Consider the following 57,671-nt stretch of genomic DNA (forward strand, 5'->3'; position numbering starts at 1 on the left):
ATCGAATTGCCTGTATCTTCCTTCCACATCCCGGCATCATAGCCGGGAGAGAAATTAAATTGGCGTGGTTGAACGGGTGGTTTATGATGTTTGTGCTTTTTTGATCTAGCTAACCATTTCTGATAATTACTATTCCACGAGCACCAAGCACCTATAGCTTTGCGGATAGCTGAACGCCTTAAAACTGCTGGAATATCAATCTTTAATTCATATTGACTTTCCTTAGAACTAAGAGCCTCATAAGCATACCAACCAGATAATTCACAATCATCTGATAGCACGTGTTCTGGGAAGGTGTTAACCAATGCAAAATAAAAAGCCACGGCTTCATTATAACGGACTTTAGTTGACGTTAAATCAAATCCTTCTCGAATTAATTTACATCGCAAGGATTTTTGAACTTTATTAAAGCCTTTTTTCTTTTTCAGCATTGGTCACCTCCTACATCTCTTACTCTCACAGATTTCCTACGTGCATGTCAAGCTGTTGTCACCTCTTTTTTTCGTATCTTCTCAGGAAATATAATTGGCAAGAATTGCAGTGCATTCTACTCATCTCATATCTTGCACCACCGTCTTATTGAGAGAATCACAGACTAAAAACCTTATCTCGATCGTAGGTAGGGCTATGCCGCACATTCCCTTATTTAGAAGGTGCAAGATGTCAGTCATAAAGTCGTCCCTAAGCTCACTCAGAAGGAGTTTTTTAAGAATTATTTAACACAACAATAGAGCATAGCTTTAAATTGCAAAACCATTCACAAGGTAATATCCAAACCGAGCACTCGCGATCTTTATGAGCAACAACGATAGTATCTATTTCGCCACTGGCAACACGTTCCATCAGCTGGATGAATTTTTTTTGCTGAAAATTCCAACCCGATCCGAAATCCGTAATGCACTCGTTTCTGTGGATATTTACTACCTAGATAATCTACTTGGGCTTTGAGATCGTCTTTTTGGGATGTAGTTGAAACACGCGCATAAAGAACAGTTGTGGCACTGCTAGTTTTTATTTTTTTTAAGTGATGCAACAGACGGGATGACGATGCCCACGCCTGGGACTTAAGACATTCTATTTTTCCTTCCGGCAGCCCAATCTACGAGAGTTCTAGGGTGAAATCCATATCTTTTTTGTACATATTCGGAGTGAAAAACATAAATGCTAGTTAATGTGAGTGTATTAGCTAGCATACACAGATTTATTACGTTTTATCAAGAAAAGCTACGTTATACTGCTTTTAGATTACGCGACAAATTACAAATGACGAACTCATGATTACAGGTACAACCAAACTACTTGGAGTGATTGGACATCCTGTAGAGCATTCACTGTCGCCGGTGATGCACAATGCAGCGATTGCCCGTATGGGATTAGATTATGTCTATGTGCCCTTTCCCGTAGACCCGCAAAACTTAAAAGTGGCTCTTCAAGGTTTTGCCTCTATTGGAGTTGTTGGCTTTAGCGCTACTATTCCCCATAAACAGGCGATAATACCTTTGTTGTCAGAAATTTCACCTATTGCGGAAGCAGTAGGAGCAGTTAATACTGTGACTTGCTCCGATAATGGATGGATAGGCACAAACACCGATGTAGAAGGGTTTCTCGCTCCTTTAGAAACAACCTATAATCGAGATTGGAGCCAGACGGTAGCAGTGGTTTTAGGTAATGGTGGTGCAGCAAGGGCAGTTGTGGCAGGTTGTGCCAAACTTGGCTGTGCTGAAATATACGTCGTTGGTCGCAATACTCAAAAGTTAGATGAATTCCGCAACAGCTGGGTTAACTCGCCACTGTCAGTGAATCTGCAAGTAAGTGAATGGCAATCACTATCAAAGCTTCTCCCACAAGCCAACCTGCTTGTCAATACAACTCCTATTGGAATGTATCCCAAGGTAGAGGAGTCACCATTGAGTGCAGAGGATATGACACAATTGCCAGAGGGCGCGATCGCTTACGATTTAATCTACAAACCCAAACCCACAAAATTTCTACAACAGGCAAAACAAGGGGGTCTAACTGCCATTGATGGATTGGAGATGCTTGTGCAACAAGGTGCAGCTGCATTAAAAATTTGGTTGCAGCGTGAAACCGTGCCTGTAGACGTCATGCGCCAATCCTTATACAGGCAACTGGGTTTGTAACTGTTTTGAGGATTCAGCTGACGTAACACCTATTAACACTCACTATCAGGAGTCAGCCGACAACGTCCCTGACTCTTGCTTTCAATACGCTTTTGGCGTTCAGCAATGACTGTAGCTAAATTTGGGCGTCCCGTAAGAGCAAGCCGCCACTCAGCCCAGACTCCATATATTTTATTAGCAATGAAACCAAGAATGGGCAACTTGGTAGCTCCATAAACCCAACCCATCCCAAGAGCTTCGTAGACTCGACGCAAAACCTCTACATTTTTAATAATAGTGCCATCAGGAAGCACGCCATGAATGCGCCCCATCGCCGTTTCAAAATCAATACCACCATGTGCTTCAGGAGTATAGTTATCGTCTGCAATATCTACAAACTCTACCCTTCCTCGACCTGCATCCCGTTTTTTTAGAAAACTAACCTCTCGCACGCATAAGGGGCATTCACCGTCATACAGCAGCTTGATTTGCCAAGACGGTGAAGGAGACTCTGGCTTTTGAGCAACTTCAACAGCTTTGTAGGACTGAGTTTTTGACGAAGACATCGGCAGCTCCAATCAACTGATTTTTAAAACTTGGGGAAACAGATTACTTCAGTATTTTAAGGAAAATGAAGGTTATATTGCAAAAATTTATCAGGCAGCACTGTTGTCTTAATGGAGAAAAATCAAAAATCAGTTGAAGATGCTTGCAAAAACCCTGGTAGAGGCTCAACGTGATTTTCGTCTTGCTGACTTGGGCGGTGTTTGGTGTGCGCCAAAGTACTTTTCACTGCGATAACGCAACCACACCCGCAACACTTGCGGAATCTGGTCTTTTTGTTCCTTGGTCAACGTGTTATAAAGAGCTAACGCACGATCGCGTTCACCCCGACAGGCAGCGTTGTTATGAGCATCCCAATAGCTGCGGGCTACTCGAATCCGCCGACAAACTTCCTTAATCAGCGCTTCTCCAGTCAGTGGAGCGTCTTGCTGTGCCATACTTTAGATGCCATAAATTTCTAATGCCATCCTAGCAAGTTAAACGCAACCAAAACGAGTCAAACCCAGAAATCGATTTCAACATTGAGAATATTGGAAAAAAGGATACGTGTACCAAGGAAAGAAGAGGTACAGCTGCCCTATGTCGAATGTCAGCACGAACGCTTATTAAGTGATTTTACGCTTGTAAATGCATTAATAATAACTTTATATTTAAGAGATTATATAACTAACTACAGTGAGATCTATCTCTTGAAAAAGCATTATTTTAAAGCCATATCATGGTTGCCATCCCAGAGAGCTATCTCTCAAATAGCTGTCTGTCTACTATGTAGTTTGTCACTGTTATATGTAACGGATATCACCCAAGCAGGGCAGTTCTCGTCGGCGCAAATCAACCAATATATTCAGCAGTTGAAGGACTATAGGAAGCGTCAGGATGCTATAGACGCTTTAGTACTTGCTGGTAAGCCAGCTGTGGACGAGCTAATTGCAGCATTACAGGACAAGGATGCATCGGTTCGAGACGGTGCTGTTTATGCTTTGGGCTCGATGGGAGAAAAAGCGGTATCTGCGGTACCTGCACTGGCTCAGACATTATTGCAAGATGAAGATGCATCTGTCCGCTTCCAAGCGGCTTTTGCCTTAGCCATGTTTCAGAAAGACGTCAAAACTGCGGTACCCGCTCTTATCAAGGCGTTGCAAGACCAAGATACACACGTTCGTTCCGCTGCTGCTTACGCTTTGGAAAAAATTGGTGAAGAAGCGGCACCGGCTATACCTGCATTGATTGCTGCGTTGCAGGATGATGAAGGAGATGTTCGTGCTAGTGCAGCTGGTGCATTGGGCAGTATTGGGATAGAAGCCAAAGTTAGTTTAAACCTCTTAATTCAGGCGGTGTTACAGGACAAAGAGCTAACGGTTCGTGCTCGTGCAGCAGACGCTCTGAGCTACATCGGTGAAGACGCAAAAGCTGTACCTGTGCTAATTCTAGCTTTGCAGGACAAGGATGAATGGGTTCGCTACTGCGTAGCTGTTGCTTTAGGCAAAATAGGGACAGAAGCCATAGACGCTATTCCTGCTCTAACTGTAGCGGTGCAGGACAAAGACCAATTGGTTAGCCTATCTTCAATTCGTGCTTTGGGTGAAATTGGTCAAAGTTTACTTGCAAACATAGAGCAACTACCTAGCGCTGAATTAGATCGAGCAATATCAAACTTTGACATCGCCCTAAAAGTTCTCGCTGACCGCAAGCTGAAGTTTTCCAAAGATGAACTTACTTATGTACGCGAACTCGTAGACTCCCTGAAAAAAGAAAGACTAAAGCGTTGATTTAATCTTAAAATTCGTTTTATTACCCTAAGTAGGGATTAGAGTTATGAATATCTTGAGTGGCGGCAGTTTGGTGACGCAATATTGTGTGTAAACATAACAACTGCAGCCACTCACCCAGAGCATCAATTACCTAATACTAGGAAGTGTATTTTCTATCGTTGTGTCTGGTCGTCGTTGTAGGCGCTCGTTCCTCCTCTGAAATTCGCTTATGTTTGGTTCGCTAAACTGTTTGATTTCTCTTGCTTCTTCCAGCCCTTGCTGGATATCTGCATTCAACTGGCGAACTCGCTGGTAGGTACGTAGCTGTAATAAGACTTCGGGTTTTGGATTTTGTTCGCTTGTAATATTTAATTTATAAATCTGTTGCTCTGCTTGTTGTGCTAGGGCAGCTGTCGGCGTGAGAATTAGAACCCAAGCCAATAATAATGTTGCTATCCTCATGACATATCACTCTCCTTTACATCCAGCAGTAGCACTTAGTACTCTGCTAGCTTCTGTTATGTATTCGGGCCATACCGTCTGTTTTATGTAAGTTGGTGATTTTTTGTAACTTGAGCTTTGAAGCGAGCGGTAGTCTTAGCAAGAGTAGTTGACTGGGCTACCACCGAAATCAAAGGATCTTTTATTTTCATTATATCCGATTTTTGTAAAAGTAAAGGTGTCAGTTTTATCGACTCTTTCACCACTCACACGTGGAAAACCGCGCTGGTCGGTTTTGGGGTCGGTCTCCACCAAGTTTGGGTCGCCTGCATCAATTGCTGGACTATCTGGGAGGAGGGCTATTGTTTGTGTAGAACCACCATAAAAGCCTAGGGCACCTAGCCGGGGGTCAATCGGGCTATCGCTAGTACCCACGATGTCTCCTGTAGCTGAAAATCCTGTGCTGCCCGTGCTGTCACCAATTAAGTTGTAACCAAAGCTGTTGAAACTGCCAAATACCTCGGAGTTAACACCGTCTGTACTCTTGATGTGAAGAGCAATAATCGTGTTCCGAGTATTGACAGAGCCAGGACCTCCAGAAGAAAAAGGAGAAACAACATTCTCTTTGTAAACGCCAGAGCCATTGGCGGCAGAGTTAAGAGTAATGGTACTGAACTCCAGCGTACTGGTTCCACTGTAATCGTTATGCACTATTGTATAGGATTACTATTTGATTTTTGAAATACCGTAGGGTGGGCAGTGCCCACCACAACTTAGATTTGGTGGGCACTGCCCACCCTACAAATACTTAGATTCTTTCAATAATCAAACTGGATTGCTATATATTCCATAAGTGTTAGCTGCTATCAGGCGATCGCCATTCCTGTCTAATATTACCGAATGACAACCTAAAATATTACGGTTCTGAAAATTGCTTGGGGCGATCGCAACAACCGATCCAAAGAGGTTAACGAAGAAGTCCGTTCGGTTGACCTACAATCGCCGTTTTCAGAGATGTCAGCCCCCTCAATTGTTTTCAATGCAGGTTGAACGTGCCCCCGCTCTCTACTCTATCAAGAAACAACTCTACACTTTGTGCTTCAGGCACAAGTCGCAATGCTATCAACCTTTGGCATCCCGAATGGCAACCTATATTTGACGCCGATCCAGAACAAGCAGCATTGACGCGCCAACGCATACTTGAGAAGATATCAAGCGATCGCAGTTTGATGTTTGCCTATCATTTCCCTTGGCCTGGGTTGGGGCATATTCGCAAGCGTCCTGAAGGAGGATTTGCTTGGGAACCCGAACCTTGGCAGTTCAGTGCATGAAAATGCAAGGTTTAAGATAGGCGATTTTGTACCGGAAAGAGAGCAAAAGGCGAGGGAGAAAAAACCAAAAATAAGGTTTTTTAGCCTCTCTCCGCTTCGGGCAGAGGTTGGAGAGAGGTCAAATTAAACCCATCGAACTTAAACTTTTGTAGATTTGTCAGGTGTTGTTGTAGGAGACACTAACTTCACTACATCAGCCCTCGTTGATTCTCTTGTTGTTGAGATTCACAAGACAGTAGTTGCACCGACCGCCATGACTTCAGACCATTCACTCACGCGGTTGTTATCTAAGACCGCTCGCACTCGATAGCCAAGCTGAATTTTATGCATCAACAGGATTAAGTCACGGTTGAGCAGTCCTTGTGATTTGAGGTTTTCATTAGATGCAGCTTGTAGGCGGAAGCAGCGATCGCTTTGACGGTGCAACTTAGGTGACTTGCCTTCCATAAGCACCGTTTGCAGTTCATATGCCTTAGCTCCTGGATAGGCTTGCCAGCAAAGTTGCCAGTAGGTTGACCAGCGAATTAACTCTGCTGGTAAATCTTCTACCTCATCGGACAGTGTAGAAACAAGTCCTGCGACTGGAGGTTGTACTACCTGCCGCCGATCGGAGGTGATGTCAACAATTACGGGGTCTATAGATGCAGGTTGACCAACCTTCTGTGCGGCTATAGATGAGGTGTCATCAAGACTTAGTATCAGTCCAAACATCAAAGTGAACAACAGAATCAATTGCAGGCATTGCGATCGCACGACTGAGAAAATTTTCCGATTCATAATTATGCAAATTTTTCAGCCTACCACTCCACAGGTACAACAATATTTCCGTTGTCGGCATAGATTGTCCGAGAACCAATAGCCGTTCTGGGAGCCAATGTAGAGTTGAAGACGGCGCTTCTTTGCCCAACTGCTGAGTTATTGCCGATGACTGAGCGGAATATAACTGAGTTTGGTGCTAGTCCTACGTCATCACCTACGCTTGTCTCAGGCCCGTTAGCAACACCATTTACAACCTGTCTACCACCATGAACTAGAGCACGAGGACCATAACCAATACCGTTACCAAGAGTCAGGCTAGTGGTTTCTAAAGCGTGAAAGACAACATCGTTTGCCATACCAGCAATTGTCCCGACATTAAAAGGTTGACCTTCATCGGCACGCAACGAAATTCTATTACCTGTTACGTTGGTTAGCCTTGTTAGAGAATCTTGCAGAACGACATTACCAATAATGCGGTTGCGGAAGTTTGGATCGCTAGTCGGAGTTCCATTTATCGTTGGCAAACCTCCAGGGTTAAAAGATGTGACTGGAGCTGGACCTATCCCTTTTACGTTTGACAAGTTTGCTCTAGCTAGGTCTGTGTAACCTTTAGCAAATTCCTCATTGACTTCAATGATGCCTTCCATCAAGCTAACATCGGCTTGTGTCAGGTTTGCAACTTTTCCAAGGAGACCGCTACTAGCTTCTAGGTTGGTTGTGACATTTTTACCTGGTAGGACAACTTTGCCTGCAGGTAAGGTAACACCAGGGCCAACCCGCGATCGCAAATTTTGTTTGCCTGTAGGGATGATAATCTTTTGAATTTGAAGAATGAGAATTGCTATAAAAACGTCCTTTCGCCGCATCAATAACCTGTCCGCAATCGCAAATTTTGTTTGCCTGTAGGGATGATAATCTTTAGGATTTCAAGAATGAGAACTGCTATAAAAACGTCCTCTCGGCGCACCAATAACCTGTCCGCGATCGTAAATTTTGTTTCCCCGTAGGAAAGTTGTTTTAACTCGTCCTGTTAACTCCAATCCTTCAAACGGTGTATAGCCTTGCTGTGACTCTGACTCAGTAGCACGTACAACAAAGGTTTCATTGGGGTCAAGCAGTACCAAATCGGCATCATAACCAACTGCGATATCACCTTTTGAACCCAAGCCAAACCTTTGGGCTGGATTTGCGCTTAATAACTCAGCCATGTGATTGTAGGACATACCGCGCTTGTTGCCTTCACTAAAAACACCAGAAAGGAGGTATTCCGTACCACCAAATCCGGATTTGGCAAGCCAGATATTATTTGGGTCTTTCAGACTGACTTTTTGCTCGGCTGAACAACAGGCGTGATCGCTGACAATCCAATCAATTTGGTAGTTCAGTACAGCCTGCCACAGGTATTCTACGTCTACACGGGAACGGATTGGAGGGTTGACCTTAGCCCACTTACCGGTAGGTGTATCTACATCTAACAACAGATGTCCAACAGTGACTTCCCGTCGAAAATTGATATGAGGAAAGACCGTTTGCATCATCAAAGCTGCTTCCACTGCTTTGCGAGAACTGAGGTGTAATAAATTGATATTGACGCAATTGGTTTCGTGTGCCAGGTAGGAAGCGATGCATATCGCTAACCCTTCAGAATGGGGCGGACGGGCAGCACTGTACGCTTTTAAACCTGCGAGGGTGGAGTCTTGTTGGACAATTTTAGTGTAGGCGTTGAGGATTTCGGCTACTTCACAATGAAGACTGAGGCTAATGCTTTCGCTTGCTTCTGGGTGACTTTCCCTGAGCTTGGTTAGACCGCGCATTATAAATTCAAAGTGAGCCAAATCATACCTTTCTTCTTTGTTAATCATGAGAAAAAGGTTTTGTTGGTCGGAAAGACCGTGCAAACCATAGCCACCGTAAAACATGAAGATTTTGAAGGATCTAATTCCATACTCCTCAAACAGCATTTGCATCTCATCGATATGTTGAGTGCTAATTGGGGCGATATGATAGCTGTAATCAACAAAAAAATTTCCTTGCGATCGCGCCAACACCTCTGGAAAAAAATCTTTATAAGAGCCACCTTTATTGAGATAATACTGCCCTGTACGAATGTAATTCAGGCTGGTGGTCACTCCCCCCATTGCAGCTGCTTTGGTTTCAGTCACAGCGTCTTGCTCAAGGGGTTGATATATACCTATGTGCATATGGGCATCAACAACCCCAGGAAAGCCCAGGAGGTTTTGGGCATCAAAAACCTCTTTGCTTTTATCTGGGCTAATGTTAGGAGCAATCTCAGCAAATTTCCCATCCTTAATTCCCAAATCCAGCAGTTCGACACCATCCTGGTGGGGACGAACAACCCGCACATTTTTGATAATTCGATCTAATCCGGGAACGTCAGACACAGTAGACCTCACACTAAAATGAGTACAGAACCCAAAGTTTTAATGCTCAAATGATGATATCAACACTTTTGGATATTATTCCATTCAAGCGTTGAACAAGTTCAGATGTATAACTCTGGGCACTGGTCTTTTAGCTAGTGATGGATTAATACCCTGGTTTAGTTAGGACTTCAAACATCGTACTAGGACGCAGGTGAAATCCCATCACCATGTAACAATTTTTATTCAACTTTAGGAGAAAAGACAATGGAAAGTTTTAATGAGTATCATCTCGATCCAAAGCAATTTCCTTTTCTCAAAAGCTTTCAAGATAACTGGCAAGCGATTAGAGATGAGTTTACACACTTTATTAAGTATGCCTCTAATGAGGAGTTAAAATTCACTTATGATATTTTAGGTCCTAAAAGTAAAACGATTAAAACCAAGGGAGATGCGAAATACAGTGCTTTTGGTATCTTGTTTCAGGGTAAGTTTATTGAAGAATATATTCTAGCCCATCAAATACAGTATCCTGAATATACGCCAGATGAAGCATCAGAAAAAGCACTTGCATTGAGAAAGAAATATTTCCCAAATTTGGCTAAGGTGATAGAAAAGGTGAACTTTCTTGAGGATAAGACCATCAGAAATGCTTATTTTGGCACATTTCATCCCGGCTTAGACATCAAGCTACACGTGAATTATAACCCTCATATGAATCGTGGTTATCTAGGATTAATCGTGCCTGAAGGAGATGTGGCTATGAAAATATGCCACGAGCAGCTTTATTGGCATGAAGGAGAAATTATGATTTTAGATCACAGCTATCCACACTGCCCGCATAACCACACCAATTATGACAGAACCGTCTTGGTTATAGACTTTTTTAAACCAGATAAGCCTAGAGAGGAAGTAATGCAATTTGAAAAAGAACAAGTCATACAACGTATGGCGGATAATCCTTATAGCTTAGGTGTTTTTGGTAAAAGCGATAAAGCTAAAGTAGAAGATTTTATCAAGTATGGTTTGGCTCATCAGTTAGAGTGGGACAAAGCCTTGTAATCAGATGTCATTTGTAAATTAAGAGGGAACAGGGAACGGTCTTGTGTGGGGTTTGATTTTAACTTATAATGCAACAAAACCTGTTCCCGAACCGTATAATTACAGCCAAATTTTAATAAAGAGTTCTTGACGCTGTAACACCAATAAGCACGGCAAGACCAAGCGCTCTACGAAAATAATTAACGCCTTGAAATAATTCCAGCCATGCCCAAGTAAATAAAGAGCCAAAAGCCAGTATGTCTAACCCTGTATTCCCAACACCTGTTGTAAAAACTAGTTTGAGTAAACTAGCTGCTATCCAAACAATGAGTGGAAGGTTTGGCATCTGAGCTACAACAATGTTGCCATTGCTGTCACGGAAGATTTTATCAAATAATGTATTTTCCATAACTTGAAATCGCAATAAGTGCCAAAAATTATTGACTTACAAATACTACTATTGTCATTAAAACATTTAGCTCTCTCTCTTATCAACTACCATTGTGCTGAGATTAGAAGTGGTAAATCATATTCATATATAACGATTCTTGAGTTTTTTGTATCATGGATTGTCAAAGCCAACTGTAAAGAAGTCCCCTCTTATCAATACATTTTAGTTGTTTTGTGTCAAGCTTCTTAAGTTAGAAGCTGTTTCTTCCGCTTTTCCAGTTAGAGGGAAAACTAAAATACTCTTGATTGCGGGGTTATATACTAATTCTTTTAATCGATGAAGTTGTCGGTCGGTAATGGCAATTCCATCATAATTCGTGGCATAATTTAATTCTTCTTTGAAATTCGCCTCATTATAAGCTTGAATAAACACTCTATCTACTTTCCATTTTTGCCAATCCGCAGCAAAATATCGTTTAGCCCAGTAAGGGTTATGATGACAGATATCAAAACTAACGGTCGAGTTAGTTTGTTTCATCGCAGTTATCATTTGCTGCAAAAAATTAGTTAAATGAGTGGTGCGATCGATTTTGCCAGGTAATTCGGCATGATAACCTAGATAATCATCCCATTGAACTGCATCAATTTTGGGATACTTTTGGACGAACTCTACTAAAATATTTTTAAAAAAATTAGCCACTTCAGGAATCTCCACATCCAGGACATAGTGTTCGATTCCAACGTAAGTTTTATCTACACCGGGAACAATCCATTTCCGAGAAATTGCCAGGTCAAAAATTGGGCTATTTTTATCTGTTTTAATACCTTTCTCGAAATAAGCGTGGACTTGCATTCCCTGTTTGTGCGCCTCATCAATCAACCAATCTAACCATCGTTCTTGAAACTGGTTTGGACAACTTTTATAACCCAGCGTTTGCTGCATAACATCGCTATTGTACATCGTACAACCATTACCCCAAACACCGTGAAGAATCGTATTAATTCCTTGAGAGCGATAGTAACGAACTCTTGCACGAATCGTTTGTTCGTCGGTATTATTAGTAACTTGGTAACGACTTAAATAAATTCCTCTAATGATTTTTTTATCCCAAGGAGTTTGAGCTAATGGTGTTTTTTGAGGTGTGATTGTTTCAAGGGGTGCTTGCTTATCATTGGCAGCACGATTTGAATTCCCTGATACAGAGGGGGTGGGAGTTGAAGAAGCAGTTGGAGTGGGAGTTGAAGAAGTAATTGGAGTGGGAGTTGAAGAAGCAGTTGGAGTGGGATTCAAAATAGGAATAGTTATTCGTTGATTCTTAGGTAAAAGTTTGCTGATGTCTAAATGACCCTGGCTAAACAACCAATAACCACCACCTAAGACAGCTATGATTACAGAGAATGGAATATTTGCACATCCACATCCATTTGGCTCTTTCTTTTTGCGCGACATAGTAATATGATATCGATATATATATAGCTACCATTTCATACCTAGATTTTCCAAATGTAATCTCTAAAGAATTATGTCGCGTCGGGCTCGATTAGCTTAAGGCTCAATTTCCAGCGTTTTTAAACAGGAGGTTTAAGGCACGACAAACATAGCTAGTCCAAGATTCAGAAGTCGGTTGAAAAATCAGAGCATAGAGCATAATCCCGCTCATTGTGTCGAAGACTAAGCCAGAGTCTAAATCTGCCTGAATTTCGTTTCTTGCTTTTGCCCGTTCCACGACAACTGCAAAGGCTTCTCGTCGTGGTTGTAAATATTTTGTCCAGTAGATTTGAGCAAATTGAGGATTGCTTGATGCACTGCTGATAATCATAGCTACCGTCTGTCGTCCGAGTGGACTGAGTGTAATCTGAGCAGCGTTTTGAATCAGTGCATCAATATCGGTTTGAAAATTGCCCGTGTCAGGAATCACAATTTCTTCTCGAATACTTTCAATGGCATCAGCAACCAGTTCTTCTTTAGAAGCATAACGGCGATAGATAGTTGTTTTTCCGACTCTAGCACGAGCGGCGATCGCATCAATGCTCATAGCATCAAAACCTACTTCTGCTAGCAGTTCCAAGGTGGCTTGCAGCATTGCTTTATGAGATTGGTTGCTGCGCGGTCTTCCCCGTAATTTTTTGTTGAGATCGGTCATGAATGTTAGTATGGTTTTACGAAACTATATCGTATCGAAAAACATGAGCAAGCATCCTCGTCCTTACTATATGGACAGAAATAGCACTCAGACTCTTCGAGAAGGTCTAAACGAATACTATGCTGTTAACCCCCATCTCACTCCTCCAAACACTCAACCGCCAGAGTTTGCGAAGATATTGCTAGCTCACGATGTCGGTCATGTCATTTATGGCTGTGATACGGGGATGTACGACGAGTTAAAAATTCTGCCGCTATTTTGGTGGACAAGTGAGTGTACTTTTCAACGGTTCCGCGAGATGAGAAATACACCCGCCGTGGACGTTATGTACGATGATATGATTAAGAAAAAGGGTGTGTTTTGGCTTTATGGCGCAGTCCTTAGAGTTCTTCCTTCCCTGTTTCCAGAGTTAATCTCTATTTGGTTTAAAACTCGCAACCGTAGGAATCGATTACCTTTTTTGGAATTTGAACCTCTCCTCGATCGCTCTCTTTTAGATATTCGCCAAGAGTTTGATTTATTACCGTTTATTAAGTGAGCTATTTCTAGCTACTTGTGATAATGCACTTGGAAAGGAATTGGCTTTCCACTCATGCGCTCCACTTCGTAAGGACAAACAACTTGGGATTTGACTCTATCTTGGGCAATCTGTACCAACAGTGCATCAATTTTCTTTTCAACTTCAGCACGTACTCGTAGAGGAAGTGCAGCAACTGCCTCATCAACACGCATGCATTCTAATTAGCTCAGTTCTGGGGGATGTGCCAACTGATGGCAGCACCCATCACAACCCCGTCGGCACAGCCACCAATCATGCTCTGCACGAATTGCTTGTACCCGTGCTTCAACACCCTCATCTATTATCTGTAATTTTTGTTGTGCCTCGTTCATACAAATTGGGGTGCGATAGCTTCGCTACAGCATAGCGGCAGATCGCTGTTAATATTTAACTGAACCGACTTAAAAATAAAATCGCTTGTAAAATTCTGTAAAAGTTCCTTGTTGCTTGCTGGAGTCAAGAACAGAAAAAATCACACTTTTAAATCTACCCGAAAATTGACCCCCTGCCAACAAGAAATCTGCAAAAATTTGGGCAACCATCGCCGGGTCATTTCTAAAAACTCCACATCCCCAAGCGCCTAAAATTAAAGCATCGCAACCGCGATTGGCTGCCAAACTCAAGACTTTTGATGTACGACTTTGAAGAACTTCAGGTATTTTTCCTAGAGCCTGCGGTTGATTTTTTTGAATCATACCAGCATTTGGTGCTGGGCTGGTAATAAAATCTACCACATAGGGGTGTTCTAATAGCGTTCCATCATCATTTTTGAACACCGGGCAACTCGGAGAATAAATCATCCAATTTGAGTAGAGAAGCGATCGCTCTGCGCGGTGAAAATCATAATATTCACGGCATTTCAGCTGGCTTTTGTACAATGCAGAACTTCGTGCTAAACTTTCTTCTTGTGCTTGGGCACCTTTGAGAAACCCACCTCCTGGGTTTTTCGCTGAAGCAAAATTCAACACACCAATTTTTTGGAATTTACCTGTTTTTGCTATGCGTTCTGCCCCCATGAGTGTTGTCTCATTCCTGACTTCAAATTTAGTATCTGAGAAAGGAAAAACGCTCTCAAGCACTTCAGTTTCAATTTTAGAGAGACGCTCGGGATTGTAGCATTTTGTCCAATCGAAACAATACTCTAATTCGCGAGCGATATCAACGTGATTGCCATGAGGAGAAATGTAGTTGCCGGTTTCAAGAATTTCTAGGGTATTTTGGGCTATGGCAATTCGTCTCATCGGTCTGATTCCTACTTCTTGTCAGGCTCTGAGCCTTTATTTATTTGTATTATTTTAATTACAAAAATACTACGAAATCTCTACAAAAGTGTCAAGGTATACGCTTTTTCTATGGAGAATGTAAGGAACTCCCTATCTCATAATCTACGCCAATAATAACGATTCCACTGGTACATTCCTTGAATTTCGTATTCTTCTCCAGTGTTGAAGCGAACAATGCAATTTGTTGACAAACCATTGCTATCATTGTTTTCTTCCACCCGAATTACAAGACAGGGGTACCACTGACGATTGCAAGGACCATCATCTTGTACCCACTCCCACAGACCATTACACACTTCAATGCGATCGCCCACTTTCAGCTTTTGTGCGTACTCATCAGCATACTTATCGATATGATACTGTTCAACGCGCTCCAGCCATTGTAAGCCGTAGCGATCGCGAATAAACTGTACTGGTCCGGAGTCATTTTCTTTCAGCCAGTCGTTGAGTAACTGTGCTTTCCACGAAAGGTTTTGTTCTTCTTGCGTTTTGACAAACTCTAACAGTGCTTGCAATTCTTCTGATGTAAGTTCATCTAATGGATTTAACGTATCTGACACACTTGGAAGAGAACTTCCCTTAACCTGCTCTACTACCTGCAGTAGTATATCCTTCTGTATGTCAGTGAGAGGGCAGCTAGCTGCATCGCAACTATTAAATGCTGCTTGCAAGGCTACTTGAATCTCATCTGGACTCATAGGTCTTACGGCAATTGAGGATGTGGTTGAGCCATCAGCAAGTTGCTGACAGCGTTATTTAATAATTATTACAAAATTAAAAAAGAAGTCTCCAATACCTCTAGAGCTAAATTCAGCTAAGCTGATGTTAAATGTAGCGTGTTATTCAATTTATCCACGGTGTCTTTTATGCAGTTGCGCTCACTCACGGTTATGCTATTTGTTTGTATCCTTTGGGTCTTTTCGTGGGCGTTTGCTCCTCCATCTGTAGCGCTGACACAGGTTAAACTCTACGACCTCTCTTACCACGAGTGTCCCCCAGAACTGGCACAAGGAGCTGTTACAAGTGGTGGCTCCTCTATGGCTGCTAACTGCTTTATTGTGACTGGCAAAGCTCTAAATGGAACTAACAAAACTGTATACGATGCTGACATATTTGGGCGCATTTATGATGCTAACAATGACCCTGTTTTGCAAAACCGTACCCGACTTGGTTCTATTGACGAAATCCCACCCGGTACGAGTGATTTTGAATTGCGTATTTCTGTGGCTGCAAATCAGCCCTTGCCCTTGAAGCTTAAGCAATTTAAGGCAGCTGGATTCAGCGCTCAAATTCGTAAATAGCTCTAGAATTGGTAATGGGTTAAAAATAAAACAGTAGAGACGTTGTTAAATATAGCGTCTCTACTATAGCTTGCGTAATTGCTTTCCAAACTTAACCCAATACTGGGAGACGTCCTAGGGTGAGAAGTAAAGAACTCAACACATTGAGCAATAGAAAAGCCAGTATTGGCGAAAAGTCCATACCTCCCAGGGGGGGGATGATGGAACGGAACAGATTGAGATAGGGGTCGGTAATTTGGCTGAGAGCTGCAAAAGGCTGGCTTCCCCAACTAATGTTAGGGAACCATGACAAGAGGACTCTAATAATCAGTAAGATACTATAAATCTGTACGAACTGATAAAGTGTGGTAATCAGTAGATTCATGGATAGGTTGGTTTCCTGTTAAGTGTCAAAAGCAGTGTTATTCTTTGATTGTAATTTAGCGACTGTTAAGGCGTGTGAAAATACAGCCCTCGCTTAGTCAGTGACCGGCGATCGTTGTTGACTGGTTACGGTAGGCTAAGGTCTGCATTATCGCAACTCCTCAGTTCCAGAGGGCTGTTCGTTAAGTGAGCGATCGCCATTGCCGTTGACATTTCCTAACTGCTGCCGTACTTCATCAATTGTGGCATTGAGTTGGGCAATTTTATCTTCTAGCGATCGCCGCGCTGTTTCCATCTCCATGCCTTCAACCTCGGAACCTTTTATTGGACGCTTTTTCGCTGCTCTTTTAGCTTCAGGTAAACCTGAGTTCAACTGACTTTCTTCCCCTGCTGGCTCTTCTGGCTCGTGTTTGTAGGCAACCACTGCGCCAATGATACCTCCTACTACGCTACCGAAAATTGCTCCAGTGAGAAAACCACTCGCAAAACCATCTCGCTGACTCATATCCTTACCACCTTCAACTCCTTTATACAGTTATCATGACTTCATCACCTGCATACTAGCTCATGTTCCAAAGATGCGATCGCCTGCGTCTCCCAATCCCGGTATGATAAATCCCTGGTTATTGACCGTTGGATCGATGGTAGCAGTATAAACAATTAAGCCGGGATAAGCATCACTCAGTTTTTGTAAAGCTGGTGGAGCAGCCACTACGGAAATAATTCGTGTTTGAGCTGGGTCAGCACCCCGTTGTGTCAATTCTGCCATTAAAGCCATAATAGATCCACCTGTTGCCAGCATGGGGTCGGTAACCAACACCCGTGTTTGGGGTTGAAATTTTTCTGGCAACTTATTTAAGTAACAGTGAGGTTGTAAAGTTTCTTCATTTCGCGCTAAACCGAAATGGTAAATCGATGCTAGAGGCAAAACTGCTTGTGCTCCCTCTAGTAACCCCAAGCCCGCTCGCAATATTGGCACTACAGCCACCGGTACTGTTGGATCTATTAAAGTAGCCGGACAGGTATCTAAGGGAGATTGTACTGTTGTGTCTTGAGTGGGCAACCATTCTCTAGCTGCTTCATAAGTCAACCAGCGTCCCAACTCTGTCATTGCACTGCGGAATAATACCGAAGGGGTTCCAGCATCACGAGCCACAGCTAGCCAATGCTTAATCAGGGGATGGGGTGGAACGTATACGCGCAATTGTAGCGTCATAGCCGGAAATAGGCGCTTTTTGTATTGTATAACAACTGAAACATCATAATACTTTTTGCCGAACGCAACTGTTCGCTCTGAATCTACCTCTTAAGTTATTGAAAATTTCTTGCATTAATAGTTGACATTTATTCTCAATCAAGGTTATATTCTTATTCAGTGTTCTCCTCTCTTTAAGGATCGGCAGACGGGATTGGCCAGCAGCAGCAGGCTTGTCCCTCTTTTTTGTTATTAGTCATTGGTCATTAGTTAGCTGTAAATATTAAGTTATTAGATTTCCACAAAGGACAAACAACAAAGGACAAATGACAGAAATGTACGATGTCATAGTGATTGGATCTGGGATAGGCGGCTTAGTGACAGCAACTCAACTAGCGGCAAAGGGTGCTAGAGTGCTAGTACTGGAGCAATACTTGATTCCTGGGGGTAGTGCTGGTTATTTTGAGCGGCAAGGCTATCGATTTGATGTTGGAGCATCCATGATCTTTGGATTTGGGCAAACCGGGACTACTAACTTGCTAACGAAAGCCTTGAAAGTTGTCAATGTCAACTTGGAGACCATTCCCGATCCAGTTCAAATTCATTATCATTTACCAGAGGGTTTGAACCTTAAAGTTGAGCGAGTTTATGAAAATTTTTTGCAAAATCTAACTGCGTATTTTCCTCATGAAAGCAAGGGAATTCGTCAATTTTATGATGAATGTTGGAAAGTATTTCATTGTCTTAACAGCATGGAGTTGCTGTCGTTGGAAGAACCCCGATATTTAATGCGGGTCTTTTTGCAGAAACCTTTGGCGTGTCTGGGTTTAGCCAAATATTTGCCGCAAAATGTTGGGGATGTGGCAAAACGGTATATTAAAGACCCCCAATTGTTAAAGTTTATTGATATGGAGTGTTACTGCTGGTCAGTGGTACCAGCCCACATGACACCAATGATTAATGCTGGAATGGTGTTTTCAGACAGGCATTACGGAGGAGTTAACTATCCCAAAGGTGGCGTAGGACAAATCGCTCAAAAACTGGTGGAGGGTTTGGTTAAGACAGGGGGTCAAATTCAATATCAAGCCAGAGTATCAAAAATTCTCATAGAAAAGAAACGAGCCATAGGAGTGCAACTTAAGGGCGGGCAAGTTTATCGCGCCAAAAGAGTTGTCTCAAATGCTACACGCTGGGATACTTTTGGAAAATTACTGAATCAACAAGAAATGCCATCTGATGAGAAAAAATGGCAGCAACGCTATCAAAAGTCTCCAAGTTTTCTCAGTTTGCATGCGGGGGTGAAAACCTCAGCTTTACCTCCGGGAACAGAGTGCCATCATATTGTGCTAGAAGCTTGGGAGAAAATGGTTTCCCCGGAAGGAACTCTATTTGTGTCGGTTCCTACATTGCTTGACCCGGATTTAGCACCTTCCGGATATCATATCATGCATGCGTTTACCCCCTCTTGGATTGATGACTGGCAGGGTTTATCTGCAAGTGAGTATGAACAGAAGAAAGAACAGGCGGCTTGGAGGATGATTGACCGCTTGGAAAAGATTTTTCCTGGATTAGATGCGGGGTTGGATTATCTAGAAGTAGGGACACCGAGAACTCACCGTCGTTTCTTAGGTCGTGAAGATGGGACTTACGGACCAATTCCCCGATATAAGCTGAGGGGGTTGTTGGGAATGCCATTTAACAGAACAGCAATTCCAGGACTTTATTGTGTGGGAGATAGTTCTTTTCCCGGTCAGGGTTTAAATGCAGTGGCGTTTTCTGGATTTGCTTGCGCCCATCGCATTGCCGTCGATTTGGGATTGTAATATAGTAGAGACCAGTCATGGGTAGTCTCTACATACAGGTGATTATAAAAAAGCCCAGGCATTGCTGTTGATTTAAACTTTTTCAAAAATAGTAATAATTCGACCCACGATACGAGTGACTCGATTAATTGTTTTGAGAACTGCAATTGTCTTATCGAGCTTTGTCAATGTATCGTTTAGTTCGTTGAGACTACCAAAACCTGTTAACTTTGTTTGTACCGATCTAGTTAAGTGAATGGATGCAGTACAGATGTAGAGGCCCAAAGTAACCGCCTACCTGGAATCGGATGATTGGTCAAAAATTTACCTTCCCTTACCCTTTTTCATCGATTTTGGTGTACAAATTTACATAAAAGCTACTTATAAGTCTTTAAAGATAAGAGAAAATTTGTAGGCTAAGGGAAAATAGTGAGAGGAAAAATATGGCAAGGAAAGGTTTTTTACTTTTTTGTCATTTACAATACATTTTGCGATTAAAATATCTGGTTAGAGCATTTCGTCCATTATTCAAACATCTAAGATACGTGTTGTATAAAAATTTATATCTGTTCTTACTAGCAATGATGGTTGCGTTTGTTTGCATAACTGCGTCACCTTTGTTGGTAAGAGCTTCCGTTGTGATGACTCACGTACAAAAGATAGATAATAAAAATAATACGCAAGAACTTGTACAACAAGGTAAAGAACTTTATAATTCCGGAGAGTTTTCTCTTGCAGTTGAAGTCTTGCAAAAAGCTGCTGCAGCCTTTAACGCCAATGGGAATATTTTGTGGGAAGCCCTGACGTTGAGCAATCTCTCTTTGGCTTACCAGCAACTGAGTTTGTGGAATCAAGCAGAAAAAGCGATTGGTAAGGCGATAGCTTTGCTTTACGACCAAAGTTTGAATTCGTCGCTAGATTTACACAATTCTCAAAAGCGTTCTCTCATCTTGGCACAAGCTCTAGATGTGCAAGGACAACTACAATTAGCACAGGGAAAAACAGATATAACGCTGGAAAGTTGGGAAAAGGCGGCTGATATTTATCGAAAAATAGGCGAAACAACAGCATTAATTCGCAACCGCATTAATTCTGCCCAAGCTTTGCAAGCTTTAGGAAATTACCGTCAAGCAAATAAGATATTAACTGGAGTATCGCAAGCTTTGGAAAATCAACCGGATTCACCCGTGAAAATTGCGGGGCTGCTCAGTCTTGGAAATGTCCTGCAAGTTGTGGGTGATTTAAAAGAATCTCAACAGGTGTTGGAGAAAAGTTTAGCACTTGCAAAAGCATCACAGTCAAATCAAGATACCAGTGAAATTCTACTCAGTTTGGGCAACACTGCCCGCGCCCAGAAAGAATTTGAAAAAGCTTTAGAGCTCTATCAGCAATCTGCGAGTCTATCTTCTGAGTCTATAACGCGCATTCAAGCTTATCTCAATCAGTTGAATTTACTGCTGAAAACCAAACGATTTTCTGATGCTTTGGTTTTGTCATCTCAAATCCAATCAGAGATTGGCAAGATGGAACCGAATCGCATGGCTGTTGAGACCAAAATTAACTTTGCCCAAAATTTAATAAAACTCTCCTCATCTTCCTCCTCCTCCCTTCTGCAAACAGCCGCCCAAATCTTAGCAGACGCCGTCCAAGAAGCACAAAGCTTGCAAGATCGACGAGTGGAATCTTATGCCCTTGGTACTTTTGGGGAGTTATACGAACAAAATCAGCAATTTGCAGAAGCCCAAAAGCTCACAGAGAAAGCTTTATTCATTGCTCAAAATATCAATGCAGCGGACATTGCTTATCAGTGGCAATGGCAAATGGGGCGTCTACGCAAACAGCAAGGAGATATAAAAGGAGCAACTGCTTTCTATTCTCTAGCATTCAAAACTCTTCAATCTCTGCGTCGCGATTTAGTTACTATTAATCCAGATATTCAGTTTTATTTTCGGGACAGCGTGGAACCTGTCTATCGAGAATTTGTTGCATTGCTTCTGGAAACAGGAGATGGGAAGAAGGGGAGAGGAGACAGAGTAGAGTTTCCCCGACCCCAATCCTCCATAAGTCAGGAAAATTTACGGCAAGCACGTTTTGTAATTGAGTCTTTACAACTGGCAGAACTAGACAACTTTTTTCGTTCGGCTTGTTTGGAACCCACGCAAGAACTTGACCCTGTGGTTGATAAAGAAGACCAACAAGCAGCTGTTCTCTATCCAATTATTTTGCCCGATCGCCTGGATGTTATTCTGAAGTTGCCAAATCTGGAGTTGCGTCACTACAGCACTTCGATGACTCAAAATAAGGTAAAAAGTATTGTAGAAGAGTTAAGGAAAAATTTGCGAGATGTGACTGAGACGGTTCGGGTTAAACAACTTTCTCAACAGCTATATGACTGGTTAATTCGACCTGCTGAAGCAGCATTGAGCGAGAGTGGGATTAAAACTTTAGTGTTTGTACTGGATGGGGAATTGCGGAACGTGCCAATGGCAGTTCTTTACGACCGACAACAAAAAAAATATCTGGTCGAGAAGTATGCAGTCGCGTTGACTCCTGGTTTGCAACTTCTCAAGCCCACACCCTTGCAAAAAGTCAAATTGAATGCTTTAACTGCTGGAGTGACGCAATCTCGTTCTATTGCAAACCGCACTTTTCCCAAGTTACAAAATGTACCACGAGAGTTAAAAGAAATTCAATCTGAGATTCCCAAGAGTGAAGAATTATTGGATGGGAAATTTACTGAAACAAATCTGCACAATCAACTGCAATCCGACCCCTATACAGTCATTCACCTAGCCACTCACGGTCAGTTTAGTTCCGATCCGGAAAAAACCTTTATTCTCACCTGGGATAAACTTCTTCAAGTTAAGGAGTTTGATAGGTTACTGCGACTGAGCGATCGCACTCAGCCTAGCACAATTGAATTACTTGTCCTCAGTGCCTGTAAAACTGCTGAAGGAGACAAGCAAGCCGCATTGGGATTGGCTGGGGTAGCAGTTCGGGCGGGTGTACGCAGTACGCTAGCAACACTGTGGTCGGTAGATGATGAATCTACTGCCAATTTGATGAGTGAGTTTTACCGAGAGTTAAAAATTGGAGTGAATAAAGCTGAAGCCCTCCAGCATGCTCAACTCGCTGTTATGGCGAAGGATAACAATCCGTTTTTTTGGGCACCTTTTGTACTGCTGGGGAATTGGCTTTAATACAGTTTTGCAAGTGTATGCAAACCATTGGTCAAGTAACGAGCTTCACCTTGGTTTCCTGGAAACTGGAGAAATGCTGCATCTTCCAATTTAGCGGGGGTACCCGAACTGCCAGGAACAAACAGTTGGCGGTGGCTGTTAAAAGAGGCTAACCATCAGGTAACATCGTAACAACAATGGTGGCAAAGCCGTTTCGTTGTGAATCTCCTGCCTAAAACCCAGGAGAACATCAATCCAATCTGTTATAGTGACGTAGTTCATATGCCCTTTGGAACCGATCCAGAAACAAATGATGCGGAAATCAAGAGACTCATTGCACTGCTGGGCAGCACTCAAGATGAGACCACCCGCATACTAGCGGCTGAGAGTTTGGGAGAAATTGCCACAGGCAATACAGAAGCAATCGCGGTGTTGATACAACTGCTTGATAGTACCCAAAATGAGGAAACCCGCTCGATAGCGGCTCGAAGTTTGGGGTATATCGCTTCTGGCAATACAGAAGCAATCGCGGCGTTGATAAAACTGCTCGGTAGCACTCAAAATGAGGGCACCCGATTACTAACGGCTCGAAGTTTGGGGTATATCGGCAGTGAGAATACAAAAGCAATCGCGGCGCTGATACAGTTACTTGGTAGCACTCACGACAAGCAAATTCGCTTGCAAGCAGTTGAGAGTTTGGGAGAAATTGCTCCTGGCAATACTTCAGCAATCGCGGCGCTGATACAGTTACTTGGTAGCACTCACGACAAGCAAATTCGCTTGAGCGCGGCTGAGAGCTTAGAGACAATCGGCACAAGCAATTCAGAAGCCATTAGGGGACTGATAGGACTGCTTGATAATACTCAAAATGAGCCCACGCGCTCGCAAGCAGCTGAGAGTTTGGGGTATATTGCCAATGGCAATGAAGATGCGATCGCCGCACTGATACAACTACTGAATAGTGCTCAAAATAATTCCATCAGCTCGATAGCGGCTCGAAGTTTGGGGTATATTGCTTCTGGCAATGCAGATGCGATCGCCGCACTGATACAATTACTGAGTAAAGCTCAAGATGAGACAACCCGCTCTATCGCAGCTGAGAGCTTGGGGTATATCGCCACAGACAATTCAGAAGCCATCGGAGTACTGATACAACTGCTCAGCCGCACTCAAGATGAGGAAACTCGCTTGCTTGCCGCTGAGAGCTTGGGGTATATTGCTTCTGGTAATCCGGAAGCCATCAGAGTACTGATACAACTGCTCGATAGCACTCGAGACAAGTACACCCGCAAGCAAGCGGCTCGAAGTTTGGAGAAAATCGGCACAGGCAATGCAGAAGCCATCACAGCGTTGATAGAACTGCTAAACAACAGTGATTCTTATGCTGTCCGCAGGCAAAGTGTCGAGATTTTGAAAAAAATTGGCATTGGTAACCTCAAGGCTATTGAGGAACTTAGAACACTTGGGCACACCACGGAATCAGCATATATACGCCACTTAACCACAGAGATTTTGGAAGACATCGACTCTGGTGGCGATTAAAACACACTCTTACCATAGCAGGAGACGCTACGCAATGCCTATCTGGTATGCTCATAGGCTTAGCGGTCAGTTGCCTAAGTTGGGAAACCTGCTTACGGCACTGGTCTCACCGCCCGCCTTTAAAGTACATTTTTAAAAGCGCGACAGCTTAAGTACGAATCTTGTCACGATTATTCATGGAGAAGTGCCAGAGGTGGAATGATATCATGTTCGCATAAAGACGCAAAGTTTTTTGATTGCTAATTAAGCGGATTTGACGAACACATCATTATTTAGAGTTTTGAGGTAGTTAATGATGTGACTTTCATAAATTTTCTCCAAAGTCGTCTCCAAAGAGTATCTCGCCATCCAGACCAATCTGTCATATCAAGATACTCAAAGAACAAATGTTTTTTAGGATGTTGACATTCTGCTTTTAATCCTGCATACCAGGGTTTGGGAGAATTGGTGAAGTGAATAACGCAAGGATGGTGAATCAATTCCTGATAAACATCCTTTGGAAAAGGGCTCTCTTTCCAGGAAGAATATTCATGTACTTTAGGCATTTGATTCCATTTGGGGTGAAGTTCTCCCCATTTACCTGCAAGAATTGCGTTTAGACCATCTTGGTCATTGCGTACATACTCTGTATTTTGTCTTATATATTCGATAACCTTATTGCCGATATCATCGGCTCGCCATTTGTCAAGATTAATGACTAAAAGCCCTGAATTAAAATATTTATCATCCGGACAGAGTCCCACCTCACGATAGTTTCTCAAACCATCAGACATTCCTATGTACAGTTCAACATCATCTTGAACTGCTAATGCATAGTTATCTCCCATGTCGATAGCCCATAACTCTGCCAAGTTTCCGGTGACTATCATGTCGGTATCTAAATAAATTGCCTTATGAAACTCTTTTGGCAAAAATTCGGTAATGAGCAACCGATAATAGCAAGTTAGTGTTAAATGTCTGGTCAATACCAATTTTTCAAAGAGCTTATTGTCTGGCTTTACCCATGAAATACTGACCCGTGCTTTGTCAAGTGATTTACAAATTCTAGCTTTGTTAGCTTTAGTAATACCTCCATCTAGGATATATAAGGCTATTTTCTGTTTGTTATTAAGATTTGCAACTGCTGAACGAACGGTGGTAGCGAGTGGCATTGCATAATTATTATCAGCAGCACACACAAGAACAATTGATTGAACATCCGAGTTAAGGAACATGAGTTTTACTCTGATAACTCATCATTAAATGATTTACAGAACAAGAACACTCATTTTATCTATCAACAGTAGGAAAGTAATTGTATTTTTTTGTAACGCTTAAATTTAATTAGCGACATTGCCGAAAAATTCAAAACAAGTAACTTTTGTCAATACTTATAAATATAGAAATTAAAACGAATTTCATCAATAGTGGGAATATTTGGGCAATGCATCCCGAATACACGGAAATGGCAAGCCGAATGAAACAGTTTAGCGAGAAAGTGAATGACTTGTTACCAGGACCAGAAGGTGTTGCCAAAGTCATTTACCGAGCCGCAATTGACCGCTCTCCAAGATTACGCTATTCACCTTACGGTGAAGCATTTCTGTTATTACACGCGCTGCTCCCAGATTTGATGTGGCGATCGCTGATTGAAATAATGATGTTGCGTAAACGCTAAAACTATATCGGGAAAGATTCATGAAAGCTTTTTTAACAGGTCAGGAACTCACGTTTAGCGATCGCAAAGCACGCTTAGAATTAGGTTATGCTCCGATAGAACTCGCAAAACGTTAATGCAAAGACGCGCTGTGGGTTAATGCAAAGACGCTTCAAACAGCGCGTCTCTACATTCTTTTCTTCGCGCTCTTTGCGTCTTTGCGGTTTATAATTTTTACCTATCAAATAGGATTTCTCACACTTTCATTTCACCTAACCTCAACGTAAATCTCTCGACCAAGCTGTCGAAATTCATCATCAAGATGATATTGTGAATCACGAATAGCTTGACGCAGTTGCAGGGCTGGTTTCAGGCAATCGCGATCGTAATCCATTAATGTTAATTCTAAATGAGGGTAGAGAATTTTTAAAAAACCAGAAGCTGATTTGAGAATAGCGTTTTGGTCTCGAACGGTGATATTTCTATCAAATTGAGTGTGTTCTTGAGCGTATAACAAGAACCGATTCTCATAGCGTAAGGAAAGTAAAACTTCACCAAAGAAATCCATTTTGAGACCAAACTGACACGCTGCCATTGCTTTCTTGAATTTGGGAATTTCCCACCCAGGAATAATGCCTGCAATCCGGTCAAGAAAAGCTGTTTCTGTAAAGAAATTAGGGAGATTGGCAATTAAGTTCTCCTCGTTACGGGGACGGAAATTCTCGTCTAATTCTATGTTGCCTAACATCACCAACCCGCAGTCGCTGGCAACATCTGCAAAGCCAGAACGATTGTAGCGCCCGCTAGCAAGGTAGGTTTTTAGGGTTCCGATAACCTCATCGGGATTATCAAATGTTAAACTCTGAATTTCATCTAGAACCACAACGTCATGACGCCCTAGCAAGCCGATTTCTTTTGTTTTGCCATTAATAAATAGCTGGGCTGGGGTGACTTTACCACCACTGATTAAAGACACTTTACTGCTGACATTTTCATAGAAAAAGCTTTTTCCAGTTCCTTTCGGTGCTAGTTCCATGATATGATAATTAGGCTCTACTAATGGCAGTAACCTTGAGAGTATCCAGGTTTTTGCGTCTTGGTTGTAATCGTCGTGTTGGGGATTAAAGCCCATTGAACAAAACAGCAAGTCTTTCCACTCTTGGAAACTAAATTTTTTCCGACAATTCGCATAGGCTTCTAGGTTGACTTGAGAACATTGGAAGGGTTCAAAACCCATCACATCTACTTTGCCTTCTGGAAGCATACCGAGGGTGATTTTTCCCCAAACTCCCTGTCGGAGAAGCATTTTATATCGTTCTATAATTTCTGTAGAGATTCTGCATTCAGTTAAATTTAAGGCGGGAATTTGGGCGGAGGGTTCGGGGATAATGCGTCCGTTGGGTTCTAGTTTGATTCGGACTTGTAGGAGGGCAATAAGTTTTTTGACTTCTCCCTGTGTCAAATCAAATATAATTTCGTTACGGTCATCTTTCCGGGGAAAGGCTTTTTTGACAAAGCTATTAACTTGTTCGGATTCTGTGGCTGTTAGGGTTCCTATTCCGGGTACAATTTTGTCTAGCAACCATTCGGCGACAAAGCTGGGTACACCTATATCGGTGAGTCTACTCGATGGCAGTCGGGTTTTGTCAATACAAAGATTTCCGAAGACATCGCGCACTAATTCGTTGTTATAGAGGATGGTTTCACAAGAATTCATTAATGAATACAGTAGTGTTAACGTTTACCATTTTGACAATATTAACTCTATTCTGATAAAGTGTCAGTTCAACGAGCAAGTCAATAGCATACAACGAGAGAACTAAAGGGTGTTTTGGTGAAACGAGACTCCATTGATTACCAGATTTTTAAGCGCTTTCCTAGATTACTTTTTGAACTGCTTGACAATCCTCCTGAACAAGCGCAAAATTACCGATTTGAGTCGGTTGAGGGCAGAGGGGGCGGAGATTCAACAGTATATGAATGAGTGGGATGCTGCTACTTATACCAGTGCTGCCCAGAGTATTCTAGACCATGCTTCTAGCACTAATCGTTGTGTGGGGTATTCTCCAAATTGCTTAATTTTATTGTTCTTCAAAACACGGAATGTTTCACTGAGGAAGTCTTCACCGTATACATCAGCAGGGTCTAAAATAGATTGTAATTCATCACGGGGATGGTTTCACAAGAATTCATTGATATCAAACCCTTCGCTAATAAACATTTGAGTGATAGTTATTTGAGAATCAGGTGTCAGGTTTGCACTGTTGATTTCATAAAGAGCAAACTTAAAGGTAAGTTCTCCTGATAGCGATAGGTGATGGCTTTCATGGGTTAGGGACAATTCTGGGGTTTTGGGTATTGTGAGTTGGAAGGTGACTCGTTGATTGGCTGGAATTGTTTTTTCTATGGGTTTTTTCGTATCAAATGAGGGCAGTTCTTTAATATATAGATATAGGTCTGTCAGCGGTACGGAGTTGGGATTATCAATGGTAATCTCTATTTTTCCAGGTTTTCCCGCTTCCCCTTCCCCATGACAGGAAATAATCACGGGACTGCGTTGAACGGTTTTTTTCAGCACCGAGAAACCAACAACAACTTCTTCGGGGAAAAGCCCTCCGTGAGAACCCAGGATTTTTTTGTCGGAGTTATAACTAAAGGAACTGATACTGGCAGAACTTCGCACTATACTGATATCGTAGGGTAAGCCGTAGCGATCGCTCTCCAACACAACAAAGCGGGGGTCAGTGGTTTTGCCAATTGCGATTCTGCCTTGAGGTTGCAATTCTGGGGGACAGTTGATTTTTTCCGATATTCCTAAAATCTGACCGTGGTCGCTAGCGATAGCCACTCGAAGTTCTTCTGGGTTGGGGTATTCTTCCACAAAAGATATGATTTCCCTGGCTATAAGTTCTAGGGTGTAGGGACGCTTGATATTATAAAGATGCTGCCAATCCGTGCTGTTGTGATGCAGTTCATCAAACTGGGTAGTGTCCCAACAATAGAGTTGGTGTTTTCTTTTTTTTAAATCTTTGCGTAACTTGGCAATGCGGCTGTCTGTGTAGTGTTCCCCCAAGCCGATTTTTGCAAAAGCTTTTTTGATACTGTCTTTTTCCCAAGCAGAACTATTGGGCAAAAGTTGAGAGTACAAACTTCCCTTAGCATATTCTGTCTTGGTTGGCAAGATACTGAACCGGGGTTCCATGTCCTTTTCCACAGCCAGTTGGTGATTTTGGCTGAGGATAGATAAAAGTTCCATGTGGTCCAACCATCCCAAACCATCAACCACAACCCAAAGCACGGGACTCGACTGGCAAAGATTTCGGACTCGGGATGCAACGCTGTAGTTGAGATAAGAATTTTCAACCGAGTCTACCTTCATCTGGGGATAATGCTGTAACATCCATTCTACAAAGCTATCTGCCAAGCGAGCACTCGTTTTGGATTCCAGAGGCTGGTAGATGACTTCCCAACGACGGAAGGGAAGATAGCTTTGGGTCACCCAGGTGAGTGCTTGGCTGGGGGTAGCATCCAGAGGTAAAAGTTCCGGTTGGGGTGGAGATTGGAGGTCTTGGAGTTCTTGCTTCTGCTGGTAGCTAAGATAAACAGCAACGTCTGTTTCTTTAACCCTATCGATCCAGTTAGGACGCTGCTTGGTAACTTTGAGGGCTATATTTGCAATACGTTCCTTACCTGCTTGGTGTGGGGGAAGCCTCTTGAGAATTTCGCCCTGGGTGAGGTACAGCTGCTGTTCCCAGTATCCGTCAAACTCTTGTGAGAGGAAATCGGGAATTTCCAGAGGATACTTCTCAAGTTGGGTTAGGGCTGGTTTGGCAATACCAAGCCAGCAACGCAGAAGTTGTAACTTATCTTCTGTTAAGTAATAAGTTGCCAAGTCATGGTTTTGGAACTTTTGCTGCCAAACTTTCTCTAAAGGTCTGCATTCTTCCGGGACTTGAACTGTCAGCCATGTGGCAAGATGGGTTATGGAAGGTTCCCCAAGCCAGATTTCCTCATCACTACCCGTAATATCTGCAAGTAGGTAAGCAATAGGATTTTCTTGAGGATAGGAGTCAAGCCTGGTGACAAGAGTTAGTATCTGTTTGTCAGTCCACTCCTGAGGTAAAGGTACGGGGTAAAACAGGTCTTGCAAACGCAGCCTGGGGTTTGGCTTAATTTCCGCGATCGCATCCATTTTATCCCAGACCCGCAACCATTCCGTTGCCCAATCGCACAAACGCTTACCCTTTACCCAACAGGGAGAAGCAGTCACGCCAAAAAACCGCATCCACTCCACCTCAGTTGTGACATGGGTGTAACCGGGCGGAATCTCATACAATCCCGTAGGGTCAAGCACTATTGGCTTATCAATGTTAACCTCGTGCTTAATAGGAAAAACCTCAAACAAAGAAACACCCTTCTCCCCACTTTTTTCCAACCCCTCTGCGTCTGGTGCCTTCATTATCTCACCATCAGACTTTCGCAAAAAACGAAGATTACCTATACCTTCCAGGAATTCTGCCGCTGAAGAAAAACGCTGGGTTCTTTTAGGTGCGATCGCTCTCTTCAGCAATTCTACCAACTCCTCATCCAAATTTTCACAACCTTCCACCTTGCGAGGGTCGCGTGGTAACTTCCCCCGAGGAGGTTGGGGTTCATCAAAAGGGTAATTACCCGTCACGCATTCATAGAAAACAATACCCAAAGCATATAAATCCCGGTCTATTTTCTCTTCCAGAGTTAAATTCGGGGTCAATTTGCAGTCAGGAGGTAAGTAGCGGCGAGTTCCAGCCGTGACAGTCATCTCATCGCCATCAGACACCGCCACATTAAAATCAATAATTCGCACACCCGTGTCGGTCACCAACAGATTGGAAGGTTTAATATCTTGATGGCAAACCTTGTGCTTGTGCAAGTGAGATAAACCAATGGCAGTTTGTGCGACAATCTCAACAGCTTTTTCTAAAGAGATGGCTTTGGATTCGATAAGGTGTTGCACATCTTGACCTTGGATATACTCAAAAACAATAAAAGGAGTATCATCCTTCAATTGACCAGCCCAAATCACCTCAACAATATGGGGATGTTTGGGAACCTTGTGCAAAGTTTTATATTCCTGTTGTAACCTCTCGTAGACCGAACACCTATCCTTGGTTACCAATTTCAAAACCCGTTCAACTTCCCCTAAAGTATCCAACACCTGATAAGCAACACCAAAGCTACCCGGACGACCCAAGCGTTTGATAATTCGGTAACGGCGATCGATAATTGTATCCGGGGGAAGGTTGGTGATATCAAGCCCATCCAAGGAAGATTCTTCCACAGGAGAAGAGGAATTAGGGCTTGACACCAAAGAAGAAAATTCCTGCAGTGCGACACCAGCATCAGGAAAGCGGTCTTGAGGTGCAAAAGCACAAAGCTTCTGCAACCATACATCCCAAACCGGGGAGAGTTCGGAATTGCATTCCGAGGGCTTGACTGGAAATCGAGCATTTGATTCGCAGATTTGATTCGCATCTTCAAAAGGTGTAACCCCCGTTAGCAAAGTGTAGAAAACCAGCCCAGCAGAGAAAAGGTCAGATTGAATGCTAGCTTGGGAAGGGTTATTTTGACATTCTACAGCTTGGTAAACAGCATACTCAGCCAAGTCTTCCGCAATCTCATCAGCAATAGTACTGGTGCGATTGGGAACACGAGCATAATCAAAACCCGTAAGACTTGCTTGTCCGTCAGCAGAAATTAAAATACTGTCAGGAGTTATATTGCGGTGAATCACTCCGTGTTTGTGGACGTGTTCCAAAGCAAGGAGGACATCTCGGATAATAGAAAACTTCTGTTCTAAATTCAAATTGTGCTTTTTAAGATGTTGGCTGAGAACTTGTCCCGGTACATCATCAATCACCAACACAATACAATCATCGGTCTGACTCGGAAAACAATCTCGTACTGGTAAGATATTGGCATGGCGCGGAATTTTGACAACAGCCAGAAAAGCATTGCGTATGAGCTTTTGCTGTGCATCTCTTTCAAGGGGTTCTAGCAAGGGGTCAACTTTGTAAACTCGCAAGCGTACAGTACAGTCAGCAGAACCCATCATTTGGTTTATGGCACGATATTCAGTATAGCGATCGCTGCCCCCCAATTTCTCCTCAACTTGCCAATGCAAATAACGACGAGGGGAACTTTTTGGCTGCGATTTCCCACGAATCGCTTGTTCCACATATCTAATGTAGGGCTTAATCATCCTCAGGCGCTGGGACGGAATATGAGCATCACTTTGAAAGTAGTCAAGACAGCGTTTATCGAGATAAGTCACATAGTCGCCATCTTTATCACCATTATCGATAACTTGCACCTCATCAGAAGTCATCAATACAGTCGCTTGGATGTGAATCCTACTCAAATCCTGCTGCAATGCACGGTTGGTGTCACAAATCGTGCTGCTGATAACTTTAGCGTGTTTTCTTAATTTCTTGAGAGGTGATGGGTAGGGCTGGTAATTCTCCGGATACCAACTAGGGTAATAAATTTCAATGCGCCCGCGCCAGTTCTTAATATCAACCACATAAACACAATGGGGTGCCAATATAATCAAATCAATCTCAAAAATTTCCAAACCCTGTTTAATTTCCAAGTTGGCAAAAATTTTGTAAGAATTAGGCAAATGACCCCGCAGGTAATTAATTGCCATCCGTTCCGATTCATTTTCCGGTTCACCAAAGGGAAAGTATTCAGCTGGCATTAAAATTTCTCCTTTGCATTTGTTAACTCAGCATCAAACCACAAAAAACTCTCTTTTTTCTCTCTTCCTTTGCGTCCTTGGCGTCTTGGCGGTTCATTCATTTAAACGTCCTACTAACTTCTTCAGCAAACCTTCTTGTTTCTTACGCGGAAGTCTTTCAAATAAAGTGATAATTTGACTTTCCGTATCCTGATTTTGCATTTCTATACAGAAATTGACCATCCGTTCTAGGATTTGCTTTTGTTCTGGTTCCAAGATACCTTCGTGTTGACGTTTCTGCTGGCGAATTTGTTTGTGCAATTCATTAACAGAAGTTAGTTTTTTTGATGCATCGGTATACTTCTCCAAGCGAGTAAACTGGGTTTCTAGATTCGCCAACCATATTTTTGCAGCCTCTTTTTGCTGGTTTTCTATCTGCTGCTGAGTACGATTTAGGTTAGCTAGCATGGAATCAAGTACTGTTTGCACTGTGGGCGTGATGTTTTCCCTATCCTGTCGCCACTGCTGCAATCTTTCTCTTTCTGCTTGACAAGCTGCAACAGTATCCAGTTTTTGAATGGCTGAGATTTGCAGAAGGTTGATAAGTAAGTTAACATCCGAACAAATGCCTTGGTAGCGCTGTTCTTCTTGAGATTCCCGGTAGTCTGCTAATTTGCTGGTGAGTTCTCCCTGTAGTTTTTGAGCTTCTGTTAAAGTTTTGATGGTGGTTAATTTTCTGTGGAGTTCATCCAGTTGTTCTATGTAGCCCTGCTTTCTTTCCAGAAGCTGCTCTTGCCATTGTTGAAGTTTGGGTCGAAAACGTTCTATATTATGTAAGTTGACCTGAACGCTTGCTAGTGTTTCTAAAGTGCGATCGCAAGCTGCAATAGATTGGCTTTGTTGGTACAGGTTTTCCCAATGGCGAAGCTGTTCTATATCTTCTGAAACTAAATTGATTGCGGTTTGCAGTTGTTGATAATTAGCGTATTCTGTAGATTCTTTAAAGACAAAATCCAGCTTGGCATACTCCTCACGCAGCTTATTTATTTGTTGTGTTGTTGCTACTTGAGACAAGCGATCGCGCAAATTTTGGAGATAATTCTTGTATTCTATCACTTTATCTCCAAATTGCTTGAGGAGTTGATTAATTTCCCGAGTAAATTCCTCGGGATAGTTCAAGTTATTTTGTAAACTTGTAATAGCCTCAATAGATTCCTCACAAACATGAATTGTATTTGCCTTGGTGATGGTATACTGGCGAATAGACTCCATCGTTTTTCTATCTTGCCGTTTTTGCTGAAACTCCTCATACTGGCGTTCTAGATTTTTAGATGCCTCTGCCAATTTATTTTCAAATCCATCAAACTGCCCATTTTCCAAGATGATATTTCGTGCTTGTCGAAGTAAATCTTTTAAATCATTGTAATTTGATTCTTGATGAATTTGCTGTTGGCAATTTTCAAAAATCTGAGAGATATTCTGAGAAATCACTCTATATCCCTCAGACTTGAATTGCTCAAGTGCTTGCTGTTCTTCTAAAGAGACAGACGCAGTCAGAGATGATAAACTCAATAGAGTTAATTCCTGGTATGCTTTAAAAGCACCAGACAAATTTTGGCTGTTTGTAATAGCTTGTACATATTGCCTTCCATCCTCAAGGAGATTGTGAATTTCCTCTGCTTCTTGTTCTTCACTTTGCCGTTGCAGAACAATACGATTGAGACGTTCTAAAAGAGCAGTTAATCTTTGACGACTTTCATCATTAAAGCGGTTTAATTGACGATTAATACTCTGGCTTAGTTGTATAGCTTCAAGACGTGACAAACTTGGTGTAAATTGATTTTCCCAAGCAGCAACTTGTTCGAGAAGCTCATTTTGTTTGTCTTCCAAAGATTGGATAATATTTCTGTATGTACTTGTTTCTCTAACAGATGGAACGCCAATAACTAAACTTTCAATTTGATTTTGTATATCAACATACTCATTTTGAGTAGCTAAAGTACTTAAGCTGTTGTAGAGACTTCTTATTCTCTCCAGACAATTGTCTACTTGCGTTTGCTCTTCGATTTCTGCTAACCTAATATTAGAAGCTTGGATGGCACTTTGTAAAGTTTCTAAAAACCGAGATGGCAAGCTAGAAACTAATCTAATTTGCTCCACCAATCTTTGGAGATTAGCTTTATAAGCACCACAATTAGCTTGCGTACTTAAGGATTTAGAACGGGCTTTTTCCGCTTCCAGAAATTGTCCTATGGTCTCAATAACCCCTTGCATGATTTCCGCACGCTTTGTTGTTTGTTGTGATGTAGGATTGATAGATAAGCCATCCTCAACAATCTTCAGTAATGGTTCTTGCAATGCAGAACAAATCGGGAACAAAGCCTCAATATCTGCTTGTGTAGGAATATTTTTTGATTGAAGTAATTTCTCCGCTTGTAAGACAGGTTCCATCACTTCATTGAGTCTCTTTACTCCCTTTTTCAATTTTTCTTGCGTACTTTTCAGTTCGGTAACTTTTGCAGAATCTGATGGGTTGGAGAGGTAGTTTTCAATATCTTGAATAAATTGCTCTGCTTGTTCCCAAGTCATGGAGTTGGGTACCTCCGGGCAAGCAACGGGCTGGCGACGAATTAAAAAAGTTCTGCCATTTTTAATCCAGATATTGACAAAATCTTTGGGCTTATTAAAAACATTTGTTGAAGCCCAATTGTGAACGGGTTCCGTCAGTATCGAAACCAAATCTGTTTTTTTCTGAGGAATACGAATGCCACCTTGAAGGGAGACTTCTGCACGGTGATATGCCAGCCAAGCAGCAAATAGAATTGTAAAGGTATATTCGTTATGTCCGTAAGGTGGACGTGAGAGAGTATCCCAAATTTTGACAATCTCAACAATATTTTCTGTTTTGTCCCTTAAGTCTGTCATTTCGGAAATTTTGTCCCAAGCAGCCCTGATATTGGGATGAGATGGAACGACGACAGAATACTTTTGAGAAGTTGCTTTTAAGAGTCGCCAAGAATTCACAAAAACAGGATTGACGACATTTTCGTAACTCTTTTTAGGGAAGGCTTGAGGACGCAAGTCATTTTCTAGCAGGCGTTTGGATACAAAGCCAATGACTTCAGATCCAACGGAACTTTTCAACGCCATTTTTTCTATCTTCTCGACAGGGGGAACATAGGTATACTGTTCCTGAAATATGGCACTGACAATGGAAGGGAGACGATTGCGATCGCTTGTTGGAATTCTCTCCTGAATATAACAGTGATAGGTACAAGACTGGAATAACTCTGAGGTGATATCTTGAATCTGCTTTTGGTATTGCTGCTTGAGTTGAGACAGTGCAGCCCCAAACTCCTGAACCGATTTTCTCTCCATTAGCAACTCTTCCAGCAGCAGTCGCCCCAGTCTCCCTATAGGTTGAGAGGTGATTGCAACAACAAATTGACCTTTTATCGGAGAAGCTTCTAACAATTGAGACACTTCATTTCTCAGGGCTAGCAACTCCTCACTAGTTTCACCAATCACATAAGCGACAATACCAGATGCATCTGTAGTTTTAGTTTGTCGGCTGGACAAGGCTTGTTTTAATTTGGCAATAGTAAAAACTTTATTCTGGAAGCGCCAATCTTCACTGCACAAGCGATTCAACTCAATAAACTGAGTGGGTGTGGTGTCGCTACCAAGATACTGGTTGATATATGATTGGCAGTGGCTTTCTACCCGTTCAATCGTAGCCACCTTATTACCCGTTTCTTCTTTAATGCGCCTTCTTAACTCATCAATGCCAAATCCACCGGAATAAAAACGATAGCTATTTTCCGCTTGATTCAGATAAATCACTTCTCGTGTTTGACAAAGCTTATCCAATGCAGCCCTAACTTTTGCAACAGATAAACCCGTTAGTAGGTTTAAAATATCTTCGTGTTTTTCCCGATCCGATTTGGTTAGCTTACCACTACTGGCATAGAATAGCAGCAAAGCCTTTAAGACCGGCATTTCATTGGGGTCGGCATCAGCAGACGCTTTCACTTTAGAAGCGGAGTGACTGTAATCAGAAAACAGTGTAGAGTATTCCGGGCTAGCATCAGGATTGGCAAAATTACTTTCAAAAGCATCGACCAAAGCCACAGGATAGATAAGATTGAGACTGCCGTCTTTTTCTACAGATTGTTCTTGAATAAACTTTTTCACATCTTCTTGAACAAACTGGATAGCAGTACGCCCCTGAGTAAAATCTAAGTTACAAAGCAAATAAGATGTGAGGGGATGCAGTGGGTAGCAACCTAAAGTTAAATCGCGGAAAAATTGTTGAGATGTCCAGTTCCGGTTTTGGTAGTGGTTACCAGTACGGTTTTGGAATATTTTGGTATTGATATCACTTAATGTATCGCGCCATCTACGAAGAAACTCCTGCCAAGCTGCTGTTTTGTCTTGCTGAGTGAGTAAACCTCCTAACACCAATTCCAGACTAGCTGCAGGTTCGTAAGTAGTGGGAAGCAGTTCCAGTCGGGAAACCAATCTATTGTAATCTTCAGCGTTTTTTGGTGGCAGAACTCTTCCCGGTCTTCTCTGGGTGAGACTGAGGATAGCAATTTTCCCTTTGAATTGTTCACAGATATTCGTGATATTTTGCAGCGTAGTACCACCAGCCCGAACTGGGTCATTTGACCACTTTTGCAGATAGTTATAAAGTTCATCAAATAAAATTAAAATTCCTTGGAAGCGGTGATTTGCCCCCGTACACAAGCGATTGATTAAATCTGACAGGATAGCTTCTATATCAACATTTGTCTCAAAATCTAGTGGAAAACCCGTCCGCGTTAGTCTGCGGCTAATATCTCTCACCCGAGGAATCACCTGATAGTTATCTTCCTTAAGAACCTGAACAATCGTATTGAGGTCTCCCTCTGGGTTGTCTAATTCTGAGAGGTATTCCTCTGCTTCTCGACGTTGTTCAGCAGTTAAATTTTCCAGATATTCAAGAGGTGCCTGACAAATTTGCTGACCTAAAGAATTGGTTATTCCCTCTGCTTCTAGAGTTTTTTTCAAAGCTTGTAGGAAGTGCTTTTGCAAGTCTATAGGTTTGTCACCACTGAGGCAAATTACCAGATTTCTGCACCGTTGTTTGTATTGTTTCAAATCTTCTAAAATGGGACTGCTGGGAGAAGTGGCGTATTCAATCTGCTTCAAAATACCCTGCACTTCTTCACTGTCATAGGGTTTTTGGAAAAAGTTAGCAATGGCTAGGGCAAAATGGGATTTTCCTTTACCATAATCCTGTACCATTAAATGAACATTTGGCTCACTGGGGCTGTGAAAGCTGTTTCGTAAAGCCCTCAACACACCAACCGTAGAAGAATTGATTTTTTTGGGGTCGGATTCATAGTTGAACACAAAACCCTGACACAGGCGCAAATTTTTCTCATCGTCATCCATCAAATCGAAAGTGACAGCATTTGCGACAAGGGCGGCTTCATTGATTCTAACGAGTTGGTTGAGGAGCATAGAAAATGGGGACTAGGGGACAGGGAATAGTATCTTAAATTCGCAGAATACGACTATCATCCCAGTTAGGAGGAGTTAATTTACTGGGTAGTATAAGCCAAAGAATGCTTTGTAGGTGCCTGGTGTAGAAAAGGTTTTGCCAGAATAGGGTGATTGGGCTGTCTGGTTGCACGCGCAGATACGCAATCAAACAATCCAGGTCTTTAAGAAGCACTACGGGATTGCGAGTGGTACTACACATGGCTTTTATGGCATCCAGTTCTCTTTCCAGCCAAAGATGCAAAGTCAGAAAAGGGTTACTAGTATCAATACGGTCAAGTAGATGGGTGCGGTAACTAATTAACTCAGCATTTTCACGGTAAGCCAATCCTCTGAGTTCTTGGTCGTCAGGGGTATCCCATATGAGTAAGTGAGGGCGATCGCGCCTTTGTGCCTCCCGCAATTTTAAATCTTCAATTGGCATAAGCTTTTTCCAATAACCATAAAAGGTCAAACCAACTGTGAGATACAAAACCCCAGAGGTGCAGAGTACACAGAGAGAGTGGGAATCGAGGCATGAATATACAAATACTGCTAGTAGTGTATAAATTATATCTTAAAAAAGAAATATTTCCAACGAAGCAACTACTGGTCTATCGCAAAAGTTTTGATAGGTTCGTAGTTGCGCTATGGCTAACGCCATGCTATCGCGAACAGCGCTATTACAACTCAGACCAACCCCCCAAAATTAATGGGACAGACCACTAGCGCTTACAAGCACAAGTAAAAAATGAAAGAAACACAATACTCTTCCCTTCTGCCCTCAGCCATCTGCCTTTCTTCCGGTAAAAAGGAAAAATTAATATTTTGATTTCATATATTCAACTCCCGGTGCCAAAACTTTTTGCCAAGCTTTCCCAATCAGTTCTTGATAATCCTCATTTTCCTGACACTTAGGGTCGAATTCAATAACTGTGTTAATTAAAGCATTGATAAAGTCTGTATATAAATTTTTGGGAATATCATGCTTGGTATGACTGTGCATTTCAGCAATCCGGCTTAAAACATTGGGTTCTTCTTGCTCGTTCTCCTGGGGTAATCGCTCATTAAGTTCATAATAAGCAAATAATAAAACGATAGCTTCTTTCAGTTGCTGATGTTGATGCTTCCAACGCCCTTCTGCCTCAAGAGAAAGAAATTTTTGTGCAGCATGAGGACAAAATTGTGTCAAGAATTTATGATAGAAAGTTTTGAAAAACTTATTATCAAAATCTGAATCACTTGTACACCTTGCATAACTTTCCTTTGCTGTGTTTAGATAAAAACTGACTCCACGAATGATATCTAGCGCTTGCTGAAGTGTTTCATAACGATTTGCTGGATCGCAAGATGTCATCTTAAGAATGACTTTCTCAAAGATAGTAGGGCAACCATGACATTTATCTGTTATTGATATTAGAGACTTAAATGCTTTATCACCATTTTTCTTTAAGCCTTTAATATCCTTAAGGGTAGGTGGCAATTGACCTGTGAGAAGTTCATATGCTAAAAGACCCAAACTATATTGGTCGGAGCGATCGGGTGTGCAAAAATCAATTGCTACTTTACTAAAATTTTCAGGAAGTAAGTACGCTAAATCTTCTAAAATTGCTTGCTTTCCACAAATTTTTGACTTCCGTTCAAGTTCTTCTAAAAGTCTGTTAGGAGAAAAATCTTTACACAAGTCTAAGGGTGAGATAAAAGGCTCATATTCATTATCATTATAAATAAGCATAATATTTGATGGCTTGATATTACCATAAATATTTTTGAGTTCCCTAGCTCGAACAAGTGCATCTCCAATCTTTAAAATGAGTTGACTGACAACATTAAATGGTAATTTACCATGACGTGTTAATGTTTGACGGATAGTTTCTCCATCAACAAATTGTAATATGCAATAATGAGGGTTTCTGTCTAAATAAGCATCATAAATAGTAATAAAATTTGCTTCATCTGAAATCTTAACTGCCTTTTTTAGGCTTTCATCAAAATCGGGTTCTAAATCTTCACGGTTTAAGACTTTGATAGCTACATCACGTTCTAACGTGCGATCGCGTGCTTTATAAACTGGAGCAACATTACTGGGAATGATTGTTTCTAATATTTCATATCTGGGGTCTATCAGTTTATCTATTTCAAGTAATAACGATTCTTCCAATATATTTTTATCAATTATTGCAGGATTGATTTTCAATACGGGAACTTCGTTCTCTTGAAAACCAATGAGCCGATTGCAGGCTAAATTAAAGGCAGATTTTATATTTTCTCCATCTCCTAAAGCGCTATAAAATATTGTCGAAAAATCAATAGCTGCTTTATCTCCAATAGGCTGATTCATACCAATCACATAATTCACGTATTGGCTGATAGCGTTGGCTTGCACTTCTGAGTAGCAAGCATTTAAGACTACACACTCCACACCCTTAAGGGCGAATTCTTTGAACAAACCAGCAAGCTCATCTGCTGACAAATATGCTGGTTGTCCCGTCTTATCTTGCAACACGATCCCATTTTCCCCAGCTCCATGTCCGCAGAAGTGAACAATTTGGGGTTCATAATCTAGAAGGGCTTGGTAAAAATCTGCTATCTCCACAGCCAATGTCATTTCCACCTTAAAGCGATCGCGCTCATTTGCACGCCGCAATACTTCCCTAATTTCCCTGACTTCTTCATTCAAGCCTTCTAGCCAAGATGTACCTTCTGGATTAGAAGATAATATTAAAATTGTTTTAACAGCTACGTTATTTGCCATAGAAATACAATCTTAAAAGAATTTTTATAAAAAACTTTATTTGAGCTTAAACAATCACTACAAGTACTGACGGTATTTTTTCCGGTATGTTGCAAAAATTTATTACAAGATGTGGGGCGATCGCCGCCCGTCGGACGCTCTCAAGAAACACTCTTGAGGGAAGGAGCGAGGGAGTGAGGGAGTGACGGAAGTGTTTGTTTCATTCGTAGCGGGTGGTGCGCCGCCAGTTGAACTGCTCCTAGAGAAGCAATCTCAGGTCTTGTGAGGGAACTCTTCGCGAATATGTTGCTCCTCTTATGGAACACCAAGGGCGAATGCTATGTACCCTACCTACCGGTTTGCCTTAAGACGTTCTTGCAGAGTTGACTTATGCCAACGCCATAAAATTGTGTAATTAGTTGGGAATACATTCAAGCTAACAGTTGTGCTGTCTTTAACCTGCTCGTCACCAACGTGCTCACCTGTAGTTATGTAATACCATTTCACGAAAAGGATGATACAAATCGAGAGTGTCCAGAAGCGCTGTTTGAAGCGTCTCTACAGAATGTATGTGTATCATGATTAAAGTGAAATGGTATAACTCATAGCACGCTCCTGCTCACTTATTAATTTGCTGACAACCAGTTAAGTAAGTCCTCAATAACCGTAAAATCTAACAAAACCTCAGCAAGTGCTTCAAGTTGCGTTACCGAGAGGGTTTGAATCCTTTCGATGACTTCAGATGGTAACTCTCCTAAGAGTCTTTGCAGTTGCCTTTGGATCAGTCTCTGTTGACCTTCCAGGGTTCCTTCAATCTTGCCCCGTTCGTAGCCAATGCGCTCACCTGTGGTAATGTAACTCATCGCACGCTCCTGCTCAAACTCCTTAAATTCCTGCCAAAACTGTGCTTCTAATTCTTTTGGTAAAATCATAACCCAATCGATAAATCGATATAAATTACGAATCTCCCTCTCATTCAATCCTAATTCATACAATCGTCGCACCAGACTAAATTTCCAACTTTTTCGCTCTAGCGGTTTTTTACTTGTCTCCTGCATCTTTAAATGTGCCATCACTACCGTTGCAAACGGGTTATCGCTTGCTTCTAATTCTGTCCAATGGTTTTGGTAGTCTAGAAGCTTGACGGTGTCAAATTCAAAGCTTAACCTTGTACCGGGGTAGTGATAGCTGTATTGGTTTGGTCGCCACGTTGGGTCTGGATCGCACAAAATCGCCAAACTTATGGCAGGTTTGCCAAATCTGTCAAAAATTCGCAAGTTGTAGGAAAACATCCTTTCTTCAAAATTCTCTTCTGATGTTGCTTGGATTTCTACGTGTATCAACAGCCAAATTTCTTCTCCTTGAAGTTGCCAAACTTTGACTAATTTGTCTGCATAGCGCCTACCTTGTTCTGCTTCACGTGCGATTTGCTGAAATTCCTTATCTAAAAATTCATGGGGACGTTCCCAGTCGATTAATGCAGCAGTTTCAGGAAAGAAAAATTGCATCGCTTGGGGAAAATACGCTTCTAAAACTTCTTTCCAGGGTGAATCATTATCGGCTCTTTCACGCAGGGAGGTCATGATTTGATGATATTTAGTACAATAGTTCTCATAAGGATTCCGAGGAATTATACCATTTCATCAAATCACTGCTACACACGATCTGACGTAGGTAGGCTATGCCGAACATTTGCTGTTGTCCTGTATAGCCCTACCTACAAAGACCTGAGTTAAAGTTTAGGTATATAATTAACCACTAGTCAACCCTATTTTCAGCAAGCATAACTGAGGTGACTATTCTGATTGATTGGCTGACAACCAGTTAAGTAAGTCCTTAATAGCCGTAAAATCTAACAAAGCCTCAGCAAGTGCTTCGAGTTGTGTTACCGAGAGGGTTTGAACCCTTGCGATGACTTCAGCTGGTAACTCTCCTAAGCGTCTTTGCAGTAGCCTTTGGATAAGTTTCTGTTCACCTTCAAGCGTTCCTTCAATCTTGCCTTCAATCTTTCCCCGTTCGTAGCCAATGCGCTCACCTGTTGTTATGTAACTCATAGCACGCTCCTGCTCAAACTCCTTAAATTCCTGCCAAAACTGTGCTTCCAATTCTTTTGGTAAAATCATAATCCAATCAATAAATCGATATAGATTACGAATCTCCCTCTCATTCAATCCTAATTCATACAATCTTCGCTCCGGGCTAAATTTCCAACTTTTTCGCTCTAGCGGTTTTTTACTCGTCTCCTGCATCTTTAAATGTGCCATCACCACCGTCGCAAATGGGTTGTCACTAGCAACTAATTCTGTCCAACGGTTTTGGAAATCCAGAAGCTTGACGGTTCCAAATTCAAAATTCAGCCTGGTATCAGGATAATTGTAACTGTATTGGTTTGGTCGCCATGTCGGGTCTGGATCGCACAATCTAGTAAAGCATTTAAGTCTGATGATATAGCCAATCGTTTCCAAATCCTTGACTTACTGCCAAAGCTATGAGAGGCTTCATTTGAAGTTCATAACCTTTTTCCAGTTTCTCAAAACTAAGTAACTCATTTTTATTGGGAAACTTTAAATCCGTTATATAACATTCAATATACTTGTTCCAGATTTTAGGTTGCATTTTTCTATAGGAAGTCATTAAACCTAAATGTTGAATTTTCACAAATTTTTCAAAGTAGATGTCTGCTGGTAACTTATTTGATTTTGAAGAGTTAATCTCCCTCTTAGTTGGAACTAAATTCCACAGCTGGTTGTGAGCTACAAATGTCCAAGGTAAATAATGGTCTAGAGAAAAATTATTTACGAGCAGAGGTTGGTCAGAATATATACATTTTAACTCTTCACAATTTTGGATGACTAGTTTCCAGTAAGAGGTTTGGCTTTGCATTTGTTGTCTGCTTCCTTGTGGAGGAAATAGTTTATTTGCCAGGGAGGGAACATTGGAATTATGTTTCTGCATATACTCAAGCCATTTCCAACAAACCCAAGCTAGAATAATGCGGTAATTTTTCTTTATATACAAAGCCCATTCAGGATGAAAGATAATAGATAAGTCATCTTTAGCAAAACAATATAATGGTTTACGTGTTTCAAAGAAAAATGATGCAAATATTTTAAGTTGTTTATTCACTTCCTGGTCTTTCACACCCCTAATTTCTTTAAAAAAGGGTCTGAGCAGGCGAAATGGCACGTACCTAGTTAGGTCATCATTAACATATTGTTTATTAATTTCTTCGCGCAGGAAGGTTTTATCATTTTTTGTAAGTTCTAAAAACCTATTATCAACATCTAAATTTAATGATTCTAGTTTTTTAGCGATCGCATCTTGCAATCCAAAAGATAACTTAAAAACTACACTGGGATACCAAGCAATCGCCAACATTTCAATGGCTATTTCTCTTAATTCTATAGGTGATGCTACTTGAAACTGTCTTTTAAATAAAATTTCTAATAAAGATAAGAAGAAGATAAACTTATAAGAATTTGTTGTTTTATCGAATAATCTGGACAAGGTTACCACATCCAAATCGTCCGAATGAGGCAAATTACTCAATTTAGCAACCATGTAGCTTTTTTAACTCCTGCTCAAGGTTAACCTCTGGCGTTAAAACTCAGAATCTTTTGATACTGAGCTAGTAGGGCAGTTTGCAATACGTAGGTAAAACAGCCCGTCTTTAGTGTTCCCAGAATTTTGCTATTCTTTTCACAGGAAGATTAGCCAAAGCTTCATCTGGTAATTCATGTTCCAACAACGAGTCATTTTCCAGGTAATTTCCCTTGAAAAGGCTTAAATCATCATTTTTTCTGGATTTTAGAAAATTCTTAACCCAATTATTAGACAGAGGAACTCCAAAATACACAAGTCCCGGTTCTCTCCAGGTAGGGTCTAATGCATAACCTTGAGAGTCCATCAGCCAAGCATGATTCACAGGGAAGCCGACATTAGGTGCAATCGCGTACCCCTCAACGTAGATTAAATCCTTATATTTCTTTTTACTCAAGATTTGATGACAGTTGTAATAGCAGTGGGCTGGAACACCCTTAATTTCTTGAGGAAGAGTCCCTGCTTCCATAAAAATTCCATAGTGTAAAAGCATTTCTTCAAAGCAACAAAATCTCCAATTAGGCTTCTTCCTTAGACTTTGCATTAAGGATATGTTTTTCAGAAATTCTTGAAGCTGTTCTTGTAATTTTTGCATTTTAGTGATTGTTGGTAGTAGTTCTTTTACCTTATCTGCTGAAAAGTGAAGCTGGAAATCCCAGTATCTCCGGTTGAATAAGTCTCTATCTATAAAATGAGAGTGTTTATTTGGATCGAAGTATACATTAGAACTTGCTGAGTATCTTCTTTTTTCAGTTATTTTTGATACCTGGTTTCAAATTCTAGAAGTTTTAATAAACCAGGTTTTAAGATATACGCTATTTTATTTTAAATAAATATGATACTTAAATTTGCATAATTTTTCAGAGTAATTGCGTAATTGCGGTGAGTTCTCCGGAAAAAGTGATTCAAATGCTACTTATTGTGGGAAGATTAACATTACAGCCAAGCATTAAGCGATTTTGCTAGTAGCAGTTCTCCACAAATAAGCGCGATGGCTCCTGGGAAGGATAGCTTGAACAAATTTGAGGCAAATAGCTTAACCGAGGAATCTCAGGTTATAGCAGAACCGAGCGTAGTATCTTTGGAGGCGATCGCAACCTGTTGTCAGCGCAGCAAAGTTGGTAAGCTATTACCAGAAGCTTTGTACGTTCATGTTTTAGCACTACACGCCCTCGACCCCCTACTCCAGCAATATGAAAGCCGTGCCAGAAATGCTGCGCCTCAAGTCCAAGGAGCAACCCTTGTCAAATTTAGTACTAATAAGCCAAAAATTTCATATCTCTTCTACCCGGATTTTGACACCAATCCCCACCCATCATTACACGCGAGTATTCAAGTTGACACAGCAACCCTAGAAGTTGCTTACCGGGACTACAGCACCTCAGACAACCCCCCCATTCTTCACCGCAAAGAAACCTTCGTCACTCCCGATTATCCCCTTTACAAAATGTTTGCGGAACTCACAGGGGCTCAAGAAGCACTGGGTTTACTAAATGACTCCAGAAACATCGGTACACAACAAGGATGGCAAAGGCGCTTGCAAGCTTTTGGGGTGGAAATTCAAGGGCATTATCTCGTACAGCACCAAACTCCCAGCACAACCCAGCAACAAACAAAACCCGTTAGTGAATCTTCGGCACCCCGGATAGACCGTCACAAAGCTGCCATTTATCGCAACGACTTGTCCCGCCCCGTCCGCCTAGCTTTGGAAGCAAACTTATTTACACCAGAAACAACCTTTTTTGATTATGGTTGCGGGCATGGGGGCGACCTGTCTCGGATTGCACAAAAAGGTTATGTCAGTATGGGATGGGACCCTTACTACTCGCCAGCAACTCCCCTAACTCCTGCTGATATTGTCAATCTCGGATACGTAATTAACGTTATCGAAGACCCAATTGAACGACGAGAAGCCCTGGTGAAAGCGTGGGAACTCACCCGTAAAGTTCTGCTTGTCTCTGCCCAAGTTTTAATAGCTGACTTTAGCAGAGGTGTTGTTGCCTATGAAGATGGAGTCATCACCACCCGCAACACTTTTCAAAAGTATTACGACCAAGAAGAACTCAAACGTTACATAGACCAAGTGCTTGGTGTTGATGCCATTCCCGTTGCTTTGGGAGTCTATTTCGTTTTTCGGGATGAGGCGCAAGCACAACTGTTCCGGGCTTCCCGCTACCGTTCTCGCGCTACGACTCCCAGAGTTCGTTCTCGTATCAAGCGATTTGAAGATTATCAGGAACTCCTCGCACCTCTGATGGCTTTCGTCACTGAAAGAGGTCGCCTCCCCAGTAAAGGTGAACTCGCGCAAGAAGCTGATATCAATGCCGAATTTGGTACTCTGCGGCGTGCCTTTCAAGTGATTTTACAAGCAACCAACCCGGAAGAATGGGAGGCAATTTCCGAGAACCGCCGTCAAGACCTCATGGTTTACTTAGCCCTGACCCAATTTAGCTATCGCCCAAAACTGAGAGATTTAGCACCCGAAGTGCAGGAAGACATCAAAACCCTATTCGGCACATACAAGCAAGCCTGTGTAAATGCTGACATCATGCTTCTCAGCGTGGGCAATCTAGAAATCCTCAAAGAATGCTGCCAAAACAGCCCTGTGGGAAAAAAGCAGCCAAATTCTTTATGGGTTCATGTTTCCGCGCTACAAGCCCTCGACCCGCTATTGCGCCTTTATGAAGGTTGTGCCAGTCGCACCATTGGGCGTTTGGAGGAAGCCAATGTCATCAAATTCCATACCAAAAGTGCAAAAATTTCTTATCTCTATTACCCCGACTTTGACACCGATCCCCACCCCGCGCTACAAACCAGTATGACCATTGACCTGCAAGATTTGCATGTTAATTATCGCGACTACGATACAGATGACGACCCCCCCGTGCTTCACTATAAAGATGCTTTAGTCACTTCCAATTATCCCCACTATGAAAAATTTGCCAAGCTGACTTGCCAAGAAGAAGACTGGGGACTTTTGGATGATTGGCGACGAATTACTCATCGTTCTGGTTGGCTCAAATGTTTGGCAGACCATTGCGCTACCCTCAAAGGATACCAGCTCCACTGGCGAAAAGATGCCGACCCTTACAAACTCAAAGTCCTGCGTTCTGCGGTTCGCAGCCGTCAAGAGAAAAGACGCAGTACAAATAATACCAAGTAGCTATACCAATGACAAATGACCATTGACAAATGACTAATGACAAATGACCTACTTATCCTCTCCGCAATCTTTGTAATTTCAGCATTGTAATGCATATCGTGAGCCATAAAAAACCGACTCCGTAACCTGCAATTATATCAGTGGGCCAATGGACTCCTAAATATAAGCGACTGACACCAATAGCGGCAATTAAAATAACTGCACAACTGTAAATTAATTTGGATAGCTTAGGATAGTGATATGCCAATTCGCAAGCAATAAAACCATACAGCACCATAGAGCCAAGTGCATGACCGCTCGGAAAACTAAAAGATTTTTCAGTAATCAATTGATGCCATAGTGCAGGGCGAATTTTGGAAAAAAACAACTTTAGTCCTGTATTTAAAATGAATCCTCCCAAACAAAGCAGTACAAATATTTTGGCTTCTTCGTGATAACGCCGCCACCAAAGTAATAAGAAAGTAATTACTGCAACTATAACTACTGTATTGGGATTACCAAGATTTGTAATAAACAGCATGAAATTATCTAGAGTTGGATTGGCAAACTGATGTAGCCATAACAGAAAAGTAGTATCAAATGCAAAAGCTTCTCGCTCTAAAACCTCTTCAGCCAGCTTTGCTAAAATAAAAAGAATGAGCAGACAACTAGCAAGTCCAACAATCCCAATTGTGGCAATTAAAGGAGCTAAACGTGGGTAGATGTGATGTAACCAAAAGTTGGAAAGTTTTCGGAGCATAATGAATTAGCATGAAAATCAGATAGACAAACAGTATTGTATCGGTTGGGTTTGTTTGTTCAATCCAACCTACGTTTATCCTTCATCCTTCATACTTTAAATGTTGGGGTTTTGTGACTCAATTCAACCGACGATTCTCATGATTTAAACACGGGGTTGTGTTGGGTTGAGGAACGAAACCCAACCTACTTAACAAAACGATAAAAATTCCTACGAAAAATATTTCAAATGATAGAAACATACAAATTTATGTCCTTAGAAGCAATTCTCAAGATTCTACAATCCCATTCTTTAGATACTGTTTTTGATTTTAAAATTTTACTAATTTAGTTATTAAAGAAGTTCAATAAAAACTTTAATGAGGACATAAGATATGACTAATAACAACTTTAACAGAGCGGCAGATACATCCGAACGAGTTGAGGTGGATACATACGATAGAGGGATTGTGCCTGCTGAAACTAAGGCTCGTAAAGAAAGAGAAGGAGAATTATACAAAACTACTCCTAACGAACAAAGAGAGGCAAGCGCACCTACTGATGACCAAACCGAATCTGATAGTCTACACACAACAGATGGATACACAGTAGACAAAGAAGGTTTATTGAACAATTATGCAGTAGAACCGGAAATGTACTATGAAGTACCGGGTGATGCGAAACAAGAAGCAGCAGAAGATGTAGCTCACCGTGCTCAGGAACTCAAAGAAGCTAATGAAGATAAAGAAGGTGAGTTAACAATTGATAGTGACAAACGAGGTAGAGGTCCGGGAATTGTTTAGTCTTGCTGCATTGCACAAGATTTCTCTGTGACATAGGTACTATTGCGATGATTGGGACAAAAGCCTAATTATCGCTTTTTTTTAATAGGTAGACGCTAATAAAATTAAGGTAGTCATTTGTTGTTTGTCATTCATCATTTGTTATTACAATAGGTTGCAAGAAATATGTATTTTGGAGAAATAAGGTTGTGAAAACATCTACTTAAGATAGATTCATTTAAAATATTTTGATTCTAAAATTCTAAGAAATAGTAAATAGCTAATAAAGAATTAGGAGGCAAAATGAGTATCGAAAATAGAATAGAAGCAACCGCTAAAAATATCGAGGGTAAAATTCAAGAGGTTGTGGGCGAAGTCACCGGCAACCCCAATGACAAAGCTGAAGGTAAAGCAAAGCAAGCGGAAGCTCAAGTTCGTCACACTGTGGAAAACCTCAAAGATGACATGAAAAAGCTATAGACTAACTTCCATAGCGATTAGTGCTTAGTGGTTAGATGATTGTAGGGTAGGCACTGCCCACCAAAGCGAACGTGTGGCATAGCCCTACCTACGTCTTCAAGAATGTGTGGCATAGTGGTTAGATGATTGTAGGGTGGGCACTGCCCACCAAAGCGAACGTGTGGCATAGCCCTACCTACGTCTTTAAGTCATCTTCTAGCGCGTTCATATATACTTGGTTAAAGCACCCGTGCTCGTAATTCATCAGTACCAGTATCAAACTCTTCAATCACACTGGTCTGAAAATGAGCTTTCATGAGTAGAATAAAAATTCATGCCAGTGCCCCATCGCTTCAGACAAGTTGGGTAAATTCGTAACCGTCTAATTCTGGCATCGTAACATCTAAAGAAATTGGGTGGCGACTGCTCAACCATAGCTAAGGCAGTCTTGCTATCTTGCGGCAAGATAATTTCGTAATTCCGAATCTTCTAAAATCGATAAGTTGTCAAAAACGCCATCAACGACTAAAATAGAATATTCTTTAGCTGTCTTATTATAAAACACGATCTTTAAACAAGAAAGTGCTTGTCTTAGCGAGCAAATCTAGTAACAGCTCGCTTTGCAAGCGTCAGGATGTTTGAGAGAACCTCACACCGTTAAAAGTTTGTAGCAAGAAAGCGCCCAATACATAGAGTTTTCAAGGCATAATTATTCTTGCTGAAGGGGGATGAAACTTGAAGGCATCCTACTTTTTGTATAAAATCCCGATTAAAATAACCATGTAGATGGGTAGAGGTGACCAGCTATGAGTGAAATTAAGGTCGTTGTGATAGAAGACCACAACCTTACCCGAATAGGTTTACGGGCGGCTTTGGAAACTCAGCCAGACATAAAAATTGTTGGTGAAGCAGCTAATGCAACTGATGGATTGCAGCTTCTGAAAACTCTGCAGCCAGATGTTGCTACCATCGACATTGGTCTGCCTGATATGGATGGCATTGAACTGACACGCCAATTCAGACAGTATCAAGCCGAAACACAAAATTACACAACAAAGCTGCTGATTTTGACCATGCAGAATAGTGACGAAGCAGTCTTAGCAGCTTTTGCCGCTGGGGCAGATTCATACTGTATGAAGGACATCGCAACTGAAAAACTGGTGGAGGCAGTCAAAACAATTCATACAGGGACTTCGTGGATCGATCCGGCGATCGCAGATATTGTGCTACAACAGATACGTCACGATTTTCCCAATAGCAGTGGAGGCATACGGGGAAAAAGAGTGATGATTAATGCTGTTGACCCAGAAGTTGAGAAAACGCTGGAAAGCTATCCACTAACCGAACGGGAAATGGATGTTTTGGAGTTAATTGTCGCTGGGTGTGACAACGCAGAAATTGGTCAAAAGCTTCACCTGACTATAGGTACTGTCAAAACTCATGTCCGAAGTATTTTGAGCAAACTCTGCGTAGCTGACCGAACTCAAGCTGCTGTCCGTGCTTTGCGTGGGGGATTAGTGCAATAACATTATTTCTCCATCAAACCTTAATATCCTGTTTCACAAAGAACACAGCACTCCGCGCTGCCTCAAGAATAGTCAACAAACCGCTTCCTGGATGAACCGCACCACCAATCCAATACAACCCGCTAGTGTTAGCAGAACGAATTGGCGGGCGGAATGGACCTAACTGGCTCCAGCCATGACTGAGGTTAAAGACAGCGCCCAAGTGAACTCGATAATCATCCCGCCAGTTGTCAGAGGTGTAACAAGTTTCTGTGACTATGTGCTTTTCGACATCTTCAAAGCCAAGCAATGGCATTCGTTTGATGATGAAGTCCCGATAGGATTTTTGCTGATTTTTCCAATCAACTGGGTAGGACGTGTTGGGAATCGGAACCAGTACAAACAGGGTACTATGTCCGGGCGGTGCATTGTCAGTGTCTGTGACTGTTGGGTTACAGACGTAGAAAGGAGGGTTTTCTGTATCTAGAGCAGAATCATCCACCCAAGGGCGATCGCGACGGCGAATATTCTCTGAAAGATAAATTTGGTGATGGGGCAGATGGTCATAACGGCGATTGACACCCAAGTAAAGCATAAAAGTCGAGCAGGAAAATTGCATCCGCTTTAATTTGCTATCTGTATAGCGACCTCTTGCTGACTCTGGTAATAAATTTTTCACAGCATAGCCAAAATCTGCATTGACTACCACCCCATCAGCAGGAATGAGATCGCCCCCACCCAGTTCAATACCCCGCGCTTGACCGTTTTCAATCCAAACCTGTTTTACCGGACAATTTAAATGGATACCCACACCTAAATCGGTAGCCGCCTTTGCCAATGCTTTTGCTAAAGCACGGAATCCACCTTCAGGATGCCAAACACCATCTGCAAATTCCAAAAAAGGAATCAGACTAAACACACTCGCCGCAACTGTTGGGTGCATGCCCAAATACTTTGATGAGTAGGAGAGGGCATAAACCAAGCGATCGTCCTTAAAAAATCGCTGGAAATGTTGATACAAGCTTTCCCAAGGACGAAAAGAAATAGCGGATAATACCTCATTAGGGCGCAAATAACCAAGCACAGAACGCACGGGTGTACCGAGATAAGGTTTGTAACCCAGTTCATTTTTGCGTTCGTGCTCTGCATACCACTTATCAAACGCCTGGGGTAAGTCAGGGCGAATTTCTGCCAGTTGCGCTTTAAAAGCCTCCAAGTTTGAAGTTAAATCAAGCCGGCTACCATCCCAAAAATGCACCCGCATCATGGGGTCGAGTTGCAGGAAACGAATATAGTCACTCAACTTCAATCCCGACTCAGTAAAAAGTTCTTCATACACCCGTGGTACTTGAAGAATGCTCGGTCCAGTATCAAAAGCATAAGCACCATCCTCAAATCCCCGCATCCTACCGCCTACCCGGTCAGCCGCTTCGTAGATTTCCACAGCATATCCAACTGATGCTAGCCGCATCGCCGTTGCTAGCCCACCCGGTCCCGCACCAACAATAATAATTTTTGACATACCATAACCCCCTAATGCCTTGAAAATACTAAAGCGATCCCCTTACTTCCCTTTTAAGTTGAGGAAGCAAAAAAACTGAGAAATCCTCACTTTTGTAAAATATGAGAAATGCTCACTTTTGTCCAGCTAAGTTGTCATATTAAGTCTGGATAATGATACCAAGTTGCGTTCATACATCTAACTCTCTCTCCCTTGTCCCCCTTACTATGTCTGAGCAAACATCTTTTCCCGAACCTTTGCGCCGGTTGCCCCAACAAGCCCGCAGCCGCCAACGGTTGAATCAAATTTTGGATGCAGCGGCCCAGGCATTTGAAGAATTTGGGTATGAAGCAACTACGACTGAAGTCATCGCTATGCGAGCAAATACCTCAATTGGTTCGCTTTACCGATTTTTCCCGGATAAACCAGCAATTCTGTATGCTTTAGCGCAAAGATACTCCAAGGAGATGCGGGAATTAACCGCCGAATTGTTTAGTTCTAGCACAGTTGGGCGATCGCTTGCCTCAGTGCTAAGTGATGCGGTTGATGCCTACGACAATTTCTATCGAACTCAACCAGCTGCCCGGATTATCTTCTTGCAAAGGCAAGCAGCGCCAGAACTATACGATTTAAATAAACGCCTCGACCATGAAATCGCCCTTCATTTAGATGCTTTTTTTGCCCTCAAGCAACCAAACATGGAACCAGAAAAACGCCGGGTGGTAGCATTGGTGGCTGTAGAGGTAGCCAGCGCATTACAGTTGTTTTACTGGAAGCAAGAGGATAATCTGCAACAGAAAATTGTTGCGGAAACCAAGCAGCTCCTGACTAGATATTTGCAACCATTGTTAGAAAGTACAGCCCTGTAGAATGATGGCATGAAATTTGGAATTGCGGAATTAGGGAATTGCAGAATTGCGGAATTGTGAAATTGTGGAGTTGTGGAATTGTAAAATTGTGGAATTGTGGGATTGTAGAACGGGCGTCCCCGCCCGTCCTGTATAAATGTCTTTCTCAAAGCCCCCACCACAAGAAATTTTGGAATATTTTTTTATTTGGAAGCCCCTAAGAAGACCGGCACCAATCCTTGCAGTCAAACTTCAGTAGTGCGATCGCTTTGCTTCCGAACGCTTCGAGTTGGAGGGCTTTTCATTGCTCCTTAAGAAGAGGGCTGCACTTTTCGTCACTTCCACCCTCTGACAGGCACTCGCTGTATTTGAGGTATTTCTCCACAGTTTGGTTCTGCCCTTGCTTCGGCGTTTCTACCTGTACCTGTCTTGCCCTACTGCGACCGACAAAGTTGTTTTGATATATCAGGTAAACAATAGATAGTACACCTAATAGTGCTCCTGCGGTGATTGCGGTTATTACTATTAAGCCTCGTCTGTTCCGAAATTTCGTTGGGTTGCTGTATTTTTGGTCAACTTTCATGTTTCAGGTACAGATACTTACGCAGTTAATTTTTACACTTTTAGCGCCCTATCAAGTTTAAAGAGTACGTGAACTATTGTTTGATTACTTAAAGGTTAAATTATCTCTTGTCATAAACTTTACTGACAGCATTTTTCAGGTAAATGGCGTAGGGGCGTATGTTCTACGGACAGGCTGCGCCAACGCGGAGTGTACCGACGTTCGTAGGCATACGATTGTTCGCCCTGACGACAAGTCTGGAATCCCTAACAAACAAAGTTTTAGCGTTATAACAATCGACGGGCTGACTTATGTACTTGATTGTGAAGGGCTAGCAATGGAGCACCCACATTTTAGATACAAAAAAGTGGAGATTATACCCACTAAAACACTTTTTTCTCAATAGAATTTGTAGATGAGTGGGAATTGCCTGTAGTATCAAGCGGCAAAGTGACTGACGGTTCTATAATGCCTTGTTTTTGTAAAATATCTTCATATTGATCCTGACTTAGAGGACAATCCACTAAGTCCAAAAACTGAGCTTTTGTTAAGTGGCACTGTTTTGCCATCTGACTTAAGATACTATCAGGAATATCCTTCATCTTCTTTGTGTGGCTTGTCTTGGTCTTGGCAGTAGTCTTTTTACCGTCTTTAGTAAAGTAAATGAAGTAGTGATGGTCATTTTGAGTTTCGTGAAACCCTTTGGACAATAACCCAGATTCTACTTTAGTCTTTTGTCGCGGCACTCGATACCTCTTCTAGTTTTTCTAAAAGTGATTCTCGTAATTGTCGCGCATCTAACGCTAATTCATCCACATTGGCATTTACGTACTCATCCCACATCATGAGCATCTGGTCGTTAATTTCGTGAATAAGTTCATCACGAGTGAACGCAAATACGTGAAGACCAATCTCAGGCTCTTCCACAACTAAGAGTTGCCCGCTTTCTTCGTCCATCTCGGGTGTCAACAAAAGGTGCGTTTTTAACCGCAGTTTTTTGTCGTGCCCACAAATTTCTCTAATATTGATAGGAGATAAATCAAGAGGTTCTATTCTAGTTACATCAGTCAATTTAATGGGTTGCCCCTCGTTATTCAAAGTAAATTGTCCTGTGACCTGGATCATCTGCCGACGATTTTCAATCATCGAATCTTCTAATTCTTCTCGGTAAATGCACTCAATTTCTTGGTGAGTAGGAGGATAGCGCAAAATCACGAGGTGTTTGTCAAAATCTATACGAATTAGCTCACCAGTTACAGTCATGACGGCATCTTCTGGTGTGTCCTGAGTTAGCCAGGTATCAATAATATCAATTGATTTATTAGTAAGCGTTAATTCTTTGGTGCTGTTAACTCTCGCAAAGCCTAATTGCCAAAATTCATCAGCTTTAGGTAAAAACTTTCTGGTTTCGCGCAAGGCACGATTTCTGAGTTTGGAATCTGGAATAATGTCTTGAATATGGTCAAAATTGGAACTGCTCAGGCATGATAAAAAATTTTCCAAAGCCCCCATGACTTCCAACGTACTTGGGTCGGGAGGGAGGACTACTGGCACAGTATAGCTTCCAGGTTGAGGTATGCTGGCACGTAACCTATAAAGTTGCTGTATTTCTGCTGTTACCCTAAACCGCTGTCCCAAACTGCGTTTTTCTCTTGCAGTAGCAAGTAGATAGACGACTTGCTGCATCCCGTCTAATACGCGTACCAAAATGTTGACGGGAACTTCTAAATTCTCCATCTCTTGCCCACTCATGCGAATTAAGGCTTTGGATTCTTCCAACATTCTTCCTGCGCTCAGACGTGTTTCACCTCTTGATTGTAGCTGTAGGGATACCAGTTCTCAAACAGCTACACGAAGCATGAGCGCGGAAATAAAAACATAGCTTTGGGTGTCGCACCCTCTCCTCTGGAGGTAAAAAGACCTTATCAATGCGTTAGCGCAGCTTGCCAACGAAGGAGGCATAGAGCAGTTTCCTCAAAGTTGATGAAAATCTCTCAAGATTAACGAAGAACACAAACTCAATGCTATAATACAAATGTCAACTAAAAACTGAGTTTTAGAAACTGACTTTCCAAAATAACACTTAGTGTTATTTTAATGTAGAAAGCAAAAAAGCCCAAGAGCTATTTGCAGTAGCTCTCAGGTTAATGATTTTGTATAATTTTTTTGATTGTAGTGAAGTTATTTATTTCAACTTCCCTGCAATCAAAAGCACTAGCAGAGTTATTGTTGTAATCTGCGAAAGTGCAATTGTGATCTGCGAAAGTGTAACAAGAATCAAGCACAGGGTTTGATTCATTTATTGTTCCTCCTTCAATTCTGACGGCAGAGACGCTGTTTTGATAACGTCTCTGCTTAATACTGTAGCATGACTATGTTCAAAAGTCAGCTAACTCGTTATTAATTAGCAACGCAAATATCAAATATACTGAGCATTTGTAAACTATTTAATAGGAATAGTTTATAGGAATTAGCGCTCGCACTCTACGTATACGTTTAACTTCAAAGTATTGAGTTCCAGATCATTTTTAGGATTTCCCTTAATACACCCATTAGTTCTTAAATAGGTTTCTCTAAAGAAAACGCAAATACACTACAGCACATTGCAACAATCGTGAGGTACAGATTGTTGCAAGAGCATAAGTCCTGCGGACAGGTTGCGCCAACGCGTAACGTGCCGACGAAGGAGGCGAACAACCGTTCGCCCCTACCGATGTACTTCATTTACCTGAAAAATGCTGTACGTTTAGTAATGATATTGTTAGGGATTTTTAAGAAATGAATTATCCATCTTGTGGGATGGGCATCCTTGCCCGTCATTCAACCTGAACGGACAACATACCCGTCCCACTGGAAATTTTTGGATACTTTTTTATTTGGAAGTACCTTATTAGGTATGATGAGGTTATCTAGAAGGAACTGGAGTTTTCGGTCAATCGGAGCGGCGGGATTTGAACCCACGACCTCCACTACCCCAAAGTGGCGCGCTACCAAGCTGCGCTACGCCCCGTAGTCAACCTCTCCATAATAGCAACAAGAACTAGAATAATCAAGAGGTTTGTTCAAAAAACCTTGAGCATCCCAGTTGCTTGCAGCAAACCTGGAACAGCAGAAGCTTCCCATTTCCCTTCTACACAACGTCCCGTATTCAGGATAAAGCGCAAGCTGTAACTCTGGGGATAGCCTTCCACTTCCATCCACAATAGATCGCTCTCGGCTTCACAGGCAATCTTTTCCTCATCCATCAGTTCATTTGCAATTTGCCGCATACTGTCTGCTAGCTGTGCCAGTAACCGACAAAAATCATTTAACTCGGCTTCAGTCAATTCAATTGCCCAGTCGTCCGTACCCACTAGACCTTTAAACTCTGGCGCTGTTGGGTTCCAGCCAATACGCCAACCATGCCCACTTTTTAAAACGCGTTCCATCTTTGCTTAATGCTAATTGCTAATGGCTAATAGTACGACGACAATTAGCGATTAGCGATTAGCCATTAGTAAAATTACTTGAGTAGCTGGGCATCACCTGGTTGAGGTGACCGGGAACGGGTTGGGGGAGATTCTCCTGATGGTGGTGAGGTATTGGGGCGAGCAGTTGGTGTACTTTGGGTATCCCCGAACACGTTCACCAATGCTTGTACCAAGGCGTCTCGCTGGCGACGGCTAAGACGTGCGATCGCAGCCTTATCCGCATCTAGGGGATTTTGCCGCAGGGTGTCATTCCCCGGATATGTCCCTTCATAGAGTACTTCATTAGCATCAAGATAATCTGCCA

At 42.0% G+C, this 57,671-nt stretch carries 48 protein-coding genes, 1 tRNA gene and 3 pseudogenes (1 of these 52 running past the window's edge); 16 read left to right on the forward strand and 36 right to left on the reverse strand.

Features of this window, described 5'->3' with window-relative positions; all coding sequences use genetic code 11:
• Positions 1-431: pseudogene (locus tag ACYRY3_RS42235) on the reverse strand (hypothetical protein); the annotation flags it as partial.
• Positions 432-1,274: 843 nt separating this feature from the next.
• Here ACYRY3_RS42235 and ACYRY3_RS42240 point away from each other — a divergent pair.
• Positions 1,275-2,141, forward strand: coding sequence for a shikimate dehydrogenase (locus ACYRY3_RS42240; protein ID WP_460207818.1), 867 nt, complete (start codon positions 1,275-1,277; stop codon positions 2,139-2,141).
• A 32-nt stretch (positions 2,142-2,173) separates the two neighbouring features.
• On the opposite strand, the gene ACYRY3_RS42245 is transcribed toward ACYRY3_RS42240, so the two are convergent.
• Both ACYRY3_RS42245 and ACYRY3_RS42250 read right to left on the reverse strand, forming a co-directional pair.
• Entirely contained in the window at positions 2,174-2,686 is a 513-nt protein-coding gene (locus ACYRY3_RS42245; protein WP_460207819.1) for a thiol-disulfide oxidoreductase DCC family protein, read from the reverse strand.
• A 165-nt stretch (positions 2,687-2,851) separates the two neighbouring features.
• Positions 2,852-3,121: a Precorrin-3B methylase gene (locus tag ACYRY3_RS42250; RefSeq protein ID WP_460207820.1), complete on the reverse strand. Its 270-nt coding sequence runs from the start codon at positions 3,119-3,121 to the stop codon at positions 2,852-2,854.
• A 252-nt stretch (positions 3,122-3,373) separates the two neighbouring features.
• Between ACYRY3_RS42250 and ACYRY3_RS42255 the strand changes: the two genes are divergently transcribed.
• Complete coding sequence (locus tag ACYRY3_RS42255) at positions 3,374-4,453, forward strand: HEAT repeat domain-containing protein (protein ID WP_460207821.1); 1,080 nt, start codon at positions 3,374-3,376, stop codon at positions 4,451-4,453.
• Positions 4,454-4,582: 129 nt separating this feature from the next.
• Here the strand turns inward: ACYRY3_RS42255 and ACYRY3_RS42260 are convergent, their stop codons facing one another.
• Both ACYRY3_RS42260 and ACYRY3_RS42265 read right to left on the reverse strand, forming a co-directional pair.
• Positions 4,583-4,897: a hypothetical protein gene (locus tag ACYRY3_RS42260; RefSeq protein WP_460207822.1), complete on the reverse strand. Its 315-nt coding sequence runs from the start codon at positions 4,895-4,897 to the stop codon at positions 4,583-4,585.
• Between the two features lie 135 nt (positions 4,898-5,032).
• Positions 5,033-5,587: a choice-of-anchor Q domain-containing protein gene (locus ACYRY3_RS42265; protein WP_460207823.1), complete on the reverse strand. Its 555-nt coding sequence runs from the start codon at positions 5,585-5,587 to the stop codon at positions 5,033-5,035.
• A 341-nt stretch (positions 5,588-5,928) separates the two neighbouring features.
• Here ACYRY3_RS42265 and ACYRY3_RS42270 point away from each other — a divergent pair, with 341 nt between their 5' ends.
• The gene (locus tag ACYRY3_RS42270; RefSeq protein ID WP_460207824.1) at positions 5,929-6,207 is read left to right on the forward strand and encodes a hypothetical protein; all 279 of its coding nucleotides are present in this window, start codon (positions 5,929-5,931) and stop codon (positions 6,205-6,207) included.
• A gap of 225 nt (positions 6,208-6,432) precedes the next feature.
• On the opposite strand, the gene ACYRY3_RS42275 is transcribed toward ACYRY3_RS42270, so the two are convergent.
• The 3 genes from ACYRY3_RS42275 to ACYRY3_RS42285 are packed head-to-tail and all read right to left on the reverse strand — an operon-like array spanning position 6,433 to position 9,368.
• Positions 6,433-6,984, reverse strand: coding sequence for a hypothetical protein (locus ACYRY3_RS42275; RefSeq protein WP_460207825.1), 552 nt, complete (start codon positions 6,982-6,984; stop codon positions 6,433-6,435).
• 20 nt (positions 6,985-7,004) lie between these two features.
• Complete coding sequence (locus ACYRY3_RS42280; RefSeq protein ID WP_460207826.1) at positions 7,005-7,832, reverse strand: LbetaH domain-containing protein; 828 nt, start codon at positions 7,830-7,832, stop codon at positions 7,005-7,007.
• Positions 7,833-7,892: 60 nt separating this feature from the next.
• Positions 7,893-9,368: a dihydroorotase gene (locus ACYRY3_RS42285; protein ID WP_460207827.1), complete on the reverse strand. Its 1,476-nt coding sequence runs from the start codon at positions 9,366-9,368 to the stop codon at positions 7,893-7,895.
• Between the two features lie 246 nt (positions 9,369-9,614).
• Here ACYRY3_RS42285 and ACYRY3_RS42290 point away from each other — a divergent pair, with 246 nt between their 5' ends.
• The gene (locus tag ACYRY3_RS42290; protein WP_460207828.1) at positions 9,615-10,409 is read left to right on the forward strand and encodes an aspartyl/asparaginyl beta-hydroxylase domain-containing protein; all 795 of its coding nucleotides are present in this window, start codon (positions 9,615-9,617) and stop codon (positions 10,407-10,409) included.
• Between the two features lie 112 nt (positions 10,410-10,521).
• Here the strand turns inward: ACYRY3_RS42290 and ACYRY3_RS42295 are convergent, their stop codons facing one another.
• From ACYRY3_RS42295 to ACYRY3_RS42305, 3 genes are all read right to left on the reverse strand, one after another.
• The gene (locus tag ACYRY3_RS42295; RefSeq protein ID WP_460207829.1) at positions 10,522-10,797 is read right to left on the reverse strand and encodes a hypothetical protein; all 276 of its coding nucleotides are present in this window, start codon (positions 10,795-10,797) and stop codon (positions 10,522-10,524) included.
• Between the two features lie 204 nt (positions 10,798-11,001).
• The gene (locus tag ACYRY3_RS42300) at positions 11,002-12,228 is read right to left on the reverse strand and encodes a family 10 glycosylhydrolase (RefSeq protein ID WP_460207830.1); all 1,227 of its coding nucleotides are present in this window, start codon (positions 12,226-12,228) and stop codon (positions 11,002-11,004) included.
• Between the two features lie 103 nt (positions 12,229-12,331).
• Complete coding sequence (locus tag ACYRY3_RS42305) at positions 12,332-12,922, reverse strand: TetR/AcrR family transcriptional regulator (protein ID WP_460207831.1); 591 nt, start codon at positions 12,920-12,922, stop codon at positions 12,332-12,334.
• Between the two features lie 43 nt (positions 12,923-12,965).
• Between ACYRY3_RS42305 and ACYRY3_RS42310 the strand changes: the two genes are divergently transcribed.
• Positions 12,966-13,460: a hypothetical protein gene (locus ACYRY3_RS42310; RefSeq protein ID WP_460207832.1), complete on the forward strand. Its 495-nt coding sequence runs from the start codon at positions 12,966-12,968 to the stop codon at positions 13,458-13,460.
• Between the two features lie 11 nt (positions 13,461-13,471).
• Here ACYRY3_RS42310 and ACYRY3_RS42315 read toward each other — a convergent pair whose 3' ends face one another.
• The 4 genes from ACYRY3_RS42315 to ACYRY3_RS42330 form a co-directional block, all read right to left on the reverse strand.
• A complete protein-coding gene (locus ACYRY3_RS42315) occupies positions 13,472-13,654 on the reverse strand; it encodes a hypothetical protein (protein ID WP_460207833.1) in 183 nt (60 codons plus the stop codon).
• A 9-nt stretch (positions 13,655-13,663) separates the two neighbouring features.
• A complete protein-coding gene (locus tag ACYRY3_RS42320) occupies positions 13,664-13,813 on the reverse strand; it encodes a hypothetical protein (RefSeq protein ID WP_460207834.1) in 150 nt (49 codons plus the stop codon).
• Positions 13,814-13,882: 69 nt separating this feature from the next.
• On the reverse strand, positions 13,883-14,722 hold the full coding sequence (locus tag ACYRY3_RS42325) for a TIGR02452 family protein (RefSeq protein ID WP_460207835.1): 840 nt from the start codon (positions 14,720-14,722) through the stop codon (positions 13,883-13,885).
• Positions 14,723-14,859: 137 nt separating this feature from the next.
• Positions 14,860-15,462: a hypothetical protein gene (locus ACYRY3_RS42330; RefSeq protein ID WP_460207836.1), complete on the reverse strand. Its 603-nt coding sequence runs from the start codon at positions 15,460-15,462 to the stop codon at positions 14,860-14,862.
• Between the two features lie 168 nt (positions 15,463-15,630).
• Here ACYRY3_RS42330 and ACYRY3_RS42335 point away from each other — a divergent pair, with 168 nt between their 5' ends.
• Positions 15,631-16,065: a hypothetical protein gene (locus tag ACYRY3_RS42335; protein ID WP_460207837.1), complete on the forward strand. Its 435-nt coding sequence runs from the start codon at positions 15,631-15,633 to the stop codon at positions 16,063-16,065.
• Positions 16,066-16,156: 91 nt separating this feature from the next.
• Here the strand turns inward: ACYRY3_RS42335 and ACYRY3_RS42340 are convergent, their stop codons facing one another.
• The 3 genes from ACYRY3_RS42340 to upp form a co-directional block, all read right to left on the reverse strand.
• Entirely contained in the window at positions 16,157-16,429 is a 273-nt protein-coding gene (locus ACYRY3_RS42340) for a YggT family protein (protein WP_460207838.1), read from the reverse strand.
• Positions 16,430-16,576: 147 nt separating this feature from the next.
• Positions 16,577-16,933 (reverse strand): hypothetical protein, encoded by a 357-nt coding sequence (locus ACYRY3_RS42345; RefSeq protein ID WP_460207839.1) that lies wholly within the window; start codon positions 16,931-16,933, stop codon positions 16,577-16,579.
• 60 nt (positions 16,934-16,993) lie between these two features.
• Complete coding sequence (gene upp / locus ACYRY3_RS42350) at positions 16,994-17,644, reverse strand: uracil phosphoribosyltransferase (protein ID WP_460207840.1); 651 nt, start codon at positions 17,642-17,644, stop codon at positions 16,994-16,996.
• A gap of 305 nt (positions 17,645-17,949) precedes the next feature.
• On the opposite strand from upp, the gene crtH reads away from it, so the two are divergent.
• The 3 genes from crtH to ACYRY3_RS42365 all read left to right on the forward strand — a co-directional run bounded on the left by crtH (position 17,950) and on the right by ACYRY3_RS42365 (position 24,146).
• Positions 17,950-19,446 carry a carotenoid isomerase gene (gene crtH, locus ACYRY3_RS42355; protein WP_460207841.1) on the forward strand — a complete coding sequence of 499 codons (1,497 nt, stop codon included), beginning with the start codon at positions 17,950-17,952 and terminating at the stop codon, positions 19,444-19,446.
• A gap of 620 nt (positions 19,447-20,066) precedes the next feature.
• Complete coding sequence (locus ACYRY3_RS42360; RefSeq protein ID WP_460207842.1) at positions 20,067-22,625, forward strand: CHAT domain-containing protein; 2,559 nt, start codon at positions 20,067-20,069, stop codon at positions 22,623-22,625.
• A 198-nt stretch (positions 22,626-22,823) separates the two neighbouring features.
• Positions 22,824-24,146 (forward strand): HEAT repeat domain-containing protein, encoded by a 1,323-nt coding sequence (locus ACYRY3_RS42365; RefSeq protein ID WP_460207843.1) that lies wholly within the window; start codon positions 22,824-22,826, stop codon positions 24,144-24,146.
• 272 nt (positions 24,147-24,418) lie between these two features.
• Here ACYRY3_RS42365 and ACYRY3_RS42370 read toward each other — a convergent pair whose 3' ends face one another.
• Positions 24,419-25,360, reverse strand: a complete 942-nt coding sequence (locus ACYRY3_RS42370) for a glycosyltransferase family 8 protein (RefSeq protein ID WP_460207844.1) — start codon at positions 25,358-25,360, stop codon at positions 24,419-24,421.
• A 146-nt stretch (positions 25,361-25,506) separates the two neighbouring features.
• Between ACYRY3_RS42370 and ACYRY3_RS42375 the strand changes: the two genes are divergently transcribed.
• Positions 25,507-25,803, forward strand: coding sequence for a hypothetical protein (locus tag ACYRY3_RS42375; protein ID WP_460207845.1), 297 nt, complete (start codon positions 25,507-25,509; stop codon positions 25,801-25,803).
• A gap of 247 nt (positions 25,804-26,050) precedes the next feature.
• Here the strand turns inward: ACYRY3_RS42375 and brxL are convergent, their stop codons facing one another.
• The gene (gene brxL, locus ACYRY3_RS42380; protein ID WP_460207846.1) at positions 26,051-27,499 is read right to left on the reverse strand and encodes a BREX system Lon protease-like protein BrxL; all 1,449 of its coding nucleotides are present in this window, start codon (positions 27,497-27,499) and stop codon (positions 26,051-26,053) included.
• Positions 27,500-27,616: 117 nt separating this feature from the next.
• On the opposite strand from brxL, the pseudogene ACYRY3_RS42385 reads away from it, so the two are divergent.
• Positions 27,617-27,730: pseudogene (locus ACYRY3_RS42385) on the forward strand (DUF2887 domain-containing protein); the annotation flags it as partial.
• 231 nt (positions 27,731-27,961) lie between these two features.
• Here ACYRY3_RS42385 and mads6 read toward each other — a convergent pair.
• From mads6 to ACYRY3_RS42425, 8 genes and pseudogenes are all read right to left on the reverse strand, one after another.
• Positions 27,962-32,521 carry a methylation-associated defense system protein kinase MAD6 gene (gene mads6 / locus ACYRY3_RS42390; RefSeq protein WP_460207847.1) on the reverse strand — a complete coding sequence of 1,520 codons (4,560 nt, stop codon included), beginning with the start codon at positions 32,519-32,521 and terminating at the stop codon, positions 27,962-27,964.
• A 93-nt stretch (positions 32,522-32,614) separates the two neighbouring features.
• Positions 32,615-38,008 carry a sbcc family protein gene (locus tag ACYRY3_RS42395; RefSeq protein WP_460207848.1) on the reverse strand — a complete coding sequence of 1,798 codons (5,394 nt, stop codon included), beginning with the start codon at positions 38,006-38,008 and terminating at the stop codon, positions 32,615-32,617.
• A 34-nt stretch (positions 38,009-38,042) separates the two neighbouring features.
• The gene (locus ACYRY3_RS42400) at positions 38,043-38,471 is read right to left on the reverse strand and encodes a hypothetical protein (protein WP_460207849.1); all 429 of its coding nucleotides are present in this window, start codon (positions 38,469-38,471) and stop codon (positions 38,043-38,045) included.
• A 375-nt stretch (positions 38,472-38,846) separates the two neighbouring features.
• Complete coding sequence (locus ACYRY3_RS42405) at positions 38,847-40,781, reverse strand: protein kinase domain-containing protein (protein ID WP_460207850.1); 1,935 nt, start codon at positions 40,779-40,781, stop codon at positions 38,847-38,849.
• A 605-nt stretch (positions 40,782-41,386) separates the two neighbouring features.
• On the reverse strand, positions 41,387-42,343 hold the full coding sequence (locus ACYRY3_RS42410) for a DUF4351 domain-containing protein (RefSeq protein WP_460207851.1): 957 nt from the start codon (positions 42,341-42,343) through the stop codon (positions 41,387-41,389).
• Between the two features lie 213 nt (positions 42,344-42,556).
• Positions 42,557-43,180 (reverse strand): annotated as a pseudogene (locus ACYRY3_RS42415) (DUF4351 domain-containing protein); the annotation flags it as partial.
• A gap of 13 nt (positions 43,181-43,193) precedes the next feature.
• Positions 43,194-44,321 (reverse strand): HNH endonuclease domain-containing protein, encoded by a 1,128-nt coding sequence (locus ACYRY3_RS42420; protein ID WP_460207852.1) that lies wholly within the window; start codon positions 44,319-44,321, stop codon positions 43,194-43,196.
• Positions 44,322-44,430: 109 nt separating this feature from the next.
• A complete protein-coding gene (locus ACYRY3_RS42425) occupies positions 44,431-44,955 on the reverse strand; it encodes a hypothetical protein (RefSeq protein ID WP_460207853.1) in 525 nt (174 codons plus the stop codon).
• A gap of 396 nt (positions 44,956-45,351) precedes the next feature.
• On the opposite strand from ACYRY3_RS42425, the gene ACYRY3_RS42430 reads away from it, so the two are divergent.
• Positions 45,352-47,523 (forward strand): DNA phosphorothioation-associated putative methyltransferase, encoded by a 2,172-nt coding sequence (locus ACYRY3_RS42430; protein ID WP_460207854.1) that lies wholly within the window; start codon positions 45,352-45,354, stop codon positions 47,521-47,523.
• A 52-nt stretch (positions 47,524-47,575) separates the two neighbouring features.
• Here the strand turns inward: ACYRY3_RS42430 and ACYRY3_RS42435 are convergent, their stop codons facing one another.
• Positions 47,576-48,262, reverse strand: coding sequence for a phosphatase PAP2 family protein (locus ACYRY3_RS42435; protein WP_460207855.1), 687 nt, complete (start codon positions 48,260-48,262; stop codon positions 47,576-47,578).
• Between the two features lie 373 nt (positions 48,263-48,635).
• Between ACYRY3_RS42435 and ACYRY3_RS42440 the strand changes: the two genes are divergently transcribed.
• From ACYRY3_RS42440 to ACYRY3_RS42450, 3 genes are all read left to right on the forward strand, one after another.
• Positions 48,636-49,043: a hypothetical protein gene (locus ACYRY3_RS42440; protein ID WP_460207856.1), complete on the forward strand. Its 408-nt coding sequence runs from the start codon at positions 48,636-48,638 to the stop codon at positions 49,041-49,043.
• Positions 49,044-49,325: 282 nt separating this feature from the next.
• Complete coding sequence (locus tag ACYRY3_RS42445; RefSeq protein WP_460207857.1) at positions 49,326-49,502, forward strand: CsbD family protein; 177 nt, start codon at positions 49,326-49,328, stop codon at positions 49,500-49,502.
• Positions 49,503-50,287: 785 nt separating this feature from the next.
• Positions 50,288-51,007: a response regulator gene (locus ACYRY3_RS42450; RefSeq protein ID WP_460207858.1), complete on the forward strand. Its 720-nt coding sequence runs from the start codon at positions 50,288-50,290 to the stop codon at positions 51,005-51,007.
• A gap of 13 nt (positions 51,008-51,020) precedes the next feature.
• Here ACYRY3_RS42450 and ACYRY3_RS42455 read toward each other — a convergent pair whose 3' ends face one another.
• Positions 51,021-52,508, reverse strand: coding sequence for a phytoene desaturase family protein (locus ACYRY3_RS42455; RefSeq protein WP_460207859.1), 1,488 nt, complete (start codon positions 52,506-52,508; stop codon positions 51,021-51,023).
• A 206-nt stretch (positions 52,509-52,714) separates the two neighbouring features.
• Between ACYRY3_RS42455 and ACYRY3_RS42460 the strand changes: the two genes are divergently transcribed.
• On the forward strand, positions 52,715-53,356 hold the full coding sequence (locus tag ACYRY3_RS42460) for a TetR/AcrR family transcriptional regulator (RefSeq protein WP_460207860.1): 642 nt from the start codon (positions 52,715-52,717) through the stop codon (positions 53,354-53,356).
• A gap of 280 nt (positions 53,357-53,636) precedes the next feature.
• Here ACYRY3_RS42460 and ACYRY3_RS42465 read toward each other — a convergent pair whose 3' ends face one another.
• From ACYRY3_RS42465 to ACYRY3_RS42490, 6 genes are all read right to left on the reverse strand, one after another.
• Entirely contained in the window at positions 53,637-53,918 is a 282-nt protein-coding gene (locus ACYRY3_RS42465) for a hypothetical protein (RefSeq protein WP_460207861.1), read from the reverse strand.
• 362 nt (positions 53,919-54,280) lie between these two features.
• Complete coding sequence (locus tag ACYRY3_RS42470; protein ID WP_460207862.1) at positions 54,281-54,643, reverse strand: hypothetical protein; 363 nt, start codon at positions 54,641-54,643, stop codon at positions 54,281-54,283.
• Complete coding sequence (locus ACYRY3_RS42475; RefSeq protein ID WP_460207863.1) at positions 54,624-55,679, reverse strand: hypothetical protein; 1,056 nt, start codon at positions 55,677-55,679, stop codon at positions 54,624-54,626. The genes ACYRY3_RS42470 and ACYRY3_RS42475 overlap by 20 nt, the downstream gene beginning before the upstream one ends.
• Positions 55,680-56,833: 1,154 nt before the next feature.
• Positions 56,834-56,907 (reverse strand) — tRNA-Pro (locus ACYRY3_RS42480).
• A 52-nt stretch (positions 56,908-56,959) separates the two neighbouring features.
• On the reverse strand, positions 56,960-57,325 hold the full coding sequence (locus ACYRY3_RS42485; protein WP_460207864.1) for a DUF1818 family protein: 366 nt from the start codon (positions 57,323-57,325) through the stop codon (positions 56,960-56,962).
• 74 nt (positions 57,326-57,399) lie between these two features.
• Positions 57,400-57,671 carry the 3' portion of a hypothetical protein gene (locus tag ACYRY3_RS42490; protein ID WP_460207865.1) on the reverse strand. The gene runs 289 nt beyond the window's last position, so 272 of the gene's 561 nt are visible here — the last part of the coding sequence; its start codon lies beyond the right edge, outside the window; the stop codon is at positions 57,400-57,402.

The sequence above is a fragment of the Scytonema sp. NUACC21 genome (genome assembly GCF_054684315.1).

What these genes read in the sequence shown, in the direction of transcription:
- ACYRY3_RS42465 (WP_460207861.1), bottom strand. Translation starts at nt 53,918, where the DNA reads ATGAAAGTTGACCAAAAATACAGCAACCCAACGAAATTTCGGAACAGA.
- ACYRY3_RS42310 (WP_460207832.1), top strand. Translation starts at nt 12,966, where the DNA reads ATGAGCAAGCATCCTCGTCCTTACTATATGGACAGAAATAGCACTCAG.
- ACYRY3_RS42280 (WP_460207826.1), bottom strand. Translation starts at nt 7,832, where the DNA reads ATGCGGCGAAAGGACGTTTTTATAGCAATTCTCATTCTTCAAATTCAA.
- upp (WP_460207840.1), bottom strand. Translation starts at nt 17,644, where the DNA reads ATGACGCTACAATTGCGCGTATACGTTCCACCCCATCCCCTGATTAAG.
- ACYRY3_RS42290 (WP_460207828.1), top strand. Translation starts at nt 9,615, where the DNA reads ATGGAAAGTTTTAATGAGTATCATCTCGATCCAAAGCAATTTCCTTTT.
- ACYRY3_RS42430 (WP_460207854.1), top strand. Translation starts at nt 45,352, where the DNA reads ATGGCTCCTGGGAAGGATAGCTTGAACAAATTTGAGGCAAATAGCTTA.
- ACYRY3_RS42405 (WP_460207850.1), bottom strand. Translation starts at nt 40,781, where the DNA reads ATGGCAAATAACGTAGCTGTTAAAACAATTTTAATATTATCTTCTAAT.
- ACYRY3_RS42440 (WP_460207856.1), top strand. Translation starts at nt 48,636, where the DNA reads ATGACTAATAACAACTTTAACAGAGCGGCAGATACATCCGAACGAGTT.
- ACYRY3_RS42410 (WP_460207851.1), bottom strand. Translation starts at nt 42,343, where the DNA reads ATGACCTCCCTGCGTGAAAGAGCCGATAATGATTCACCCTGGAAAGAA.
- ACYRY3_RS42305 (WP_460207831.1), bottom strand. Translation starts at nt 12,922, where the DNA reads ATGACCGATCTCAACAAAAAATTACGGGGAAGACCGCGCAGCAACCAA.
- crtH (WP_460207841.1), top strand. Translation starts at nt 17,950, where the DNA reads ATGACAGAAATGTACGATGTCATAGTGATTGGATCTGGGATAGGCGGC.
- ACYRY3_RS42340 (WP_460207838.1), bottom strand. Translation starts at nt 16,429, where the DNA reads ATGAATCTACTGATTACCACACTTTATCAGTTCGTACAGATTTATAGT.
- ACYRY3_RS42330 (WP_460207836.1), bottom strand. Translation starts at nt 15,462, where the DNA reads ATGAGTCCAGATGAGATTCAAGTAGCCTTGCAAGCAGCATTTAATAGT.
- ACYRY3_RS42345 (WP_460207839.1), bottom strand. Translation starts at nt 16,933, where the DNA reads ATGAGTCAGCGAGATGGTTTTGCGAGTGGTTTTCTCACTGGAGCAATT.
- ACYRY3_RS42245 (WP_460207819.1), bottom strand. Translation starts at nt 2,686, where the DNA reads ATGTCTTCGTCAAAAACTCAGTCCTACAAAGCTGTTGAAGTTGCTCAA.
- ACYRY3_RS42360 (WP_460207842.1), top strand. Translation starts at nt 20,067, where the DNA reads ATGACTCACGTACAAAAGATAGATAATAAAAATAATACGCAAGAACTT.
- ACYRY3_RS42240 (WP_460207818.1), top strand. Translation starts at nt 1,275, where the DNA reads ATGATTACAGGTACAACCAAACTACTTGGAGTGATTGGACATCCTGTA.
- mads6 (WP_460207847.1), bottom strand. Translation starts at nt 32,521, where the DNA reads ATGCCAGCTGAATACTTTCCCTTTGGTGAACCGGAAAATGAATCGGAA.
- ACYRY3_RS42315 (WP_460207833.1), bottom strand. Translation starts at nt 13,654, where the DNA reads ATGCGTGTTGATGAGGCAGTTGCTGCACTTCCTCTACGAGTACGTGCT.
- ACYRY3_RS42485 (WP_460207864.1), bottom strand. Translation starts at nt 57,325, where the DNA reads ATGGAACGCGTTTTAAAAAGTGGGCATGGTTGGCGTATTGGCTGGAAC.
- ACYRY3_RS42420 (WP_460207852.1), bottom strand. Translation starts at nt 44,321, where the DNA reads ATGGTTGCTAAATTGAGTAATTTGCCTCATTCGGACGATTTGGATGTG.
- ACYRY3_RS42275 (WP_460207825.1), bottom strand. Translation starts at nt 6,984, where the DNA reads ATGAATCGGAAAATTTTCTCAGTCGTGCGATCGCAATGCCTGCAATTG.
- ACYRY3_RS42435 (WP_460207855.1), bottom strand. Translation starts at nt 48,262, where the DNA reads ATGCTCCGAAAACTTTCCAACTTTTGGTTACATCACATCTACCCACGT.
- ACYRY3_RS42300 (WP_460207830.1), bottom strand. Translation starts at nt 12,228, where the DNA reads ATGTCGCGCAAAAAGAAAGAGCCAAATGGATGTGGATGTGCAAATATT.
- ACYRY3_RS42370 (WP_460207844.1), bottom strand. Translation starts at nt 25,360, where the DNA reads ATGTTCCTTAACTCGGATGTTCAATCAATTGTTCTTGTGTGTGCTGCT.
- ACYRY3_RS42250 (WP_460207820.1), bottom strand. Translation starts at nt 3,121, where the DNA reads ATGGCACAGCAAGACGCTCCACTGACTGGAGAAGCGCTGATTAAGGAA.
- ACYRY3_RS42425 (WP_460207853.1), bottom strand. Translation starts at nt 44,955, where the DNA reads ATGCAAAAATTACAAGAACAGCTTCAAGAATTTCTGAAAAACATATCC.
- ACYRY3_RS42395 (WP_460207848.1), bottom strand. Translation starts at nt 38,008, where the DNA reads ATGCTCCTCAACCAACTCGTTAGAATCAATGAAGCCGCCCTTGTCGCA.
- brxL (WP_460207846.1), bottom strand. Translation starts at nt 27,499, where the DNA reads ATGAATTCTTGTGAAACCATCCTCTATAACAACGAATTAGTGCGCGAT.
- ACYRY3_RS42325 (WP_460207835.1), bottom strand. Translation starts at nt 14,722, where the DNA reads ATGAGACGAATTGCCATAGCCCAAAATACCCTAGAAATTCTTGAAACC.
- ACYRY3_RS42335 (WP_460207837.1), top strand. Translation starts at nt 15,631, where the DNA reads ATGCAGTTGCGCTCACTCACGGTTATGCTATTTGTTTGTATCCTTTGG.
- ACYRY3_RS42400 (WP_460207849.1), bottom strand. Translation starts at nt 38,471, where the DNA reads ATGCCAATTGAAGATTTAAAATTGCGGGAGGCACAAAGGCGCGATCGC.
- ACYRY3_RS42295 (WP_460207829.1), bottom strand. Translation starts at nt 10,797, where the DNA reads ATGGAAAATACATTATTTGATAAAATCTTCCGTGACAGCAATGGCAAC.
- ACYRY3_RS42455 (WP_460207859.1), bottom strand. Translation starts at nt 52,508, where the DNA reads ATGTCAAAAATTATTATTGTTGGTGCGGGACCGGGTGGGCTAGCAACG.
- ACYRY3_RS42260 (WP_460207822.1), bottom strand. Translation starts at nt 4,897, where the DNA reads ATGAGGATAGCAACATTATTATTGGCTTGGGTTCTAATTCTCACGCCG.
- ACYRY3_RS42445 (WP_460207857.1), top strand. Translation starts at nt 49,326, where the DNA reads ATGAGTATCGAAAATAGAATAGAAGCAACCGCTAAAAATATCGAGGGT.
- ACYRY3_RS42460 (WP_460207860.1), top strand. Translation starts at nt 52,715, where the DNA reads ATGTCTGAGCAAACATCTTTTCCCGAACCTTTGCGCCGGTTGCCCCAA.
- ACYRY3_RS42450 (WP_460207858.1), top strand. Translation starts at nt 50,288, where the DNA reads ATGAGTGAAATTAAGGTCGTTGTGATAGAAGACCACAACCTTACCCGA.
- ACYRY3_RS42475 (WP_460207863.1), bottom strand. Translation starts at nt 55,679, where the DNA reads ATGTTGGAAGAATCCAAAGCCTTAATTCGCATGAGTGGGCAAGAGATG.
- ACYRY3_RS42320 (WP_460207834.1), bottom strand. Translation starts at nt 13,813, where the DNA reads ATGAACGAGGCACAACAAAAATTACAGATAATAGATGAGGGTGTTGAA.